The organism is Janthinobacterium sp. BJB426, assembly GCF_002735705.1.
Classification (GTDB): Bacteria; Pseudomonadota; Gammaproteobacteria; order Burkholderiales; family Burkholderiaceae_D; genus Janthinobacterium.
In genome coordinates, this window is the sequence record NZ_PDZL01000010.1 from 1 (window position 1) to 55607 (window position 55607).

The 55607-nt window shown below is 62.1% G+C and carries 55 protein-coding genes and 2 pseudogenes (1 of these 57 running past the window's edge); 24 read left to right on the forward strand and 33 right to left on the reverse strand.

Annotation, left to right across the window (positions count from 1 at the left end):
* The 9 genes from CSQ93_RS16780 to CSQ93_RS16820 form a co-directional block, all read left to right on the forward strand.
* On the forward strand, positions 1 to 290 hold a 290-nt coding region (locus CSQ93_RS16780; protein WP_158301268.1), incomplete at its 5' end, for a DUF2345 domain-containing protein.
* A gap of 13 nt (positions 291 to 303) precedes the next feature.
* The gene (locus CSQ93_RS16785) at positions 304 to 1233 is read left to right on the forward strand and encodes a DUF4123 domain-containing protein (protein WP_099379028.1); all 930 of its coding nucleotides are present in this window, start codon (positions 304 to 306) and stop codon (positions 1231 to 1233) included.
* 40 nt (positions 1234 to 1273) lie between these two features.
* Positions 1274 to 1726, forward strand: a complete 453-nt coding sequence (locus CSQ93_RS16790) for a DUF3304 domain-containing protein (protein ID WP_158301269.1) — start codon at positions 1274 to 1276, stop codon at positions 1724 to 1726.
* 4 nt (positions 1727 to 1730) lie between these two features.
* Positions 1731 to 3899 carry a phospholipase effector Tle1 domain-containing protein gene (locus CSQ93_RS16795; protein ID WP_099379030.1) on the forward strand — a complete coding sequence of 723 codons (2169 nt, stop codon included), beginning with the start codon at positions 1731 to 1733 and terminating at the stop codon, positions 3897 to 3899.
* Positions 3900 to 3966: 67 nt separating this feature from the next.
* Positions 3967 to 4587, forward strand: coding sequence for a DUF3304 domain-containing protein (locus CSQ93_RS16800; RefSeq protein ID WP_099379031.1), 621 nt, complete (start codon positions 3967 to 3969; stop codon positions 4585 to 4587).
* A 122-nt stretch (positions 4588 to 4709) separates the two neighbouring features.
* Positions 4710 to 5162: a DUF3304 domain-containing protein gene (locus tag CSQ93_RS16805; RefSeq protein ID WP_099379032.1), complete on the forward strand. Its 453-nt coding sequence runs from the start codon at positions 4710 to 4712 to the stop codon at positions 5160 to 5162.
* A 66-nt stretch (positions 5163 to 5228) separates the two neighbouring features.
* Positions 5229 to 5762, forward strand: a complete 534-nt coding sequence (locus CSQ93_RS16810) for a DUF3304 domain-containing protein (RefSeq protein ID WP_099379033.1) — start codon at positions 5229 to 5231, stop codon at positions 5760 to 5762.
* Positions 5763 to 5909: 147 nt separating this feature from the next.
* Positions 5910 to 6362, forward strand: coding sequence for a DUF3304 domain-containing protein (locus tag CSQ93_RS16815; RefSeq protein WP_099379034.1), 453 nt, complete (start codon positions 5910 to 5912; stop codon positions 6360 to 6362).
* A gap of 145 nt (positions 6363 to 6507) precedes the next feature.
* The gene (locus CSQ93_RS16820; protein WP_099379035.1) at positions 6508 to 6963 is read left to right on the forward strand and encodes a DUF3304 domain-containing protein; all 456 of its coding nucleotides are present in this window, start codon (positions 6508 to 6510) and stop codon (positions 6961 to 6963) included.
* A gap of 140 nt (positions 6964 to 7103) precedes the next feature.
* Here CSQ93_RS16820 and CSQ93_RS16825 read toward each other — a convergent pair whose 3' ends face one another.
* The 3 genes from CSQ93_RS16825 to CSQ93_RS28905 form a co-directional block, all read right to left on the reverse strand.
* Complete coding sequence (locus tag CSQ93_RS16825; protein ID WP_034750862.1) at positions 7104 to 7958, reverse strand: SIS domain-containing protein; 855 nt, start codon at positions 7956 to 7958, stop codon at positions 7104 to 7106.
* Between the two features lie 87 nt (positions 7959 to 8045).
* Complete coding sequence (gene zwf / locus CSQ93_RS16830) at positions 8046 to 9518, reverse strand: glucose-6-phosphate dehydrogenase (RefSeq protein WP_034750861.1); 1473 nt, start codon at positions 9516 to 9518, stop codon at positions 8046 to 8048.
* A gap of 193 nt (positions 9519 to 9711) precedes the next feature.
* On the reverse strand, positions 9712 to 9909 hold the full coding sequence (locus CSQ93_RS28905; RefSeq protein WP_158301271.1) for a hypothetical protein: 198 nt from the start codon (positions 9907 to 9909) through the stop codon (positions 9712 to 9714).
* Between the two features lie 172 nt (positions 9910 to 10081).
* Between CSQ93_RS28905 and CSQ93_RS16835 the strand changes: the two genes are divergently transcribed.
* Positions 10082 to 11035 carry a chemotaxis protein gene (locus tag CSQ93_RS16835; RefSeq protein WP_099379036.1) on the forward strand — a complete coding sequence of 318 codons (954 nt, stop codon included), beginning with the start codon at positions 10082 to 10084 and terminating at the stop codon, positions 11033 to 11035.
* Between the two features lie 70 nt (positions 11036 to 11105).
* On the opposite strand, the gene CSQ93_RS16840 is transcribed toward CSQ93_RS16835, so the two are convergent.
* Both CSQ93_RS16840 and pgi read right to left on the reverse strand, forming a co-directional pair.
* Entirely contained in the window at positions 11106 to 12002 is an 897-nt protein-coding gene (locus tag CSQ93_RS16840) for an SMP-30/gluconolactonase/LRE family protein (RefSeq protein ID WP_099379037.1), read from the reverse strand.
* Positions 12003 to 12016: 14 nt separating this feature from the next.
* The gene (gene pgi / locus CSQ93_RS16845; protein WP_099379161.1) at positions 12017 to 13681 is read right to left on the reverse strand and encodes a glucose-6-phosphate isomerase; all 1665 of its coding nucleotides are present in this window, start codon (positions 13679 to 13681) and stop codon (positions 12017 to 12019) included.
* 334 nt (positions 13682 to 14015) lie between these two features.
* Here pgi and edd point away from each other — a divergent pair, with 334 nt between their 5' ends.
* From edd to CSQ93_RS16875, 7 genes and pseudogenes are all read left to right on the forward strand, one after another.
* A complete protein-coding gene (edd, locus tag CSQ93_RS16850; RefSeq protein ID WP_099379038.1) occupies positions 14016 to 15929 on the forward strand; it encodes a phosphogluconate dehydratase in 1914 nt (637 codons plus the stop codon).
* Positions 15930 to 15932: 3 nt separating this feature from the next.
* Positions 15933 to 16562 carry a bifunctional 4-hydroxy-2-oxoglutarate aldolase/2-dehydro-3-deoxy-phosphogluconate aldolase gene (gene eda, locus CSQ93_RS16855; protein ID WP_099379039.1) on the forward strand — a complete coding sequence of 210 codons (630 nt, stop codon included), beginning with the start codon at positions 15933 to 15935 and terminating at the stop codon, positions 16560 to 16562.
* Between the two features lie 59 nt (positions 16563 to 16621).
* Positions 16622 to 17134 (forward strand): type IV secretion protein Rhs, encoded by a 513-nt coding sequence (locus CSQ93_RS16860; RefSeq protein ID WP_099379040.1) that lies wholly within the window; start codon positions 16622 to 16624, stop codon positions 17132 to 17134.
* Between the two features lie 140 nt (positions 17135 to 17274).
* A pseudogene (locus CSQ93_RS29505) lies at positions 17275 to 17385 on the forward strand (keto-deoxy-phosphogluconate aldolase); the annotation flags it as partial.
* Positions 17386 to 17752: 367 nt separating this feature from the next.
* A complete protein-coding gene (locus CSQ93_RS28910; RefSeq protein WP_158301272.1) occupies positions 17753 to 17977 on the forward strand; it encodes a hypothetical protein in 225 nt (74 codons plus the stop codon).
* 149 nt (positions 17978 to 18126) lie between these two features.
* Entirely contained in the window at positions 18127 to 18525 is a 399-nt protein-coding gene (locus CSQ93_RS16870) for a hypothetical protein (protein ID WP_099379041.1), read from the forward strand.
* Positions 18526 to 18537: 12 nt separating this feature from the next.
* Positions 18538 to 18726, forward strand: a pseudogene (locus CSQ93_RS16875) (transposase); the annotation flags it as partial.
* 69 nt (positions 18727 to 18795) lie between these two features.
* Here CSQ93_RS16875 and CSQ93_RS16880 read toward each other — a convergent pair.
* The 23 genes from CSQ93_RS16880 to CSQ93_RS16985 form a co-directional block, all read right to left on the reverse strand.
* Complete coding sequence (locus tag CSQ93_RS16880) at positions 18796 to 19833, reverse strand: LytR C-terminal domain-containing protein (RefSeq protein ID WP_099379042.1); 1038 nt, start codon at positions 19831 to 19833, stop codon at positions 18796 to 18798.
* A 13-nt stretch (positions 19834 to 19846) separates the two neighbouring features.
* Positions 19847 to 20794 (reverse strand): type II secretion system F family protein, encoded by a 948-nt coding sequence (locus CSQ93_RS16885; protein WP_099379043.1) that lies wholly within the window; start codon positions 20792 to 20794, stop codon positions 19847 to 19849.
* A 19-nt stretch (positions 20795 to 20813) separates the two neighbouring features.
* The gene (locus CSQ93_RS16890; protein WP_099379044.1) at positions 20814 to 21788 is read right to left on the reverse strand and encodes a type II secretion system F family protein; all 975 of its coding nucleotides are present in this window, start codon (positions 21786 to 21788) and stop codon (positions 20814 to 20816) included.
* Between the two features lie 10 nt (positions 21789 to 21798).
* Positions 21799 to 23166, reverse strand: coding sequence for a CpaF family protein (locus tag CSQ93_RS16895; protein ID WP_099379045.1), 1368 nt, complete (start codon positions 23164 to 23166; stop codon positions 21799 to 21801).
* Between the two features lie 45 nt (positions 23167 to 23211).
* Positions 23212 to 24363 (reverse strand): AAA family ATPase, encoded by a 1152-nt coding sequence (locus CSQ93_RS16900; RefSeq protein ID WP_099379046.1) that lies wholly within the window; start codon positions 24361 to 24363, stop codon positions 23212 to 23214.
* A gap of 36 nt (positions 24364 to 24399) precedes the next feature.
* Complete coding sequence (locus CSQ93_RS16905; protein WP_099379047.1) at positions 24400 to 24918, reverse strand: TadE/TadG family type IV pilus assembly protein; 519 nt, start codon at positions 24916 to 24918, stop codon at positions 24400 to 24402.
* 10 nt (positions 24919 to 24928) lie between these two features.
* Positions 24929 to 25396, reverse strand: coding sequence for a TadE/TadG family type IV pilus assembly protein (locus tag CSQ93_RS16910; protein ID WP_099379048.1), 468 nt, complete (start codon positions 25394 to 25396; stop codon positions 24929 to 24931).
* Positions 25397 to 25403: 7 nt separating this feature from the next.
* Positions 25404 to 26951, reverse strand: coding sequence for a Tad domain-containing protein (locus tag CSQ93_RS16915; RefSeq protein ID WP_099379049.1), 1548 nt, complete (start codon positions 26949 to 26951; stop codon positions 25404 to 25406).
* Positions 26952 to 26996: 45 nt separating this feature from the next.
* Positions 26997 to 27284 carry a hypothetical protein gene (locus tag CSQ93_RS16920; protein ID WP_035821256.1) on the reverse strand — a complete coding sequence of 96 codons (288 nt, stop codon included), beginning with the start codon at positions 27282 to 27284 and terminating at the stop codon, positions 26997 to 26999.
* A 9-nt stretch (positions 27285 to 27293) separates the two neighbouring features.
* On the reverse strand, positions 27294 to 28895 hold the full coding sequence (locus CSQ93_RS16925) for a type II and III secretion system protein family protein (RefSeq protein ID WP_099379050.1): 1602 nt from the start codon (positions 28893 to 28895) through the stop codon (positions 27294 to 27296).
* Positions 28896 to 28917: 22 nt separating this feature from the next.
* Positions 28918 to 29766 (reverse strand): Flp pilus assembly protein CpaB, encoded by an 849-nt coding sequence (cpaB, locus tag CSQ93_RS16930; protein ID WP_077407723.1) that lies wholly within the window; start codon positions 29764 to 29766, stop codon positions 28918 to 28920.
* The gene (locus tag CSQ93_RS16935; RefSeq protein WP_199534438.1) at positions 29763 to 31109 is read right to left on the reverse strand and encodes an ATP-binding protein; all 1347 of its coding nucleotides are present in this window, start codon (positions 31107 to 31109) and stop codon (positions 29763 to 29765) included. The genes cpaB and CSQ93_RS16935 overlap by 4 nt, the downstream gene beginning before the upstream one ends.
* Positions 31110 to 31140: 31 nt before the next feature.
* The gene (locus tag CSQ93_RS16940) at positions 31141 to 31761 is read right to left on the reverse strand and encodes a methyltransferase family protein (protein WP_099379051.1); all 621 of its coding nucleotides are present in this window, start codon (positions 31759 to 31761) and stop codon (positions 31141 to 31143) included.
* Positions 31762 to 31801: 40 nt separating this feature from the next.
* On the reverse strand, positions 31802 to 32389 hold the full coding sequence (locus CSQ93_RS16945; protein WP_199534439.1) for a prepilin peptidase: 588 nt from the start codon (positions 32387 to 32389) through the stop codon (positions 31802 to 31804).
* A complete protein-coding gene (locus CSQ93_RS16950) occupies positions 32386 to 33456 on the reverse strand; it encodes a phosphatase PAP2 family protein (protein WP_099379052.1) in 1071 nt (356 codons plus the stop codon). The genes CSQ93_RS16945 and CSQ93_RS16950 overlap by 4 nt, the downstream gene beginning before the upstream one ends.
* Entirely contained in the window at positions 33453 to 33626 is a 174-nt protein-coding gene (locus CSQ93_RS16955; RefSeq protein ID WP_081922552.1) for a Flp family type IVb pilin, read from the reverse strand. Before CSQ93_RS16955 ends, CSQ93_RS16950 begins: the two co-directional genes overlap by 4 nt.
* Before the next feature lie 93 nt (positions 33627 to 33719).
* Positions 33720 to 33902 (reverse strand): Flp family type IVb pilin, encoded by a 183-nt coding sequence (locus CSQ93_RS16960; RefSeq protein WP_035821247.1) that lies wholly within the window; start codon positions 33900 to 33902, stop codon positions 33720 to 33722.
* A 69-nt stretch (positions 33903 to 33971) separates the two neighbouring features.
* Positions 33972 to 34118, reverse strand: coding sequence for a hypothetical protein (locus tag CSQ93_RS28915; RefSeq protein ID WP_158300249.1), 147 nt, complete (start codon positions 34116 to 34118; stop codon positions 33972 to 33974).
* Positions 34119 to 34360: 242 nt separating this feature from the next.
* Positions 34361 to 35062, reverse strand: coding sequence for a response regulator (locus CSQ93_RS16965; protein ID WP_233516218.1), 702 nt, complete (start codon positions 35060 to 35062; stop codon positions 34361 to 34363).
* Positions 35059 to 36726 carry a sensor histidine kinase gene (locus CSQ93_RS16970; protein WP_158301273.1) on the reverse strand — a complete coding sequence of 556 codons (1668 nt, stop codon included), beginning with the start codon at positions 36724 to 36726 and terminating at the stop codon, positions 35059 to 35061. The genes CSQ93_RS16965 and CSQ93_RS16970 overlap by 4 nt, the downstream gene beginning before the upstream one ends.
* A 150-nt stretch (positions 36727 to 36876) precedes the next feature.
* Positions 36877 to 37848, reverse strand: coding sequence for a GGDEF domain-containing protein (locus CSQ93_RS16975; protein ID WP_099379054.1), 972 nt, complete (start codon positions 37846 to 37848; stop codon positions 36877 to 36879).
* Positions 37849 to 37853: 5 nt separating this feature from the next.
* The gene (locus CSQ93_RS16980) at positions 37854 to 38480 is read right to left on the reverse strand and encodes a chemotaxis protein CheC (protein WP_099379055.1); all 627 of its coding nucleotides are present in this window, start codon (positions 38478 to 38480) and stop codon (positions 37854 to 37856) included.
* A 2-nt stretch (positions 38481 to 38482) separates the two neighbouring features.
* Complete coding sequence (locus CSQ93_RS16985) at positions 38483 to 38851, reverse strand: response regulator (protein ID WP_099379056.1); 369 nt, start codon at positions 38849 to 38851, stop codon at positions 38483 to 38485.
* A gap of 206 nt (positions 38852 to 39057) precedes the next feature.
* Here CSQ93_RS16985 and rpiA point away from each other — a divergent pair, with 206 nt between their 5' ends.
* Entirely contained in the window at positions 39058 to 39735 is a 678-nt protein-coding gene (rpiA, locus tag CSQ93_RS16990; protein ID WP_099379057.1) for a ribose-5-phosphate isomerase RpiA, read from the forward strand.
* A gap of 36 nt (positions 39736 to 39771) precedes the next feature.
* Here the strand turns inward: rpiA and CSQ93_RS16995 are convergent, their stop codons facing one another.
* Together CSQ93_RS16995 and CSQ93_RS17000 are read right to left on the reverse strand one after the other, a co-directional pair.
* The gene (locus CSQ93_RS16995) at positions 39772 to 40296 is read right to left on the reverse strand and encodes a DUF6622 family protein (protein WP_099379058.1); all 525 of its coding nucleotides are present in this window, start codon (positions 40294 to 40296) and stop codon (positions 39772 to 39774) included.
* A gap of 178 nt (positions 40297 to 40474) precedes the next feature.
* Positions 40475 to 40747 carry an oxidative damage protection protein gene (locus CSQ93_RS17000; protein WP_034750797.1) on the reverse strand — a complete coding sequence of 91 codons (273 nt, stop codon included), beginning with the start codon at positions 40745 to 40747 and terminating at the stop codon, positions 40475 to 40477.
* Positions 40748 to 40967: 220 nt separating this feature from the next.
* Here CSQ93_RS17000 and kdsA point away from each other — a divergent pair, with 220 nt between their 5' ends.
* Positions 40968 to 41813 (forward strand): 3-deoxy-8-phosphooctulonate synthase, encoded by an 846-nt coding sequence (gene kdsA / locus CSQ93_RS17005; RefSeq protein ID WP_099379059.1) that lies wholly within the window; start codon positions 40968 to 40970, stop codon positions 41811 to 41813.
* Between the two features lie 48 nt (positions 41814 to 41861).
* Here kdsA and argA read toward each other — a convergent pair whose 3' ends face one another.
* On the reverse strand, positions 41862 to 43172 hold the full coding sequence (gene argA / locus CSQ93_RS17010; RefSeq protein WP_046685875.1) for an amino-acid N-acetyltransferase: 1311 nt from the start codon (positions 43170 to 43172) through the stop codon (positions 41862 to 41864).
* Between the two features lie 56 nt (positions 43173 to 43228).
* Here argA and hrpA point away from each other — a divergent pair, with 56 nt between their 5' ends.
* Entirely contained in the window at positions 43229 to 47461 is a 4233-nt protein-coding gene (hrpA, locus tag CSQ93_RS17015) for an ATP-dependent RNA helicase HrpA (RefSeq protein ID WP_099379060.1), read from the forward strand.
* Positions 47462 to 47651: 190 nt separating this feature from the next.
* Here hrpA and CSQ93_RS17020 read toward each other — a convergent pair whose 3' ends face one another.
* A complete protein-coding gene (locus CSQ93_RS17020) occupies positions 47652 to 48239 on the reverse strand; it encodes a PRC-barrel domain-containing protein (protein ID WP_099379061.1) in 588 nt (195 codons plus the stop codon).
* A gap of 398 nt (positions 48240 to 48637) precedes the next feature.
* Here CSQ93_RS17020 and CSQ93_RS17025 point away from each other — a divergent pair, with 398 nt between their 5' ends.
* From CSQ93_RS17025 to CSQ93_RS17035, 3 genes are all read left to right on the forward strand, one after another.
* Positions 48638 to 49843 (forward strand): extracellular catalytic domain type 1 short-chain-length polyhydroxyalkanoate depolymerase, encoded by a 1206-nt coding sequence (locus CSQ93_RS17025; RefSeq protein WP_099379062.1) that lies wholly within the window; start codon positions 48638 to 48640, stop codon positions 49841 to 49843.
* Between the two features lie 305 nt (positions 49844 to 50148).
* On the forward strand, positions 50149 to 51363 hold the full coding sequence (locus CSQ93_RS17030) for an MFS transporter (RefSeq protein ID WP_099379063.1): 1215 nt from the start codon (positions 50149 to 50151) through the stop codon (positions 51361 to 51363).
* Positions 51364 to 51446: 83 nt separating this feature from the next.
* A complete protein-coding gene (locus CSQ93_RS17035) occupies positions 51447 to 53480 on the forward strand; it encodes a GNAT family N-acetyltransferase (protein WP_099379064.1) in 2034 nt (677 codons plus the stop codon).
* A gap of 52 nt (positions 53481 to 53532) precedes the next feature.
* On the opposite strand, the gene CSQ93_RS17040 is transcribed toward CSQ93_RS17035, so the two are convergent.
* Positions 53533 to 54798: a putative Na+/H+ antiporter gene (locus tag CSQ93_RS17040; protein ID WP_099379065.1), complete on the reverse strand. Its 1266-nt coding sequence runs from the start codon at positions 54796 to 54798 to the stop codon at positions 53533 to 53535.
* 206 nt (positions 54799 to 55004) lie between these two features.
* Between CSQ93_RS17040 and imuA the strand changes: the two genes are divergently transcribed.
* Positions 55005 to 55607, forward strand: the 5' portion of a protein-coding gene (gene imuA / locus CSQ93_RS17045) for a translesion DNA synthesis-associated protein ImuA (protein ID WP_099379066.1). The gene runs 108 nt beyond the window's last position; 603 of the gene's 711 nt are visible here — the first part of the coding sequence; its start codon is at positions 55005 to 55007; its stop codon lies beyond the right edge, outside the window.

The following is a 55607-nucleotide window of genomic DNA, read 5'->3' on the forward strand; positions in this document are numbered from 1 at the left end:
TGCAGGCGCGCGAGGAAGTCAATATCGTCAGCGCCGCCGCGCACATCGACTGGGCGGCGGCGAAAAGCATCCGCCTGTCGACGGCGGGCGGCGCCAACATCACCATCGAGGGCGGCAACATCACCGTGCAGTGCCCGGGCAAGATCACGGTGCATGCCGGCAAGAAGAGTTTTATCGGGCCGGAGCGGCTGGCTTATCCATTGCCGGCGCTGCCTGCCAGCGTCTGCAAAGCGTGCCTGCTGGCGGCCTTGCGTAGCGGCAGCCCGTTTGTCGCGCCCACGGCAGCCTAGAAAAGGAGCTCTGATGTACTTTGCCATCGATGTTCCCGACCCAGAAGTTCCAGCGCTGATCGCGCAGCAACTGCAGGCCTTGCGTGCGGACGAGGTAGTGGCGAACGGCAGCCAGCCCCTGCATCTGCTGGCGCTGCTCGACGGCGCCTGCGACGAGGAATTTTTCACCAAGCGCTACCCGAGCCGCTTGCGGCGCCAGTCGCTGTATGCGTATACCTCGCTGCAAAACTTCAAGAGCGCTGCACCGCATTTAATGGCTGCGCCATCGGCAAGCAGCGAGCAGACCGAGTGGCTGCAGCGCCTGTTTTCGCTGTGCGCAGGCAAGCCCATGCTCAGCATCATCGCCAGCACGCTCGATATCGACCAGCTGGAACAGCATCTGCGCCCCTATTTGATTGCCATCACGCCAGACACCGTCGAATGGCCCGTGCGCTGGGCCGATAGCCGCACATTGCCGGCCTTGCTGGCAGCCTTGACTGAAACGCAGTCCGCGCATTTGCTGAGCCCCATTTACCGCTGGTGGTCGCTGCAGCGCGATGGTTCGCTGATCAGTTGGCAGGGCGAGGCGCAGCCCAGTCCCGTCCCTGCGGAGTTTGATAAATTCCCCCTCGGCGACGACGCCTTCGCCGCCCTGGTGGATAGCGCCGAAGCCGACGCCATCCTTGCCAACCTGCATGATGTGCAGCCGGATCTGTTTCATTCCGGTACCCCGGCCCAGTGCCACGCGCGCGTGGCGCGTCATTTGTTTGTGGCAAACGCCAGCGGCATCGAGGCGGCGGGCCAGCGTCAGCATTTCAGCGCCTTGGCCTTGATGCTGGCCGATGATTTCACCTTGCATCCTGCGATGGCCAGCCTGTTGCGGCGCACGCGCCAGGGGGCGAATTACCTGTCCGAGCTCGACACGCTGCCCGACGATTTCTGGCAGGCGCGCTCGGCTGCCTAGCCTTGTTCATTCAACTACTTACTTTGATAAAAGGAAAATCATGAAATGGATTATGTATCTTGGCACTGCCTTGCTGTTGAGCGGCTGCGCCCTCAAGGCCAGGCAGGTTGAGCAAGCTGGCCCAAGTCCTACCGCGACGGCGCAGGTGGGTATTGTCAACCATACGGGGAAGTATATTTATTCCGCATCGGTTGATGGCGCGGGAGGAGCCAATATGGCCAGATGGGGAGCGGGGGGGGCTGATGTTTGTTGTGCTTCTATTCCGCGGGTATGGTATCCGGGAATGAAAGTCTTGGTGCGTTGGAATATGCCTGAAGGGCGTACCGACGTTATCAAAGAAAAAATGGTGGAAGTGGAAAAATACGATGAGCCTGGGGATATCTATATGCATTTCTTCCCCAATGATGAGGTGAGAGTTGTCGTGTCAAATGCCGGAGGGGGGGCAAAAACTCATCCTATTCTTCACTCCGGAAAACCTGCCAATATTCCTTGATATTATGATCAGTGAAACTCCCAATTCCGCGCCGTTTCCCGTCGATTTCTTTCTAAAACCGTCGACGAAAGAACAATCCGAAATTTCCAAGGAGGCATGTGCTAATAAAGATAGCGCGCCGTGCAGTATTCCAGTAAGGGTTGGACTTTTCTTTGATGGAACCAATAATAATCTGGAGCGCGATAGGAATGGGGTTAGGACAGGCGTGCTCGACCCGAAAACAAAGAAGCCTATTTCTATAAGTAATGCTGTAGTCGACGCCAATAGCGCCAGTCATAGCAATGTGGCGCGGCTATTTTCGAGTTTTCCATCGAATAAGCGGGGTGCTGGATATTTTCGAAATTATATTCCTGGCGTGGGAACGCCATTTGCGGAAATCGGTGAATTGACTGAATCGGATGAGGGGAAAGCTTTTGCCAAAGGAGGGCAGCCGCGCATTATCTGGGGATTGTTGCAGGTTCTAAATGCAATTCATCGAACGGTATATGGAGATGAAACTCCATTATATAAATCAGATAAGGCTGGCGAACTTGCCCGTGCTTATGATAATGCCGTAGGCCACAAAAAGGTGCCGCATCCCTCAACCGGCAGGGAGCGCTTCATGACTCACTCGGACTGGTTCGCTGAGCATATTGAAAAACTAAGGGAGGCGATGGCGGCACGGCCCAAGCCGAATATTCCATCGCTGACCCTGTCCGTGTTCGGTTTTTCGCGGGGCGCCGCCGAGGCGGTGGCGTTCTGTCAGCTGTTTGCCGATTTGCTCAAGCCGGGCGAGAAGGGGCCGGAGTTTGCCGGCATCCTTGCCAGCATCGATTTTCTTGGCGTCTTTGACACGGTGGCAACCGTGGGCAGCTCGGCGTCTGTCGCGAAAACCACGATCGCGCCTGGCGCGATGTTCGATGGCCATTGGGCCTGGGCCAATGAATTGCTCAAACCATTGCCGTCCTGCGTCCAGGCAGGTCTGCATTGTATTGCCACGCATGAGCAGCGCATGAATTTTCCCGTCACGCGCCTGACAGGGAAAATCGAGGAAGTGTATTTCCCTGGCGTGCACTCGGACGTAGGAGGCGGCTATGGTCCGGGCGAGCAGGGAAAGGGGCGTGGCGGACAAGCGGCCTTGTTGTCGCAAATCCCGCTGGCGCATATGTTCAAGGAAGCGCGCCTCAAGGGCGTGCCCTTGATACCGTTCAGCGAACTGGAACTTCGCGATCAGGAGGATTTCCAGGTCAGTCAAGAGCTTGCCAAAGCATGGGAAGCATATACCGCCGAGCTTAACAAGCAAGGCGCCTTGCTGAGCAAGCACATGGAGCTGTATTACCGCTGGCGCGCCGCGCGCGTCAAGACCCTGGAAGCCACGGCCAGCTTCAAGGCGGCCAGCGCGCAAGAGCGGGAGGATCTGGGTTCCTACAACCGTTTGCTGGCAGGCGATCTGGAAGCGCTGCGCGCGCGCAAAGCCTTCCTTCATGGCGATGAGGGGCAACCGTTCAGTGCCCGGGACATTGCGCGCATCAATCACTGGCAATACTATCGAGCCCAAAATCACATCTCCTTGGATGATTGGGAATCATGGGCGCTCGACATATTCGATCACCCCAAACCGCTGCCGCCCGAAGTGATGCGGTTTTTTGACGACTATGTACATGATTCGTTGGCCGGTTTTTATATGGCAGGCGAAGTGACGGAATACGACAAGCGGGCCAGGATCGCCTCGTTCGCCAATAAACCACCTGAAGAACGTTTTTATAAACGCGTATATGAGCTCAGCCGAAAGACGGAAGCCGCGCAACTGAAACAGAAGAATGGCGAAGCATTGACGCCGGAAGAGGAAGCACTGGTCAAGGAAGCGCAGTATGGCACTCCCTATCCGATCCGCACGGATGCCGACAGCGCCGACATGCGCAGCTGGGCGATTACCACGCAAACCTATACGCGGCGCGAGGGTGGCGGCTATATCTTGCGCCGAGGCTATTACCCGCAAAGCGGTTTCTTCCGGAAAAGCGTGCACGAGAAGGAGCTGCAACGCATGCCGACGGCCGGCATCGAGGCGAAAGAAGCACCCGAAGAATTTGTGTGGAGCGAAAACTTAACACAGGATATTGCGCAGGCCAAATCCGATGAAGAGATTTACCTGGCGCAGCAGCGCTACGCAACGCGTGCCGAGGCGCTCGCATAGAGCGTGATTTCAGCGCGGCTGGAGCCGGGTAGATTCATTTGGCGATTTTATAGATAGCGATGACATCATGACGACGTTGCTCAAGCACCATTGCTGGCGAGTCCTCTTGCTGGCCGCATGTTTACCCGGCGTCGCCATGGCCGCGAGCATTCAGGCGCTGAATTATTCTTCGCGCGAAGTCGATTACATCGCGGTTGAAAATCCTGGCAATACCAACAGCGGCGGCGGTGGCGATTCGATCCGTCCATACGGGCAGGGCGGATCGATATGCTGTTTCACCGTGCCGGAAAAGTGGCATGCGGATTTGAAGGTGGTGGTGGTCTATCAGTTGTCCCCGGACCCGACCTTTCATCGCGAGACGGTCAGTGTTCCACAGTATCCGGATGGGAAGGCGGGCGATATCTGGCTGATCGTCTATGAAGATGGCAGCGTGGGAGCCGTGGTGTCGCTTTACGGACCGAGCCGACCGGAGTGGCCGGGAAAAATCAAGGGGTATCCGGTGCCGACGAAGGAGTATCGGGATGAGCGTCGTAAGCAGAAATTGAAGAGAGAAAAAGCTAGCTTACTTACGCTGGAAAGAGGACTGTTGCTTAGAGGGATTTCTTTGCCAGACGAGAAGGTAAAGGAGATTCAGGAAATCATTGAGTTTCAGAAAAAAGTCATCCAAAGCTTGGAAGGAAATCCATGACTGCTTTTTTAGCCAAAAGCTATTCTGTTGAACCATCCACGTGTGGACAGTCCCCTATTTTCTATTGCCGTATATGGCAGTAAAGTAGAAAAACAACGTAGCATTTTTGCAAGGTGAAAACCATGAAATGGATTATGTATCTTGGCACTGTCTTGCTGTTGAGCGGCTGTGCCTTCAAGGCCAGGCAGGTTGAGCAAGGCGGCCCAAGTCCTACCGCGACGGCGCAGGTGGGTATTGTGAACCATACCGGTAAGTATATTTACTCAGCATCGGTGGATGGGGCGGGAGGAGCCAATATGGCCAGATGGGGAGCGGGGGGAGCCGAAGTTTGCTGCGCCTCTATCCCGAGAGTGTGGTATCCGGGAATGATGGTTCGGGTGCGGTGGGATATGCCGGATGGACTAAAACATATTATTAAAGAAAAAATGGTGGAAGTTGAGAAATATGATAGGCCAGGAGATATCTATATGCATTTTTTTCCCAATGACGAGGTGAGAGTGGTTGTGTCAAATGTGGACGGCCATAGTAAAAATCATCCTATTTTTCATTCCGGAAAACCTGCCAATATTCCTTGATAGGATGATCGATAAAATTTCCATTTCTGGACCGCTTCCGACCACTTTTTCTTGAAGCATCCACGTATGGACAGTCCCCTATTTTCTATTGCCGTATATGGCAGTAAAGTAGAAAAACAACGTAGCATTTTTTGTAAGGTGAAAACCATGAAATGGATTATGTATCTTGGCACTGTCTTGCTGCTGAGCGGCTGCGCCATCAAGGCCAGGCAGGTTGAGCAAGTCGGCCCAAGTCCGACCGCGACGGCGCAGGTGGGTATCGTGAATCATACGGGCGAATTTATTTACTCCGCGTCGGTGGATGGGGCCGGAGGAGGGAATATGGCCAGATGGGGGGCGGGGCTTGCCAATATTTGCTGCACATCCATTCCTCGAGTGTGGTATCCGGGAATGATGGTCTTGGTGCGGTGGGATATGCCGGATGGACTAAAACATATTATTAAAGAAAAAATGGTGGAAGTGGAAAAATACGATGAGCCTGGCGATATCTATATGCATTTCTTCCCCAATGATAAGGTGAGGGTTGTCGTGTCAAATGCTGGAGGGGGGGCAAAAACTCATCCTATTCTTCACTCCGGAAAACCTGCCAATCTTCCTTGATAGGATGATCGATAAAATTTCCATTTCTGGACCGCTTCCGAGCACTTTTTCTTGAAGCATCCACGTGTGGACAGTCCCTTATTTTCTATTGCCGTATATGGTAGTAAAGTAGAAAAACCACGTAGCATTTTTTGCAAGGTGAAAATCATGAAATGGATTATGTATCTTGGCACTGTCTTGCTGCTGAGCGGTTGCGCCCTCAAGGCCAGGCAGGTTGAGCAAGCCGGCCCGAGTCCTACCGCGACGGCGCAGGTGGGTATTGTCAATCATACGGGGAAGTATATTTATTCCGCATCGGTGGATGGGGCGGGAGGGGGGAATATGGCCAGATGGGGGGCGGGACTTGCCAATATTTGCTGCGCATCTATTCCTCGAGTGTGGCATCCGGGTATGAAAGTCTTGGTGCGTTGGAATATGCCTGAGGGGCATACCGACGTTGTCAAAGAAAAAATGGTGGAAGTGGAAAAATATGATAGACCAGGAGATATTTATATGCATTTTTTTGAGAATGACGAGGTGAGAGTGGTTGTGTCAAATGCTGGAGGGCCTAGCAAAATCCATCCTATTCTTCACTCCGAAAAACCTGCCAATCTTCCTTGATAAGATGATCGATAAAATTCCATTTCTGGACCGCTTCCCAGCATTTTTTCTTGACGCATCCACGCATGGGCATCCCCCTATTTTCTATTGCCGTATGTGGCGGTAAAGTGAAAAACGACGTGGCATTTTCTGCAAGGTGAAAATCATGAAATGGATTATTTATCTTGGCGCTGCTTTGCTGCTGAGCGGCTGTGCGTTCAAGGCCAGGCAGGTCGAGGAAGCCGGCCCAGGTCCTACCTCGATAGCGCAGGTGGGTATTGTCAATCATACGGGAAAATATATTTATTCCGCGTCGGTGGATGGGGCGGGAGGTGCCAATATGGCCAGATGGGGAGCGGGAGGACCTGAAGTTTGCTGTGCCTCCATTCCGAGAGCGTGGTATCCGGGAATGATGGTGCTGGTGCGGTGGGATATGCCGGATGGACTAAAACATACTATTAAAGAAAAAATGGTGGAAGTGGAAAAATACGATGAAACAGGAAGTATTTATATCCATTTTTTTCCAAACGACGAAGTTCGGGTTGTGGTTTCAATTTATCCCGGATATAGCACTGCTCATCCGATACGCCACTATGGGAAACCAAAGGATCCCAATTCTTAGACACGGATGGTGGGCTGATCTTTCGATGCAAAGGCTGCGCGTGTATCGGTTCCTGATGTGAGATCAAGGAAGAGATATCCTGGTCCGATGGAGACGTTTGGATACGGAGCGGCACCAGCGAGGCTGGCGCCGATCGGGGATCAGCCGATGAAGGAATCGAACTGCATGTCGAATTCCTGCAGCGCTTTCTGCGCATTTTGCATTTTCTTGCGGAATTCCGGCCCGCGCTGCAGGGCCAGGCCCACGGCCAGCACGTCGATCACGACCAGGTAGGCCAGGCGCGCCGAAATCGGGGTGTAGGGGTCGGTGTTGAAGACCAGGTCGATCGGGATCAGCACGGTTGCCAGGTCGGCCAGCGGCGTGCCCGATGGGGCCAGCACGACGACGTCGGCGCCGCCGCGGCGCGCCAGTTTCACGGAGCGGACCAGGGCGGGGCTGTTGCCGCGCTGCGAGATGGCCACCAGGCAGTCGCCGCCGCGCAGCAGGGCCGCGGCGATACTGTGGATGTTCGGATCGCTGTAGGCCACCGTCGGTACGCCCGAACGGAAGAACTTGTGCTGCGCGTCGGCCGCCACGATGCCCGATGTGCCCTGGCCATAGAATTCGATCTTGCTGGCGCGCGACAGGATGTCGAGCGCGCGCTGGATCGCTTCCGGGTTCAGGTTGTTGCGCAGGTCGAGCAGGGTGTTGATCGAACGGCTGCAGATTTTATTTACCAGGTCGGCCGCCAGGTCGTCCTGCGCCGGCTGCTCGTTCGCGCCCGGCATGGCCAGGGCCAGGCCCTGCGCCAGCTTCAGCTTGAATTCATGCCAGCCGTCGTAGCCCAGCGTGCGGCAAAAGCGCACCACGGTCGGTTCCGACACCTGCGCGCTTTTCGCCAGCGCCGTGATGTTCTGGCTGACCGTCTGGTTCGGCTGGTCAAGCACGGCCAGCGCGACCTTCTTCTCCGACTTGGAGAGCGAATCGAGCTGGGTGCGGATGGAATCAAGCAGCATCAGGGTAGTCTTCTGGTAGGTGTTCAGGAGTGTAGGGATAATAGGTAAAAGGCCTGCCCATCTGCGGGCAGGCCCCTGTTTTGCCTGTTAATCCTCGGGTAGTGCTTCTTCACGCCACTGCAAGCCATCGCGGCCGATCAGGGCGCTGGCTGCGGCCGGACCCCAGGTGCCTGCCGTGTACGGAATCGGCGCGCTGTCGTTCTGTTCCCAGTTGTCGAGAATCGGCTCGACCCATTCCCAGGCCGCTTCCAGTTCGTCGCCGCGCATGAACAGCGTCAGCTGGCCGCGCAGGACGTCGAGCAGCAGGCGCTCGTAGGCGTCCATGCGCGGGGTCTTGAACGATTCGCGGAAATCGAGTTCCAGTTCCGCCGGTTTCAAACGCATGCCGTCGCCCGGGGTTTTCGCCATCAAATTCATGCGCAAGCCTTCGTCCGGCTGCAAACGGATCACCAGGCAGTTCGGCTGGAAGCTGGACGTCGGCTGGTTGAAGATCGAATGCGGAATCTGCTTGAAGCGCACGACGATCTCGGCCAGGCTGTCGGCCATGCGCTTGCCCGTGCGCAGGTAGAACGGCACGCCGGCCCAGCGCCAGGTGTCGATTTCCGCCTTCAGGGCAACGAAGGTTTCGGTGCGCGAATGTTCCGGCGCATCCGGTTCGTCGCGGTAGCTCGGCACGGTGGCGCCGTCGACGTGGCCGGCGCGGTACTGGCCGCGCACGATGTTTTGCGCCAGGGTGGTGGGCGTGAATTTTTTCAGCGAGCGCAGCACTTGCAGCTTTTCATCGCGCACGGCGTCCGGCGCGATCGAGGTCGGCGGTTCCATGGCGACGATGCACAGCAGTTGCAGCAAGTGGTTTTGCAGCATGTCGCGCAGCGCGCCCGAGGTGTCGTAGTAACCCATGCGGTTGCCCACGCCCAGCTTTTCGGCGATGGTGATCTGCACGTCGGAAATCCATTCGCGGCGCCACAGCGGTTCGAACAGGATATTGCCGAAGCGCAGGGCCAGCAAGTTCTGCACGGTTTCCTTGCCCAGGTAATGGTCGATACGGTAGATCTGCGATTCCTGGAAGACCTTGCCCACTTCGGCGTTGATCTGCTTGGCGCTGGCCAGGTCACGGCCCAGCGGCTTTTCCAGCACCACGCGCGAATTCGGCGTCACCAGGCCATTGTCTTCCAGGTTGTCGCAGATGAGGGCGAACAGATGCGGCGGCGTCGCCAGGTAGTACACGCGCGTCAGGTCGGCATCGCCGCGCAGTGCTTCGACCAGCGGCGCGTACGTGGCCGCATCGCTGGCGTTGAGCGACACATACACGATGCGCGCGCAAAATTTGCTCCAGGTGGCGGCATTCAGGGTGCTGGCCTTGATATGGGGACGCGAGTTGGTCTCTACCATCTTCAGGAAGGCATCCTGGCCGCTGTCCTGGCGGCCCACACAGATGATGCGCGCCGTCGGCGGCAAATCGTTCGCGACGTCGCGCGCATACATTGCAGGCAACAACTTGCGCATTGCTAAATCGCCGCTGCCGCCAAACAGGACCAGGTCAAAATCGGTAAGTGCCATAAGTGAGTGTCGTCGCAAAAGTAAAAGGGCCGGAGCGGGGAGAAAGCCGACCGGAAGTGCCAGTCTGTCGCTACTATAATCGGTGGTGTAAATTTACTACGTAGAACAGGCAATTGCAAGAAATTTTACTACATTCCATCCGCTGCCGTCGCCATTTTGCCCGGTATTCTTGCCAGTGATGCCAGCATGGCCATTATATGCCGTTCGCCGCTGCTGGCGCTGTGCCATGCTTCTTGCCTGGCTTTTCAAAGCAACCATGGTTGCCACGGAAATTTTCGATTCTCTCCGTCATCATTTGCGCTGTAGCAACAAGCAAATCAAGAAATGCTGTCAGGATCGCCGTTGGCAGCGTAAAGTAGCTTTGAAGAAAGTAAAAAACCGTATAATTCAAGATCAAATCGATAGCAACTATTGGTTGTAAGAAATTGTACGATACACACTGCACCGCTAGCGCCGGCCATGCCCCGAACCCGCCATCCGACGTCCATGCGACGTGCAGTCCGCATTGCCCGCAGCATCAGGGGCAGGCGACTTAACTTTACAAGACGGCTCAAGGGGACACAATGAATTCAATGCAGCAAGATGTCGATGAACGTACCAGCCTGACAGGCAATAACAAATTCGAACTGTTCCTGTTCAAGCTGGGCACCAGTGATCACTCGACCAGCCGCGAACTATTCGGCATCAATGTGTTCAAAGTCCGTGAAATCATGGAAATGCCGGCCATCACGGCCGTGGCTGGCTCGCACCCGCACATGCTGGGCGTGGTCAATATCCGTGGCCAGATCGTGCCCGTGATCGACTTGCCGATGGCGGTCGGCTGCAAGAGCAATGGTTTGAAGATCCTGATGGTGACTGAATTTGCCCGCTCGACACAGGCGTTTGCCGTGGAAGAGGTCGATGAAATCGTGCGCCTGGAATGGAATCAGGTACTGTCGGCCGAGTCGAGCGTCGGCGGCGGCCTCGTCACCAGTATCGCGCGCCTCGATGGCGACACGGACAAGACACGCCTGGCACAAGTGCTGGACGTGGAACAAATCCTGCGCAACGTGCTGCCGTCGGGCGACCCGGATGTGGACGAGAACAGCATCGGCCCGCAAGTGCGCTTGCCGGCAGGCGCCGTGATCCTCGCGGCCGATGATTCCTCGCTGGCCCGCTCGCTGATCGAAAAGGGCCTCGAAGCGATGGGCGTGCCTTTCATCATGACCAAGACGGGCAAGGAAGCGTGGGAACGCCTGCAGGCGATCTCGGCCCAGGCGGCTACCGAAGGCAAGACGGCGAAAGACAAGGTCGCGCTGGTGCTGACCGACCTGGAAATGCCGGAAATGGATGGCTTTACCTTGACGCGCAACATCAAGAACGATGGCCGTTTCTCCAACATTCCCGTGGTGATCCACTCTTCGTTGACGGGCTCGACCAACGAAGACCACGTCAAGGGCGTCGGTGCGGATGGCTACGTGGCCAAGTTCGTGGCGGCGGAATTGGCGGAAACCATCCGCAAGGTGCTGGCGCGTTAATCAGCTCGCTCGCATATGAAAAAGCGCCGGTACCCGCGAGGGTCCGGCGCTTTTTCATGCTGGCAAACGACTACGCCTGGTAAGCCGTCTCCGGCTGTCCCTCCACGTCCACGCGCACGGACAGCACGTGGCCCGTCAACGGGTAGTCGGCGATCTCGGCGTTTGACCGGTTGTGGCTGGCGCTGGTGATGTACAGGGTGCGCAGGTCGGGGCCGCCGAACGTCACCATGGTGGGGCAACGCACGGGCACGGTAATTTCGCCCAGCAGATGGCCATCGGGGGCGAAGCGCAAGATCTTGCCGCCTTCAAACATGGCCGACCAGTAATTGCCTTCGCTGTCGACGGCCGCGCCATCGGGGCGCCCGCCGTAATCAAATGCTTTCTTGTCCGTGGAAAAACGCTGGAACGGCTGCGGCGCGGAAATGGCACCCGTGGCCGCATCGAAATCGAAGCGGTCGATGCGGTGCGTGGTGGTATCCGAGTGGTACATGGTGCGCTTGTCCGGACTGAAACCCAGGCCGTTCGACACGGTCATGCCGCCCGACCAGACCTTGCGTACTTGTCCCTTTTCTAGCACGAACATTTCTGCAGCATCGGCGCTGCGCGGCTCGAAAATCGTGCCGACCCAGAAACGGCCGGCCGGGTCGACCTTGCCATCGTTGAAGCGCGTGGTGGCCATGTCGAACGGCGCCGGGGCGATTTCCGCCAGGCTGCCCGTTTTTGTATCGAGGTGGGCAAAGCCGCTGCGCAAGGCCACGATCAGGCCGCCGCCGGCGTTGATCGCCAGCGCCGACGGTTCCGTCGGCATGTTCCATTGCTCATGCTTGCCGCTGGCCGGGTGCAAGCGGTGCACGGCGCGGCCATCGATATCGACCCAGTACAGGGCCGCTTCCTTGCCATGCCATAGCGGGCATTCGCCCACTTGCATGGGCTTGTCGCTCACTACTTTGATTTCGTAAATATTCATAAACCTCAATTAAGTTAGTACGCCGCCTTGGCGGCTTTAGCCAGGGCAATCAAGCCATTGGTCGAGCTGTCGTGGTGGTCGGGACGGGCTTCGCCCGTCAGTTCGGCCTGGATTTTCTTGGCCAGCACCTTGCCCAGTTCCACGCCCCACTGATCAAAACTGTTGACGTTCCACAAGACGCCCTGCACGAAGGTCTTGTGTTCGTACAGCGCGATCAGGGCGCCCAGGGTGGTCGGGGTCAGCTGGTCCATCAAAATGGTATTGCTGGGGCGGTTGCCGGGGAAAGTTTTGTGCGGCACCAGCGCTTCGATCTCGCTTTCCGGCAAGCCTTGCGCCTGCAAATCAAGGCGCACTTCCTCGCCCGTCTTGCCTGTCATGAAGGCTTCCGACTGGGCGAAGCAGTTTGCCAGCAGGGCGTCGTGGTGGCCCGGCAAATCGTGCGTGGCGCGCAGGGCGGCGATGAAATCGATGGGCGTGATGTCGGTACCCTGGTGCAGCAGCTGGAAATACGCGTGCTGCGCATTCGTGCCGCAATCGCCCCAGATGACGGGGCCGGTGGGCACGTCGACGGGCACGCCATCCTTGGTGACGCGCTTGCCGTTGCTTTCCATGTCCAGCTGTTGCAGATAGGCGGCGAAGCGGCTCAAATCCTGGTGGTACGGCGCGATGGAAACGGAGCTGCAATCGAGGAACTGGCGGTTCCAGAAGCCCACCATGGCCAGCACGACGGGCATGTTCTGTTCCAGCGGCGCCTGGCGGAAGTGCTGGTCCATCGCATGCGCGCCGGCGAGGAAATCGCTGAAGTATTCAAAGCCGACGGACAGGGCCACGGCCAGGCCGATCGACGACCAGACGGAATAGCGGCCGCCGACCCAGTCCCAGAACGGGAACATGTTGTCCGGTGAAATGCCGAAGTCGACGATGGCTTGTGTGTTGGTCGAGACGGCCACAAAATGTTGCGCCAAATCCTTTTCTTCGCCTTCGAGCAGGAACCAGGCGCGCGCCGTGTTGGCATTGAGCATGGTTTCAGCCGTCACAAAAGTTTTTGAGGCCACGATGAACAGGGTCGTTTCCGGATCGACTTTCGACAGGGTCGCTTCCATGTCGTGCCCGTCGACGTTGGAAACAAAGTGCATTTCCAGGCCCGGGTTGGCGTACGAGCGCAAGGCCAGGCAAGCCATTTTCGGACCCAGGTCCGAACCGCCGATGCCGATGTTGACGATGTCGCAAATCGGTTTGCCCGTGTAGCCGAGCCAGCTGCCATTGCGTACTTTGTCCGTAAACGCCTTCACGCGTTGCAGCACATCTTGCACGTCGGCATCGATATCCTGGCCATCGACGACCAGCTTGGTGCCGCGTGGCGCGCGCAAAGCCGTATGCAGAACGGCCCGATGTTCGGTAAGATTGATTTTCTCGCCAGTGAACATGGCTTCGCGCTGTGCTTCCACGCCGCGCTCGCGGGCCAGGTCCATCAGCAGCGCCATGGCGGTGGCGTCGACCCTGTTCTTCGAGTAATCGAGCAGCAGGCCGGCTGCATCGACCGTCATTGTCGAGAAACGTGCTGGATCTGCGGCGAACAGCTGGCGCAGATGCACGTCGCGCAGGCTGGCGCTGTGCGCTTGCAGGGACTGGAAACTGGCGGTGGCGGTGATGGCAGGAGTAGGTGCTGGCTGGCGCATGGCGGTCGGCTTGGGTGCTTGTCTCGGTTGAAAGGAGCGCGGCGCGTTCGTCGTGGCGAACAGCGGATCCGGCATTGGTATGAGAATAATACATCAGAAAAACGTAATTTCACTACAGTTTGTGCAGGCGCATGGCATTTTCAGCGTTTTTTCAGCGTTTTATCCGTGCTGCAATAGATAGGCACGCAAGACGGGTGGATGTGGCATGCTGTTGTTTTGCCTTGAAAGGTCGTGGAAAAATGGATTATTTCTGCCACTGGCCACTGCAAGAGTGCTTCTGCGCGACCATTTTGTAGTAAAATTTCACGAAATACTCATTTTTAAGGAAATCCATATGGCGCTGCATCCAGTAGTCGAATCCGTAACAGCGCGCATCATCGCGCGCAGCCGGCCATCGCGCGGCGCCTACCTGGCGCATCTGGATGCGGCCCGCATCCAGGGCGTGCAGCGCGGCGCCCTGTCGTGCACCAACCTGGCGCACGGCTTTGCCGCCTTTCCCGCCAACGACAAGCTGTCGCTGAAGGAATACAAGAAGCCGTCCGTGGCCATCGTGTCCTCGTACAACGACATGCTGTCGGCACACCAGCCGTTTGAAGGCTTCCCGCAAATTATCAAGCAAGCCGTGCGCGAAGTGGGCGCTGTCGCCCAGTTCGCCGGCGGCGTGCCTGCCATGTGTGATGGCGTGACGCAAGGCCAGCCGGGCATGGAACTGTCGCTGTTTTCGCGCGACACCATCGCCATGTCGACGGCCGTGGCGTTGTCGCACAATATGTTCGACTCGGCCCTGTACCTGGGCGTGTGCGACAAGATCGTGCCGGGCCTGTTGATCGGCGCGTTGCACTTCGGCCACTTGCCAGCCGTCTTCGTGCCGGCCGGTCCGATGACGTCGGGCCTGTCGAACCAGGAAAAAGCCAAGGTGCGCCAGCTGTATGCGCAAGGCAAGGCCACGCGCGAAGACTTGCTCGAAGGCGAATCGAAAGCCTACCACGGCGCCGGCACCTGTACCTTCTACGGTACCGCGAACAGCAACCAGATGCTGATGGAAGTGATGGGCCTGCACTTGCCGGGCGCCGCCTTCATCACGCCAAATACCCCGCTGCGCGATGCACTGACTGCCGCCGCCGCCCAGCGCGCCGCCGTCATCACGGCGCAAAGCGGCAGCTACTTGCCAGTCGGGCATATCGTCGACGAGAAATGTATCGTCAACGCCGTCGTGGGTCTGCTGGCCACGGGCGGTTCGACCAACCATACCTTGCACCTGGTGGCCATCGCCAAGGCGGCCGGCATCGTCATCGACTGGAACGATTTCAATGAACTGTCGGCCATCGTGCCGATGCTCACGCGCATCTACCCGAACGGCGACGCCGACGTGAACCATTTCCACGCGGCAGGCGGCACCGGTTACCTGATCCGCGAACTGCTGGACGCGGGCTTGCTGCACGAAGACGTCAATACCATCCTGGGCCACGGCTTGCGCGCGCACTGCATGGAACCGTTCCTCGGTGAAGATGGCAAGGTCTTCTGGAAAGATGCACCGGCCGCCAGCGCCGACGAAAACGTGCTGCGCCCCGCCTCGAACCCGTTCGCGCCGGACGGCGGCATGGTCCTGGTCGCCGGTAACCTGGGCCGCGCCGTGATGAAGGTCTCGGCCGTCAAGCCGCAGCACCGCACGGTCGAAGCGCCGGCGCTGGTGTTCAATTCGCAGGAAGAATTCATGGCCGCCTACAAGGCAGGATCGCTGGACCGCGACTTCGTTGCCGTGCTGCGCTTCCAGGGCCCGCGCGCCAACGGCATGCCGGAACTGCATGCGCTGACCCCCGCGCTGGCCAACCTGCAGGATGCGGGCCGTCACGTGGCGCTGGTCACCGATGGCCGCATGTCGGGCGCGTCGGGCAAGGTGCCTGCCGCCATCCACGTATCGCCTGAAATCCTCGCCGGCGGCCCGCTGGGCCTGGTGCGCGACGGCGACATCATCCGCCTCGACGCCTTTACCGGCGTACTGGAAGCGCTGGTGCCGGCCGACGTCTGGCACGCCCGTGCGCTGGTCACGGCCGACCTGTCGCCGAACCACGTCGGCATGGGCCGCGAGCTGTTTTCCATGTTCCGTTCCACCGTCAGCGCGGCGGAAGAGGGTGCCACCACCTTCGGCCTGCCGTCGCCGATTCCCACCACCGTCGCCTTGCACGACGCCGACAATGTCGGTGATACCGTACCGGGTTCCGATGAAGACTTTTTGGCTAGGAAATAAGAGATGACCATGACACTACTGGAAATTATGCGCACTTCGAGCGTGATCCCCGTGATTGCGATCGATGATCCTGAACATGCCGTACCGCTGGCGCGCGCGCTGGTGGCGGGCGGCATCCGCGTGCTGGAAGTGACCCTGCGCACCAAGCATGGCCTCGAAGCGATCCGCGCCATGTCGGCCGTGCCGGGCGCCATCGTCGGCGTCGGTACCTTGACCCGTCCCGAGGAATTCGTCCAGGCGCGCGATGCGGGCGCCGTCTTCGGCGTCTCGCCAGGCCTGACGTCCGCCCTGGTGGCGGCGGCGAAAAGCAGCGGCTTGCCCTTGCTGCCAGGCGTGATGACGCCAGGCGAAGTGATGGCGGCGCGTGAAAACGGCTTCCAGCAGCTGAAGCTGTTCCCTGCCGTGCCGGCGGGCGGCATCGGCATGCTCAACGCGATTTACGGCCCGCTGCCGGACATCACGTTCTGCCCGACGGGCGGCATCTCGCAAGAGACGGCGTCGCAGTTCCTGGCGTGCAAGAACGTCGCCTGCGTGGGCGGTTCGTGGCTGACGCCGAAAGACGCGATCGCGGCCGGCAACTGGGACCGCATCACGGAAATCGCGAAAGCGGCCAGCGGCCTTCGTTCGGTTTAAGCGGTACCCGCGCGGCAGGCCTGCCTGCCGCGCTTTCTTCTCTTCTTCCTATGCGAGTCTTGCGCCGCCCTCTCACCATCGGCGAAACCGCCATGGCCCGCAGCGTCTTCCAGGGCGCCATCGACTACGCGCGCGTGCGCGTCGTGCGCGGCTCCTTTCTACCGTTCGGCTTGCAGGACCAGAACACGGCGATGACGCCGCGTGGCAGCCTGTACTTCATGCCGGCCCAGTACCGTGACGATTTTTCCCGCGAAGGCAACAGCGGCAAGCTGTTCTTCATCCACGAGATGGTGCATGTGTGGCAGTACCAGCTCGGCTACAGTGTGCTGCTGCATGGCGTGCTGCTGGCGCTGTGCGGCGGCTATATCCGGCAGCGTGCCTACCGCTACGACGCGCAGGCGGGCGGCGTCCTGTCCGACTTCAACATGGAACAGCAGGGCGATATCATCGCCCACTATTTCGGCGCGCGCCAGCTGGGCATTCCCGCCTATGTGGCGAAGCTGCCTCAGCTGCAGGAGATCCTGCAAGGCTTCCTGATCAACCCTGCCGACCGCCGCTTGCTGCCGCGCTGATTTCACCATTACGGCGCCAGGTTCGATGCCAGGCGCACGTCCGGCGCGCGCAGGCTGGCCGCCGCATCCTTGCCCAGCAATAGACGCAGGTCGGCGCCCGCGCCGATGCCGCTGTCGTCCGCCGCCTGCAGCTGCGGCATGCCGAAGTGATGGCTGCGCGTGAAAACAGCTTCCAGCAGCTGAAACTGTTCCCAGCCGTGCCGGCGGGCGGCACCGCCATGCTCAACGCCATCTATGGCCCGCTGCCGGACTCTGCACTTCATGCCGGCCCAGTACCGCGACGACTTTTCGCGAGAAGGCAACGGCGGCAAGCTGTTCTTCATCCACGAAATGGAAAGTTTGTGGTGGTTTGCACACCCGATGGCTAGGCGACGGATGCCATACAATTAACTGATGGATGTCATACCTTTGAATCGCCCACGCTCACGCCTGCTCACTGCCGATGAGATAGCTGCTGAAAAATCATATTTTTAAGAGCAGTCCTATATGCGAAGCAGTTGCAAGGCAGTAAATTTACTGAGCCGTTATGATGGATTGATTTCATGAAGGTGAGTAAAATTTTCGTAGCTAGACAATTCAATAGCTGTTGAACAGCCACATTTAATAAATGGAGTAAGAATGCAAATTTTATCGGAAATTGAAATTCAAGACATTTCGGGTGGTCGCGCATTTTGCTCGGATCGCATGTCAGCTAGCGACTATTCCAGCACGGCTGGTTTCTGGGGTGGCATCGCCAGTATCGGAGGGGGCATTGCTGTCGTGCCAGGTGGACAAGCTCTGGGCGGCAGCATCATGATAGGTGCTGGCGCGTTGTATGCGTACAATTCATATTGCTCGGGCTAATAAGGGAAGCGATAAAGCGGGCTGAACATACCCAGCTACTTGCTATCCTGTTGCTGATAGTGACGCCGGCCGCAATATTTCTGTGACAGTATTGCGGCCGCCTGTTGCCTGAGGAAAGTCATACGCCTGAATTGAAGAGAGAACTTTTAATGCATATAGCCGTCGACAAGTCAGGTTCACAATGGTTGGTACTGGAACATTTATTAAAGAAGAAAAATGGCGTGCTGCTCGCGTCGCTAGCAGGATTTCAAAAAAGAAAATTTCTGTATATTTTTTGCGATCTGTTGGCATTGCTTTCCATCATCGCCGGAATGGCGTGGATTCTGTATCCCGAGAGAATTTTCCTGCAATCCTTTCCACTGACCGTCTTGCTGTTGCTGCTGGCAGGGCAAGGTATCCGTTTTAAAACGGTAGCGATGCCGCAAGCGGTGAGCCAGGAAAAAATGGATGCGTTCTTAAAGATACACATTGGGCTATTGTTCGCGGCCATGATGGGCTGTTTTTTGCAGGTTGCAGTGGCTGTGTGGAAGATGTTTGCACCGTGGTGAAAAAAGTTCGCTGCAATCGCCAGCGTGCGGGCGAAGGTCGGGCATCCGTTTCATGTCATGAAGAACCTGTTCCGGCATCGAAAAACGCGCTATCGCGGCCTGGCCAAAAACACTGCACAGCTGTTTAAGCTGTTCGCCTTCGCCAATCTGGTGCTCGCCGCCAGGCGCTTTACGATCACTAAATCCCGTAGTCTGTCTTGATTACAGAAATATGCAGGACATCCTGCTCAACCCCGTCGACCGCCGCTTGCTGCCGCGCTGATGCTTCCGTCACGGTGTCGTAGTCGATGCCAGGCGCACGTCCGGCGCGCGCAGGCTGGCCGCCGCATCCTTGCCCAGCAATAAACGCAGGTCGGCGCCCGCGCCGATGCCGATGCCGCTGTCGTCCGCCGCCTGCAGCTGCGGCATGCCGCCCAAGGCCAGGGCCAGGGTGGCTGCCGCCTGCGCATGGCCGGGCCGGTAGACGATGCTGCTGACCTGGACCATGTATGGCCGCTGGTTGCCCAGCCGCAGCACGCTGATGCCCATGCCACCCAACATGCCGCGCATGCGCGCCGCCATCCCCGTTGCGCCATTGCCGTTGATGACTTCCAGCCGTGGCAGCGCTGCCGCCGTCGCCGGCGCCACCGGTTTTGCAGGGGCTGGCAAGGCGACGCGTGCCGCCGCGGGACCATCGCGCCAGCTCAGCGCAAAGATATTCGGCTGCAATTGCGTCAGCTGCAGGCGGCTGGCCGGCGCCGCTGGCACGGGCGCCGGCGCGAGGTCGGGCGCGATGGCGTCCGCGGTGGCATCGACTGTGACTATGCTGCGCGCCAGCGCCGCGATGGCCAGCTCCAGGTTGGCGCGCGCCGGTTGCTGGCCGTTGTCGAGCTGCAGCGACTGGCGCAGTACGCTGGCCGCCTGCGCGTAATCGCCCTGCAGGTACAGCACGTAGCCGAGGTTGTTGTAGGTCCTGGCCGTCGGCGCTTCTTGCGCCAGCGCCTGCAGCATGCTGCGCGCCGTTTCCAGCTGGCCCAGTTGCGCGTGCAGCACGGCGGCGCCATTGCGTGCATCGGCCGAACCGGGCTCAAGCAGCAGGGCTTCGCGGTACGCCGCCAGCGCCGCGCGCGAGTCGCCCACTTCCTGCAGGCGCTTGCCCAGCTTGCAGAACGCGGCGGTGCGGGTGGCGGGGCTGTCATCGATGCGCGTCTGGGGCGGCGCAACATGGCTGCCTTGACTGCCCTGGCTGGCAGGGCCGGGCAGGTGGCTGCAGGCGGGCAGCAGGCCCGCGCAGGCGAGCATGAGCATCAGGGTGGTGTGCTGTGACATGGCGGTTCTCCGGTCAGTTGCCGCTGCCCATGCTGGGCAGGAGCACGCGGTAGATTTGCAGGAAGGCTGGTCCCATCAGGACGACCAGCAGCGACGGGAAGATGAAAAAGATCAGCGGGAACAGCAGCTTGAGGGCGATCTTCGCCGCTTCTTCCTCGGCCATCTGGCGACGTTTGGTGCGCAGCTGGTCCGACTGCACGCGCAGCGAGGCGGCGATGCTGGTGCCGAAGCGCTCGGCCTGGATCAGCATGGCCACCAGCGCGTCGACATCCTCGACGCCCGTGCGCAGGGCCAGGTTGCGCAGGGCCCGTTCCTTGGTGTTGCCGGCGCGCAGTTCCAGCATCACCAGATGCAGTTCTTCGGCCAGCACGGTGCTTTTCAGGGCGATCTCGGCCGCCACCCTGGCCAGCGCCGCATCCATGGCCAGGCCCGCTTCCACGCACACCGTCATCAAGTCCAGCGCATCGGGAAAGCTTTCAAAGATATCGCGCTGGCGCCGCTTGATCATTTGCGCCAGGACAATATTGGGCAGGTAGTAGCCGATGGCGGCCACGATCAGCAGCCAGAACAGGAGAGCTTTGCCCGCCATCTGGCTGCCCGAGGCGCTCAGTCCCAGGAACAGCAGCAGGGGCAGGCCGATGGCCAGCATGGTCTTGGCGGAAAAGAACAGGATGGGCGCCGACGCCTGGCGCAGGCCGGCATTCATGAAGCGCCGGCGCATCACGGAGCCTTCCCAGCCTTGATCGGGCAGCGACAGTTTGGCCAGCGGGCCGCTCAGGCGCACCATGCGCGCCAGCCAGGGGCTGGGCGCGGAGGCGCCAGGCGCTGCCGCGCTCTTGCCGGTGGCGTTGTCCATGCGCTGGCGCATGGGATCGGGGGCGAAGCTGCGCATGGCCACCAGCACGCTGCCGAAGACGGCGATGAAGAGCAGGGCGAGAAAGGCGAAATGGACGGGGTTCATGAGGATTCTCCTTGCGGGCTCAGACACGGATGCGGATGATATTGCGCATGACCAGGACGCCGCATACCATCATCAGCAGGGCGCCGACCAGCATCTTGCGTCCGCCCGGATCGACGAACAGCATTTCCAGGAACTGCGGATTGGTCAGGTGGATCATGGCCGCCGCGCCGAAGGGCAGCAGCGACAGGATCCAGGCCGACAGCCGGCCTTCGGCCGACAGCACGCGCACCTGTCCCAGCAGCTTGATGCGCTCGCGGATGATGCGGCTGATGCTGTCGAGCAGCTCGGCCAGGTTGCCGCCCGTTTCGCGCTGGATCAGCACGGCGATGACGAAGTAGCGCAAGTCCGTGCTGGGCACGCGCGTGGCCAGGTTCATCAGGGCGTCCTGCATGGCGATGCCGAAATTGACTTCGTCGAAGGTGGCGCGAAATTCCACGGCCAGCGGTGCGTTCATTTCATCGCCGACCATTTTCAGGGCCGTGGGGAAGGCGTGGCCGGCGCGCAGGGCGCGCGCCATCAGGTCCAGTGCATCGGGCAATTGCTGCTCGATGCGCTGCAGGCGCTTGGCCTTGGCGCGCAAGACCACCAGCAGCGGCAGCAGGGCTGCGCCGGCCACCAGGGGCAGGCGCAGCAGCCACGGCACGCTGAAGTAGCTGAGCAGCAAAAACGCGGCGCCGGCCGAGGCCAGCATCACGCCGGCGAAACTGGCCACGCTCCAGCTCAGGCCCGACTGTTCCAGCAGGCGGTCGAGCGCATGCACGCGGGGCACGCTGAGCAGCACGCGCTGCAGGGCCGGGGTGTCGCTCAGCAGGCGCTTCTTGATCATCGAACTGCCCGCGTCGCCATGCGCGCCGGCTGACATGATGCGCAGGCGGCGCGCGACCCGTTCCGCTTCCGGGCCGCGCGACGTGTTCCACGCCAGGTACAGTCCCTCGATCAGCAGCACCACGGCGATGAAGGTGAGGATGGCGAATACGTAATAGAGATAGTCCATGATGCTCCCCTTAATGGTACTGGCGGGCGGGATCGAACAGGGTTTCCGGCAGGCTGATGCCGAAGGCGCGCAGGCGTTCCAGGAAATGCGGCCGCACGCCGCTGGCATGGAAATGCCCCTGCACCGTGCCGTCCTCGCCGATGCCCGTCTGGCGGAAGGTGAAGATTTCCTGCATGGTGATCATCTCGCCTTCCATGCCCGTGATTTCCTGGATCGAGATGATCTTGCGCTTGCCGTCCGTCAGGCGCGCCACCTGCACCACCACGCTGATGGCGGAACTGATCTGCTGGCGCATGGCTTTCACGGGCAGGCCTGCCGAGGCCATGCTGATCATGTTTTCCAGCCGCGTCAGCGCGTCGCGCGGGGTGTTCGCGTGGATGGTGGCCATCGAGCCTTCGTGGCCCGTGTTCATGGCGCCCAGCATGTCGAGCGCTTCGGCGCCGCGTACCTCGCCCAGGATGATGCGGTCGGGGCGCATGCGCAGCGCGTTGCGCACCAGCGCCCGCTGCGTCACTTCGCCCTTGCCCTCGATGTTCGCGGGCCGCGTTTCCAGGCGCACCACGTGCGGCTGCTGCATCTGCAGTTCGGCCGCGTCCTCGATGGTGACGATGCGTTCGGCCGTGCTGATGAAGCCGGAAATCGCATTGAGCATGGTGGTCTTGCCGCTGCCCGTGCCGCCCGAGATCAGGATGTTGACCTTGGCCTTGCCCAGCGCCTGCAGGGTGGTGCTCATTTCCTCCGTCAGGCTGTGCTTGAGCATCAGGTCGGCCAGGCGCAGGGGCTGGGCAGAGAAGCGGCGGATCGACATCACGGGGCCGTCGATGGCCAGCGGCGGGATGATGGCGTTGACGCGCGAACCGTCGGGCAGGCGCGCATCGACCATGGGACTCGATTCGTCGATGCGCCGGCCCACGCGCGAGACGATCTTGTCGATGATCTTCATCAGGTGGGCGTCGTCGGTGAAGCAGACGTCGCTCAGCTCCAGGCGCCCATGGCGCTCGACATACACCTGGCGGTAGGTGTTGACGAGGATATCGGACACGCCGGGATCGGCCAGCAGCGGTTCGAGCGGGCCGAAGCCGAGCACCTCGTCCTGGATGTCGCGGATCAGCGAGCGCCGTTCCAGCTCGTTGATCACCACATTGTCTTCTGTGAGCACGTCGCTGACGAGGATTTTCAGCTCTTCGCGGATCTGCTCGCGCGACAGGCGCTGCATGCCTTCCAGGTCGACGCGGTCGAGCAGCGCCTGGTGGGTGCGGTGCTTGAGTTGCTGGTAGCTCTGGCTCGATGCGCCCTGGTGCGCGGCATCGTCATTCAGGCTGGCGTCATCCTGGGCATAGCCCAGGCGGTCCCGCAGGGTGAGTTTTTCGGCAGTCATGGTCGGTCTCCGGTGAATGTGGGGGATCAGGCGCGCTGTAGGGAGTCAAGCGCGCGCCAGCAGCCGCGAAACCCAGCCTTGCGCGGCGGGCGGGGTTTCGCCGGCCAGGCTGGCGGCCAGTTCCTGCAGGGCGCGCGAGACGGGATTGTGCGACGCCAGCTTGAGGATGGGCACGCCCTGGCTGACGGAGGCCGCCACTGCCTCGTAGTGGTTGGGGATGGATTTGTAGACGTGCTTGCCATACGCCGCTTCCAGGTCGGCCACGCGGATGTTGTCGCTGCTGGCATAGCGGTTGAGGATCAGGCGGATCTTGTCTTCGCGGTAGCCGAGGCCGCGGAACACGTCGAGCAGGCGCTTGCCGTCGCGCACATACGGCAAGGTTGCCTGCAGCACGGGGAAGATCAGGTCGGCCCGGTCCAGCGCACGCACGCTGACGGGGTCGAGGCCGCGTCCCACGTCGAGCACGATGTAGTCGTACTGGCTGCGCGCCAGCGTCAGCAGCCGATCGATATGGTCGGCCTCGACGTCGGCCGCATGGGCGGGATCGTCGGCGGCGGCCAGCACGCTGTAGGCAGGCGTGATCTGGATCATGCTGGCGCTGAGCAGCGAGGCGTCGAGGCGCACGATCTGCTGCGACAGTTGCGACAGGGTGGTTGCCGGCTTGTGGTCCGAGACGAACAGGGCGGCATCGCCGAACTGCAGGTTCAGGTCGAACAGCGCCACCTTGCGCTGTTCGCCGGCGGCCAGCGCGTAGCCGAGGTTGGCGGCGATGAAGGTGGCGCCGCTGCCGCCCTTGCACGAGACGAAGGCCAGCACCTGGCCCTTGCGCGTGACTTGCTTGTGCAGTTTTTCCTCGATGCGGCGCAAGGCGGCGCACAGGGCCGCGTCGTCGTCCGGCTGCAGCACTTCGCGCACGCCGGCGCGCATCGAGCGCAGCAGGAATTGCGGGCTTTGCTGCGGACACTGCACGATGATGGCCAGGCTCGGATAGCGCCCGCCCAGCAGTTCCAGCTGTGCCAGCTCCGCCTCGCCCGTCTGTTCCTGCTCCAGCAGCAGCAAGTCCGGCGTGAGGCCGTTGTCGAAGACATCCGGTATGCTCGCCAGCAGCGCGACGCGGTCGGCCGCGCTGCGTTCGCGCAGCAAGCGGGTGAGCCGCTTGAGCTGGACTTCATTTTTCGAGACGATGACGATATTCACGTGGTACTCCCCGGTAAAGGCGTTCGGTAAAGGCGTTCAGTTGATCTGGAAGCCCAGGCTTTCGGCGTGCATGACCACTACCGAGGCGGGCACGGCGATATTGAGAAAACCGAACAGGCTGACCATCGGCGTATAGCTGACGTTGTCGATCGATACGCGCACGCTGTCGATGCAGCTGGCCGTGCGCGTGTTGTCGCCGCAGGCCGACAGGTTGTCGCCCGGGTCCAGCGGCGGCAGGGTCACTTCGGCGCCGCTCTTGTTCAGGTAGCGGATGGTGATGTTGGCGGCCGTCAGTTCCGGCGCGGCCGGCAGGGCCGTGCCGCCGAACAGGGCCAGCGTCTTGATGGCGTCGGTCTGGTCGATCCAGCGCACCACCGCTTCGCGCGCGGCGCGGCGGCTCACTTCCTGCACCGTGTTGTACAGGAATAGCATGCGGCCAAATTCGAGGATGCCGAACAGCAGGGTGAAAAACAGCAGCGCCACCAGGGCGAATTCGACGGCGGCGGCACCGCGCTGGCGGCCAGTGCGGAGGGCAAGTGGAAGGCGGTGGCGCATGGCGTTCTCCTTACAGCATGTAGCGCATGGTGGTGCGCGGCGACAGCGGCGTGGCATAGCTGCTGGCCGCGCCGATCACGAAGGGCAGGTACTGGCCCACCGACAGCGTGTAGTTGACGACTTCGACGCGGATGCCGCCCGGCGCCGTGCCATCGGTGCAGCTGCTGTCGTTGAAGCTCGCGTCCAGGCAAGTCACTGTCACGTTGGCCGTGGTGAAGTCGCTGATGCCGGCGCTGAGGGCCGCATCGACTACCGTCTGCCTGGCCGCCGGCACACCCTGCGAGGCGATGCCGGCCTTGGCCTTGACGGACATGTTGCGCGCCGCGTCGCGCGTCGCCTTGGTCAGCGCGTCGTAGTACCAGAAGGCGCGGCCGAAGCCGAAGATGCCGGCCAGCAGGGTGACCAGCAGGGCCAGCACGATGCCGAATTCGACGGCGGCGCCGCCGCGCTGGCTGAGAGGGGAAAGGGGGATGCGCATGGCCGCCTCACTTGTAGAGTTTGATTTCGGAATTCGGCACGGGTTCGATCAGGCCCGCGAACTCGACGTCGAGGCGCGCGCCGCCGCTGAAATCGGCCTTCATCGTCATGAAGAATTTGCCGATGCCCACAGCATCCATGGCGCCGCACGAGGCCGGCCCCACGGGTGCCGTGCGGCAGTCGACCAGCACCACGTTGAGGATGCGCCGGTTGTTGCGGCCCGGATGGGCAGCCGAGGGCGCCTGGAACGTGGGGCCGCTGGTCTGGTTGTACGGCGAAGGCGGCGTACTGGCAGGAAAGCTTGCGCCGGGGCTGACGGGGTAGCTGGCCGTGTCGAAGTAGGTCGCCTTGGCCGTGCTGTACATGGGGTTGGCATTGGCGTCCGCGACGCTATACGCCGTGCCGGCCTTGGCCGGGGTGGCGCCGTTGCTTTGGTAGGCAGGGCCGTAGGACCACAGCACGCCATAGCCGGCGAACTGCGCCTGGGCCGCCGTCACGGGCGTCGTGAAGGTCGGCGGCAGGCGGTAGTTCGGCTTGCTGCCGGACAGGCTGACCGACTGCTGGCTGGGCAGGGTGCTGGCGCCCGGTTCCATCCAGCCGGTGGGCGGCGAGTTGGCGGCGCTGGCGACGCAAGGCGATGAGCCGCCCTTGCAGGGATATTCCTTGATGTTGGTATCGGGGGGCGCCGTGGCGGGGTCGCACACGGATGGCCCGCTGTAATCGTCGAAGCGTGAATTGAGGGCCGCTGCGATCTTGCCGGCGCTCAAACCCGTGTTCGTGTAGACCTTGCCCGAGCCGCTGCTGACGACGGCGCTGCTGCCCGTGCACATGAACGGCGCGGTGGAATTGGCGCTGGAATGCGATGCGTCGCAAGCGCCAGGGGGCGCGTCGACAGGGTTGATCAGGTAGGGATCGGACGGGCCGCCCAGGGGATTGAGACCGAACAGGTTGTAGGTGACGCCGCGGCGGAAACCGAATTCCAGCAGTTCCGTCAGGCCCGTGCCGGCCGGCGCGGCCGGATACGTGTATTGCGCCGTCTTGTTGGCCGGATCGACGGCGCACACGCCGATCGGCGTGACGTCGTTGACGAAGCGGCCCGCCACCGCCACGCCCGAGGTGCTGGTGCTGGCGATGCCGGCGATGCCCATCAGGTAGGTGGCGAAGGTCTTGCTGCCCGTGTCGACGCGGATGAAGGTCTGGCCCTGGGGACTGGTGCGGGCGCTGGCGCCGGACGACCAGGGGCCATCCGGGCTGGGGCCGAAGCTGATGTTGGCGGCCGTCAGCGTCAGCGTGGTGGAAAAATCGTAGCGGTTCTTTTGCGCGATGGCAATGGCCTTGGCCTGCGCATTGTCGATGCCGGTGGCGCTTTGATTGAGTTCCACAGCGCCTGCCAGCGCCGAGCTGTCGGCGCCGTTCTGCAGCTCCGTCTTGGCGATGTACAGGTGGCCCAGGTCCAGCACCAGACCGCCCATGGCAAACAGCACCACCAGGGTCAGCCCCAGCACGATGGCGATCGCGCCCTGCTGCTTGTCGTGCCTGCGAAATGCGGTGTTCATGGCTGTCTCCTGGTGGCCTGGGGGGGGGTATCGCGGGACTGGCGCCTACTGGCGTCCGCCCACGCCGATGGTGAAGACATTCGGTTGCGGTTCCGGCGCCGCGAACGATTTCTGGTAGCGCTGGTAGGCGCTGGCGCCGGCCTTGCCGTCGATGCCGCTGACGGGGTTGGCATTGCGGTAGGCGTCCGGGTACATGATCTGTTGGGCCTTGAGCAGGGCCACCGATTCGCCGAAGTGCGAATCGAGCACGGGCGTGGTGGTGGCGGTGCAGCCGGCCAGCAGCGACAGCAAAGACAACAGGGCGGCGCAAGGCAGGCGATGTGCGGTTTTCATGGTGTTCTCCTATTTGAGGTCGAAGCCGGCGGCAGGCTGGGGCGCGGCCGCTTGCGGCGGCATGGGGGCCGCTGGTGCTGGTTCCTGTGCCGCTGCGGGCGCCGGCGCGCTGCCTTCCATTTTTCCCTGCATGAACATGTCGCCGCGCGTCGGCTGGATGTAGCCGTCGGTGGGCAGCTTGTAGTCGGGCGGCAGTGGCTTGACCAGGTGCGGCGTGATGATGAAGACCAGTTCCGAGCGGTCCGTCTGGAAGTCCGTGCTGCGGAACAGTGCGCCCAGCACGGGCACTTCGCCCAGGCCTGGCAGGGCCTTGATATTGCTGGTCACGTTGTTCTTGATCAAGCCGCCGATGGCGAAGCTCTGGCCGTCGAACAGCTGCACCGTGGTGGTGGCGCGCCGCGTCGTAAACGAAGGCAGGACGGCCGTGGCCGAGATGCCGGTGGCGGTGATGCCGATGCCGTCCTTGTTCAGGTCCGACACTTCCGGCGCCACCTTCAGGTTGATGCGTCCCCCTTCGAGCACGGTGGGCGTGAATTTCACGGCCACGCCGAACTCCTTCTCTTCCAGCGTGATGGTGGGCACGCCGCCATTGTTGGTCTGGCTGACGGGGATGAAGATTTTTCCGCCGGCCAGGAAGCTCGCCTCCTGGCCGCTGATGGCCATGATGTTCGGTTCGGCCAGCACCTTGATCAAACCATCGCGTTTTTGCGCGTCGAGGTTGAAGAAGTTATTCTTGCTGGCGCCGCTCAAGCCGCTGGGATTGTTGCTGAGCAGGCTCGACAGCAGCGAATATGACCAGCTGCCAATGGTCTTGTTGATGCCCAGGCTGGCGCCCAGCTGGTCGACCAGCACCTTCGACACTTCGGCCACCTTCACTTCCAGCATCACCTGTTGCGGCGCGGCGATCGACAGCAGGTTGATCACGCGCGGCATGCCCGCATCGGGCGCCGCTGCTGGAGCGGCGGCGCCCGCGGCTGGCGCGGCGCCCGAGGAGGCACCGCCGCTGCGGCTGCTGCGCTGCACATAGGCGTTGGCCAGCGACAGGGCCTGGTCGGCCTTGACGACATCGCTGACCATGCCCGACAGGATCAGGGTGTCGCCCGCTACCGTGACGTGGATCTTTTCGTTCGGCAGCAGCTCGGCCATGCGTGCCTGCAGGCTGCTGCTGTCGATGCCGACGGCCAGGTCGATGATGGTGGCGTCATTGCTCTTGTTCCACAGGATCAGGTTGGTGGTGCCGACGGAGCGCCCCAGCAGGTACACCTCGTTGGGGTTGAGCAGGATGACGTCGGCGATGCGCGGATCGCCGACGGACATGCGGCTGGCGGCGAACGGCAGGCGCATCAGGGTCGACTTGCCTTCGGCCAGGCTCATTTGCGGCGCCATCTCGGTGCGGCCGGCGCGCGATTCGCTTTGCGGCGGCGTGGACTTGGGACGGACGGCTGCCCGGCTGCTCCTGGCGGTGCCCGCTTCGGCGGCAACGGCGGTGGCGGTGGCGGCCGTGGCGGCGACTGGCTCGGCATGCGCCCGGGGCGCCAGGGCGCCGATGGCGGCGATGGCAAGCGCCAGGTGCAGGCCCCGGATGCCGCTTGCTGTGCGATATGTACTCATGGCTAGGCTCCTCTGGTGCAGGTTAGAATTGTTGGGAGCTGCGTTCCAGCCCCTTGATGACATCGACGCGGGGACCGGCCTGTGGCGCAGCTGCGGCTGCAGGACGGCGGCGGGGGAGCGGCTTGGCTTGCACCATGGCGGCGGGGGCTGCCATGGCGACTTTTTCATCGAGCAAACTGGACTTGGTGGCGCCTTCCGTGTTGACGGGCTTGTCCTCGACCTGGTTGCGCAGCACCAGCGACAGGGTGCCCACGCTGCGCGCCAGGTCGAGTTTTTCCGCCTGCTCCGGCGTCAGCTCCAGGGTCACGGCGTTGACCACCTTGGGTTTGGTGTCGTCGCGGCTCGATTCCTGGGCGATGGCCAGCACGAGGATGCGTTCGAGCACGATCTTGGAAATATTCGGATCGCGGTCCGGCGTCTTGCGCGCCCCTTCGCCTTGGGTGTTGACGAGGATGTCGACGAAGTTGCCGGGCAGGGCGAAGCCGGCCACGCCCACCACATCGTTGACGCGCACGGTCATGGCACGCTTGCCCTCGGCGACGACGGCCGACAGGCCGCCTTGCGTGCCGGGAGGCGCCAGCTTGCCTTCCATGATCGGTTCGCCGTGCTGGATGCTGGTGCGCGTGACGCGCGTTTCCAGCAGTTTCGGATCGTTGATGGCCCCTGGCGGCAGTGCGTTCGATGGCCAGTCCACCATGCGCACCATGTCGGGTGTGAGGCGCGCCCCCAGGCTGATGTCGACCTGGGCCACGGCCACCTTGTTGATGTTGCCCGAGGCTTGGGCATTGATCCAGCGCGCGGCCACGATGACCGCGGCGAACGCCAGGATGACCGCAATGGCCATCATCGTCAGTGCGCGTGCGTTTCTCATTTTGCTTCCCCTTTGTGCTGGACCGCTGCCGGTCCGTTATGTGTGCTTGCAAGGTCGTCATCGCTGCCGAAATAGTTTTTCCATGCCCACAGCAGCACTTCCGGATTCAGTTGCGCCGCGTGGTCTTCATAGCGCGCCTGGTCGCACACCTGCGCCAGGATGTCGCGCGGATAGCAGGCCAGCAAGGGCCGCTGGTGCTGGTTGTGCAGGTGCAGCAGGTAGGTGTAGGAGGCTTCGTCGAAGTTGATGCCCAGCTGGGCGCAGGTGCTGCGGAACACGGCCAGGTAGTGGTAGGCGCTCAGGGGGCCCACGTGGATCTTGTAGCCGATGCGGCGCAGGAAGGAGTCGTCGGCCAGGTGCTGCGGCGCCAGGTTCGACGAGAACACGACGATGACGTCGAAGGGCACGGGGAATTTGTAGCCCGTGTGCAGCGACAGGTAATCGATGTGGCGTGCCATCGGCACGATCCAGCGGTTCATCAGCTCCACGGGCGAGCAGCGCTGGCGCCCCAGGTCGTCGATGATGAAGATGCCGTTGTTGGCCTTCAGGTGCGGCGGCGCCTGGTACAAGCGGGTGCCCTGGTCGAATTGCAGGTCCAGCATGTCGAGTGTCAGCTCGCCGCCCGTCAGCACCGCGGGGCGCTCGGCGCGCACCCAGCGCGGGTCGGATGGCACGGCGCCGCCGCGCGACAGGGTGTGCAGCATGGGGTCGAGGAAGGGCAGCACTTCGCCGTCGACCATCACGGCATGAGGCAGGGCGATGGCGCCGCTGAGCAGGCCGTTCAGGCGTTCGGCCAGGTAGCTCTTGCCGCTGCCGGCGGGGCCGTGGAAGAACAGGGCGCGCCCGGAATTCATGGCCGCGCCCAGCTGGTCGAGCACGGCCGAACTGGCCACCACGTCGCGGAACTGGCGCTGCACGTCGTCACGCGTGACCTGCATGTCGGCCACGCTTTGCGCCAGCACCTGGTTGCTGTAGTCGGCCAGGGTGACGGGGGCGGGACCGCTGTAGGCATTGCGGCGCATGTATTCGGCGGCACGCAGGCGGCCCTGGTCGCCCAGCAGGTAATACAGGTCGGCGTCGGTGCCGTTGCCGCCGTTGCGGCGCGCTTCGCACAGTTTTTCGGCGCGCATGAAGGTGAGCAGCGGTTCGAGCACGCCGGCGCCCAGTTTTACGTGCGTCGACAGGGCGGGCAGGCCGATCTGGCCGCGCAGGAAGAGTATCTTGACCAGCAGTTCGACCAGGAACAGGAAGGGCAATCCCGTTTCCTCGACCGTGCGTGGCGCGCGCCGGGCCGCCGGCTCGATGCCGCCGCCGTCGCTGCGTTCTGGATAAGTGTCAGGCATGATGGATACTCCTCGCTTGGGTGGCCGGTGATCAGAAAATGAAGGGCAGCAGGCGGTACTTCACCTGGCGCATGTAGACGCGATAGCGCACGTCGGTGGACAGGAAGCGTTCTTCGCGCAGCAAACGCGCCACCAGCATCAGCATGGCCAGCACGTACACGGCGCCATTCGCGGGCGAGGTATTGGCCAGCAGGTAGCCGCTCAGGGAAATCAGGTAGCTGGCATACAGCGGATGGCGCACCACGCGGTAGGCACCGCCCGTCTTGATCTCGCGCTGCGCCGCCACCAGGCCGAAGCTGCGGTTCAGCGACAGCAGGCCGGCGATCTGCAGCAGGCTGCCGACGGCCAGCAGGTAGCGCGCGCCGGGCCAGATGGCCATGTCGGCGGGCGACAGCAGGAAGGGCGCGAAGGTGGCGCCGATGGCCAGCAGCCAGTCGCCCGCATCGGTGGAGACGCTGACGGGGGCCGAGCGCACGACGAAGAACAGGGCAGCCAGGGTTTCGGCGGCGCAGAACAGCAAATAGCTCCAGTCGCCGCCGTGCAGGTAGCCCACCACGTGGGCACTGGCGAAGAACGTCCACAGGCAAGCCATGGCGATGCTGGTGAACAGGCTGGCGTGGCGCGAGTGGCAGAGGGTGGCGAGGGTGTGCATGGTCGGATCCTGTGGTGGCTGGTCGTCGGAGCGGCGCGTTTCAGCGCAGGCTCCACAGATGGTTGTATTGCAGGAACACCTGCAGCGCGGTGCCGCTGGCAATGGCGTAGGCGTAGGCCAGCTTGCCTGTGGCTGGCGGCGGTTCGGCGATCGTGGCGGCGCCGCCGGCAAGGCTGTGCAGCAGCGCACCCAGCATCATGTGGTAGGTGTTGCGCAGCACCAGGCGCAGGCGGCGGCCTGCCAGCGCGGCGGCCAGGGCCAGCACGCCGCCGCACAGGAAGGTCAGCAGGGCCGCTTCCAGCACTGCATCGGGACCGAGGAAGGCGCCGCACATGGCCATCAATTTGACGTCGCCGGCGCCCAGGGCGCGCAGCAGGTACATGGGCAGCAGCAGGGCCAGTCCGGCAGCGGCGCCGGCCAGTGCCTGCAGCAGTCCCAGGCCGCCGAAGGCGGCGTCGAACAGGCCGGCGCCGGACGGCACGAAGCTGTTCAGGATCAGTCCCGCCAAGGTGCCCCACAGCACCAGCAGGTTGGGGATGCGGCGCGTGCGCAGGTCGTGCCACAGCGCGGCAGCGAGCAGGGTGCCCAGCACGGCCAGGCACAGCAGCATGGGCAGGCGGGCGCTCATGATGTCAGTCCTCCCTTGCTCATGCAGGGCGCCGTGGTCATGTGCATGTTGGGGGCTGGGGCCTGGCTGCCCAGCAGCCGTCCCACCAGCTGCCACACCAGCGCCGCGCCGGCCGCACCCACATAGCCGTCGAGCGCATAGTGCCAACCGAGGTGGATGGAGCCAAGCAGGATCAGCACGGCGAAGGCGGACAGGGCGAGTCCGGCGGCGCGGCTGACTTTCCAGCCCATGATCGCCATCAGCACGGCCGTGGCCACATGCATGCTGGGCATGGCGGAGATGCCCAGTTCGCCGTTCGTGCCCTTGCTTTGATAGCCTTGCCACAGCATGTCCTGCACTTGCAGGGCCCAGACAGGGACGTGCTGGTTGGCGTCATGCAGGTAGGCCATCAGCGGCGCATACGGGTCGCTGGCGTGCAGGTGGCCGTAGTAGCAGGGGCCGACCGAGGCAAACAGCACGGCCAGTATGCTGCCCAGGGCGATCCAGGTCAGCGCAAAGCTGAGCAGGAACTGCATGCGCAGCAGCGGGCGGCGCGTGTCGAGGATGAGCCAGTACAGGATGGCGTAGAACAGGAAGAACCAGAAGTGGTAGCTGAAGTTGAGCAGGCCCGTGACGAGCGGGTGGCCCAGCAGCGGCTGCAGCCTTTCCCATGGGGCCTTGCCGCCATGCAGCGCGATGTCCCAGGCGGACAGGCTGGCATCCCAGGTGTACGGATGCAGGCGGGGGATGGCGGCCTTGAAGACGGTGAAGCTGGAGGCGAAGACGGGGATCAGCAGCATGGCCGGCAGCGCGTGCAGCAGGCGCTCGTTGCTCAGGTAGCTGCGCAGATCGTGGTACAGATAGTGGCACAGGCGGTGCGGGCGTTTCACCACCATGACGTGGATGGTGTAGCCGCACAGGATGAAGACGGGACCCGTGAGGATGGCCACGAGGAAGCCGGCCAGCACGTTGAGGGTATCCGAGGCGCTGGGCAGGCCGCCGGCCAGCAGTGCCGCCGCGGCGGCATACAGCAGCACGATCAGCAGCAGGGCGCGGTGGGTGCGCAGCGAGGCGCGCAGGGTATTCATGACAGGGCCAGGACCACTTGGTCCTTGACGTAGACAAACAGCAGCCGGACCTGGTCACCGAGCAGGGTGATCGTGATCACCAGCACTGCCGCGATCAGGCTCGCCAGCAGCGCGTACTCGATCGCCGTGACGGCGGACTCGTCGGATAAACGGCTGAAGAGAGATTTCACGATGGGCCTCTGATAGGTGAGCAGGAGAAATGAGCCTGTGGCGTTGACCTGGCGGTAACCGGACTGGCGACGTGCCAGCCCGGAGTACCGTGTTCAGGCGGCAGCGGTGTTGGCGGAGGTGAGCTTGGTGCCGATGGTGCTGAAGGTTTTTTTCAGCTGCGTGCCGACGATGGTGACGGCAGCGATGATCACGACGGCAATCAGGGCGGCGATCAGGCCATACTCGATTGCGGTGACGCCATCTTCTTCGCGGATAAAGTTTTTGATGAGGTTCATGACAACTCCTGGTGGTGGTTAAGGTACAGCGGTGGGTAAAACGGCATGGCAGCGTGCTTTCTGGCGCACTCATGGACTTTCGCCCAGTGCCAGCAGTCCGATGATGCAGACCACCGCCATGAGGGCCGCCACCAGGGCATAGCGGTAGAACGCAGCCTTTTCCTTGCCCTGCAAATAGGTGATCAGGGCTGTCGGAAGAAACTTGTCAAAGCGCATGCTGTGCTCCGTGTTGTGGTGGGCCGCGCGGTGATTTGCACTCCGGTAAATCCACTATAGAAGTCGGCACCTTGATCTACATCAGAAGAACATCCTTTTATTGCGGGGAGGAACTGCTTGTTTTTTTCGTGACAATTGTCATGCTTGAGTTTGGCGCGGCGAGGCCGCGCCGGTGGCGGGCGAAGGGGGCGGCGGGGAGGAAGGGCGCGGCCGTGCGGTGGCCGTGCAGGGGGATGGCGGCGTCAGGCGCCGGGCGGCAATTGGCCCAGCTGGTGCTTGGTGGCGTAGGCGTACAGTTCCAGGCGGTTGTACACGCCCAGCTTGCGGTAGATCGACGTCAGGTGATTGCGCAAGGTGTGTTCGGAGATAAACAGCTGGTCGGCCAGCAGCTTGGCCGGCGTGCCGCTGCCGTGCACCAGCGCGGCGATGATCTTTCTTTCCTTGAGGGTCAGGCTGGCGACGGCGATGGCTTGCGCCGAGCCGCCGCCGGGCTGGGTCAGCTGCGTCAGCATGCGTCCCAGCATCGCGTGTTCCAGCCACAGTTCGCCCTGGTAGACCTTTTCGATGGCCTTCAGGACCATCTCCGCCGGCGCATCCTTGCTGACGATGCCGCGCGCGCCTTTCAGTACCGTCTGGTCCAGGATGGCCTGGTCGTGGCTGGCCGTCAGCACCAGCACGCGCGTGCCGCCGCATTGCGCCAGCGCGGGCAGGATGGCCAGCGAGCTGATGCCGCCCAGGTCCAGGTCCAGCACGATCACATCCGGTTGCAGCGCCTTCGCCTGCTCCAGCGCCTCGGCGCTGTCGGACGCCGTGGCGACCACGCGCATGCCCGAGTGCTCGCCGCCGATCAGCCGCTCCAGGCCCCACAGCATGGTCTTGTGATCGTCCACCAGCATGACGCTGATGACATGTCCGGTCGGTGGCATGTGGCGTAAGTCATTCATATGGGGATCTCGATCTGTACGGAGGTGTTGCCCAGCATGCCATGCGTGACGCGGGCGGTGCCGCCGAGGGCGGCGGCGCGCTCGGCCAGCGAGTCGGGCAGGAAATCGGGGACGTGCGCGGCGGCGCATTCGTTGTCGATGCTGATGTGCAGCGCGCCCTGCACGCAGGTCAGCTTGACGGCGCCATGGCGCGCCGACGTATGCTTGCGGATATTGCTCATGCCTTCGTTGACGATCTGGAACACCTCGGCCGCCAGGCGGTCGTTGATGTGCAGGTCGCCTTCGATGTGCAGGGCGATGTCGATGCCATAGAATTCGCGGATCTGCGTGGCCTGGCGGCGCAGCGCGACCAGCAGTTCCGGCTCGCTTTGCACCTGGCCGTTCTTGAACGTGCGCGCATAGCTGCGCAGGTCGGTGATCACCTGGCCCGACATGATGATCAGTTTTTCCAGTTCGGGCAGCAGCGGGTTGCCCGGCGTGGCTTCGTTGCGCAGGGCGGCCAGGCCATGGCGCAAGCCGATATATGGCTGCACCGCCGTGTCATGCAGGTCGCGCGCGATCTTTTCGCGCTCGCGCGAGGCCGCCTGCGACGCCAGGCGGTCGAGCAGGTCGATGTTTTCAATGACGGGAAACGCCTGCGCGCCTATATGGCTGAGAAACAGGGCGTCCGTCTTGCTCATGCTGGTGGCGGACACGATGAAGATGCGGCCTTTGCCATTGCGCAAGGGCAGCGGCGCGCTGATGAAGGCGTGTGCCTCGAGCAGTTCGGCCAGGCGGGCGCCTGCCGCGTCGTCATGCCGCAGCCAGCGCCCGCTGTCGGGTTCGAGCATGCGCGCGCCGCCGGTCCACGGCAGCCAGCGCCCGGCGGGCTGGTTGTACAGGGCGATCTTGTCATAGGGGAAAGCGAGCAGGGGGCTGGCCGCGTCGTCGCTGAGGAGCGAACTCGTATGCACGACGCCCGTGCCAGTATGAATCACGCTGCGCAGCGACCAGACCCGCGTGCCCTTGTCCTGCATGATCAGCAGGCAACTGCGGCCGTTGAAATAACTGCGGGTCTTTTCCAGCACCGAGGTGATGGTCTGGTCGACGCCGAAGCGGGGATTGGATAGCTGGCTGACATCGCGCAGCAGCGCCAGGTGGCTGCGCTGGGTGATGGCCGAGCCACCCCAGTAGGCGATCATGTAGCCGAGCGCCAGCAGGAAGGTGGTGCGCAGCAGCAGGCGCGACAGTTCCGCATCCGTTTCGCCGAACAGGGCGGTGGCGGCAAACAGGCCGGCCGAGGCCAGGGTGACGCGCGCGCCTTCCTCGAAGCCCCGCTGGAACGACGAGGTGAGGATGGCAAAGAAAAAAAACAGGAAGAATAAATTGTTGTGGCTGCTGGTGGAAAACACGATCAGCGCATACCAGGCCACGTCCAGCCAGTACAGCAGTATATCTTCCGGCAAGCTAAGGCCCAGGACGGCCAGCACATACAGCAGCAGGCTGTGCATGGTGTAGGCGGAAAAGATCAGCCAGGTGATCTTGGTCAGCTTGCCGGCGCTTTCGGGGTCGATGAACAGGGTCAGCAAGGTGGCGCTCGACAGCAGCAGGCGCATGCCGTTCACCATGGTCGTATCCATGCCGGCGCCCGGCAAGCCGGATCTGAGGGGAGGATCGAGATTCACAAGCGCTCCTGGCCATGTCCCGCATGGGTGGGCCATGCGCAGGGATAGATACCACAGATAAATTCTTGTTGTTGTTGCTGCAATCAGTAACGAGTCTACGCACACGCCGTAAAGATGTCTACAGGAATCCTTTGCCTTGTGTTGCTTTTTTTATAGCGGCTGCACCATCACGCGGTTGCGCCCGGCGCCCTTGGCCAGGTACAGGGCGCGGTCGGCGGCGCCGATCAGGGCGGAGATGGCCAGCGGCTGCTGCGGTTGTTGCGTGGCGATGCCGATGCTGACCGTGATGTGCTTGACCTCATTGCCCGTCTTGGCATGCGGAATGCGCAGGTCGGCCGCATGCTGGCGGATCGCCTCGGCCATGCGCAGCGCCTGCGCCGCGTCCGTGTCGGGCAGGATGGCGGCAAACTCTTCGCCGCCATAGCGGGCCAGCAAGTCGGTCGGGCGCTGCAGCATGGCGGCCAGTTCGGCCGCCACGCGGATCAGGCAATCGTCGCCCTGCTGGTGGCCGTAATGGTCGTTGTAGTCCTTGAAATGGTCGATGTCGATCATCAGCAGCGACAGCGGGCTGCTGGTGCGCATGGCGCGCCGCATTTCCTTCTCGATCGCCACGTCGAAGTGGCGGCGGTTGGCGATGCCCGTCAAGCCGTCGGAAAAGGTTTGCGAGCGCAAGACCATGGTCTGTTCGCGCAGCAGCTTTTCGCGTCCCACGGCGATGGTGACATCATTGATCTGGATCAGGCAGTGGCGCGGCGAACCGGGTAAATTGATCGGCGTGACGGCGATGGCTTGCTGCATGCGTTCCTCGCCATCGCTGCCGCCCGTGGCCGCGCCATGCGTGTACAGCGCAAACGGTGCCTTGTGCAGGGTTTGCGACAGCAGCGACTGGAAATTGTCGCGCAGGGCCTGGGTGATGGCCGAATCGATGCGCTTGTGCCGCATTTCCGGGAAGACGGCGAAGAAATCCTGGCCCAGCACGGCGTCGGCCGGGTGGGCCGAGTGGCGCGCCATCCAGCGGTTCCACAGCACGATGCGGTGCTCCTCATCGAGCACGATGGCGCCCAGGTTCACGGCGCCGAGTATGCTATCGAGCAGGGCGAGTCGGTGCAAGGCATCCGGCATGATCGTCACGCCTGTCCCAGCACCTTGGCCAGGTAGCGGCTGACTTGCTGTTTCAGATCGTGCAGGGCGGACAGGTCGAGCACGAAGGCCACATAGCCATGGATCTGGTGCTTGGACAGCACGAAGTCGATATGCAGCATCAGCACGACGGCCTCGTCATCCTGGCCGCCGAACGAGGACAGGATTTCCGCGCTGGTGCCCACGTGGTACAGGGGCAGCGAACCGTGCAGTTCGCTGTCGAACAGGTTGGCCAGGGTCCCCACGCAGGAGTTGAGGATGATGTTGCCGATCTCGCTCATCGCCTCCTGTTCCATCTCCGTCAGTTCCTGCAGCGGCATGGCGTCGCCCACCATCAGGCGCACGATTTCCAGGCTCTTGTCTTCCGGGAACATCAGGATGGCTTCGGTGGCAAACGCGCCATCGTAATGCTGGCTGACGCCGCAGATGCGTTCGCCATCCTTCTTGCTGCCCAGCAAGGCGGCCGCGTCGGCACGGTTCAGGAAGGTGATCGACGGCACCGACATGGTGACTTCTTCATTCACGATCTCGCTCATGGCCGCCGCCGCGTGGCCCACCCCGATGTTGAATATCTCTACCAGGGCGTCGTTCTCGAGTTCGGAGAGATTGATCATGCTCACAGTCCCAGTGATTCGATCAGTTGGTGGATGCGCGTTTCCGTGATCGGTTTTTCCATGAAGCCGACTTTCATTTCGCTGGCGCGGTTGCGGGTGGCGTTCTGCACATTGGCCGTGACGAGAATGATGTGCGTCTGCGGGCACAGCGCGCGCAATTGCTCCGCGGCCGCGATGCCGCCCATGCCGGGCATGTTGACATCCAGTAGTATCAGCACAGGGGTGACGGTCTTGACTTTTTCCAGGGCTTCCTCACCCGTCGTCGCCTCAATCACTTGCCAGTCGGCGTGTTTGCTGAGGATGAATTGATGCGACATCAAACGTGAAACCCGGCTGTCATCGACAACAAGTACCTGTTTACTGTGAGTCATGTGCTATTCCTGAAACGTCATATCGGTGTATCGTTTCATTTTCGCATATTTTAGAGGGCATAGAGTGTAATTGGGTGCGCAATTGCCCTAGGGCAAGGTTTTCCCGTTTAGCTGTTGTATCGCGTCTTCTCGTCGGTCATGATGGCCGGTTGGCCAGGCTGGCAATCCGTTAAAATAGCGCCATTCCTCACTTTAGCCTGAATGCCATGACCCAAGACGAATTGAAACAAGCCGTAGCCCGTGCCGCCATCGCCTATGTGGTGGAGGGTGAAATCATCGGTGTCGGCACCGGTTCCACCGCCAACTTTTTCATCGATGAACTGGCCAAGATCAAGGACAGCATCAAGGGCACGGTCGCGTCGTCCGAAGCGACGGCCGCGCGCCTGGCAGGCCATGGCATTCCCGTCTTCGACCTGAACGATGTTGAATCGATCGCCGTCTACATCGACGGCGCCGATGAAATCACGGCCAGCGGCGCCATGATCAAGGGCGGCGGCGCTGCATTGACGCGTGAAAAGATTGTTGCTTCCGTAGCGAAACAGTTCGTCTGCATCGCCGACGGCTCCAAGCTCGTCGATACCCTGGGTGCCTTCCCGCTGCCGGTGGAAGTGGTGCCGATGGCCCGCGCCGCCGTCTCGCGCCAGCTGGCCGCGCTGGGCGGCACGCCCCGTTTGCGCCTGAAGGCCGGCAGCACGGAAGCGTTCATTACCGACAATGGCGGCGAAATCATCGACGTGCTGGGCTTGCAGATCGCCGACCCGGTGGCGCTGGAACAGCAGATCAACCAGATCGTCGGCGTCATTGCCGTCGGCCTGTTCGCCGTGCGCGGCGCGAATGTCTGCCTGCTGGGCATGCCGGAAGGCGTGCGTACTCTGGCATATTAAGGTGATAGCCGGTGCTTGCCGGCTTCCACACCTGTCTTACACGGCGGCCCCTTGCGGGCCGCTTGTCATATGTGCCTGGCGGTACACGGCCACGGTGCGCAGCAAGCCGCCGAGGAAGATGCCGCTGAAGCAGCCATAGGCGAGGCAGACGGGCACGTTGAAGCCGGGCGCTTGGGCATAGGCCGGGGCGATGGCCAGGGTCACGGCGACCGCATATTTCATGCAGAAAATGCTCATCATCAGGACCAGCGGTACCCAGCTGCCGGGACGCTGCACGCTGCCCCGCGCGGGAATGGCCACGATGGCGTCTGTCCTGGTCAACGACCATGCCAGCACCGCGCCGGCCAGGGCGCCTGCTGCCCAGGCGAACGGCGCCACACCGGCCAGGCCGAAGCTGCCATGTACGCCGCTCAGCGACAGGGCCAGCATGACCAGGGGAATGATGCACAGCTTGCGCAAAGTCACTTCGCGTGCGCGGCTGGCCAGCACGCCCCGGTACACGAGAAAGCCCAGGATGGCCCAGACGTAGAGGGGAGTGTGGCTGAAGATTTGCTGCAACATGGTGTCCGCCTTGGAATGAGGTTGTCGATGGACGTACTGTGCCAGCCGGCGGCGTGGGCGGCGAGCGGTGTGCGACGAAACGGGGAGGCAGTGCCGTGAAACGGCGGGGGAGGGCGTGAAACGCAGGTGCAGCGAAGGTGAAACTGCCCGTGACGTGGTCACGGGCAAGCGGTAACACTTATTCCGTTGGCGGCACGTAACCCATGGCCGCATCGGCGCCATCGCCGAAGAAATGTTTTTCCATCTGCGTGGCCAGGTATTTGCGGGCGCGCGCGTCGGCCAGGTTCAGCCGGTTCTCATTGACCAGCATGGTCTGGTGCTTGAGCCAGGCAGCCCACGCTTCCTTCGACACGGATTCGTAAATTTTCTTGCCCAGTTCGCCCGGGTACGGCGGGAAATCCAGTCCTTCGGCTTCCTTGTTGAGTTTGATGCAGTGGATCGTGCGGGCCATCTGTGCTCCTGAATCAGTGTAGAGATAAAGCGTGATTATAAGGCACTTTGCGCCTGCCCTCGCGGGGCCGTCGCGGCCTGGCGACACGCCGTTTGCCGTGCCCTTGCGCTGGATCAAATTTGATCTGCGCCGCCCTAGCTAGTAAGATGCCTTATCGCGCCAGCCGCTGGCTGCGCCTCTTCCAACCCAGTAGTAACAATTAACCAATATGGAATCCCCTATGGCCTCAGTGAAAGTCAATGGCATCGATGTCAGCAATGAAGGCAGCTTTGTGCTGTTTGGCGGCATTAATGTGCTCGAATCGCGTGATCTTGCCATGCGCGCCTGCGAAGAATATGTGCGCGTGACGCAAAAACTGGGCATTCCCTATGTGTTCAAGGCCAGTTTCGACAAAGCCAACCGCTCCTCGATCCATTCCTATCGCGGTCCGGGCCTGGAAGAAGGCATGCGCATCTTCCAGGACGTCAAGACGGCGTTCGGCGTGCCCGTGATTACCGACGTGCATGAGCCATGGCAGGCGCAGCAGGTGGCCGAAGTGGTCGACGTGCTGCAATTGCCCGCCTTCCTGGCGCGCCAGACGGACCTCGTCGTGGCCCTGGCGAAAACCGGTAAAGTGATCAACATCAAGAAGCCGCAATTCCTCAGCCCTGGCCAGATGGCCAATATCGTCGAAAAATTCAAGGAAGCGGGCAATGATCAATTGATCCTGTGCGACCGCGGCACCTGCCTCGGCTACGACAACCTGGTGGTCGACATGCTGGGCTTTGGCGTCATGAAGAAAACCTGCGACGACCTGCCCATCATCTTCGACGTCACGCATGCGCTGCAGCAGCGCGACCCCGGCGGCGCCGCGTCGGGCGGCCGCCGCCAGCAGGTGGCGGACCTGGCCCGCGCCGGCCTGGCCGTCGGCATTGCCGGCCTGTTCCTGGAAGCCCATCCTGATCCCGACAACGCCCGCTGCGACGGCCCCAGCGCCTTGCCGCTGGATCAGCTGGAGCCATTCCTGGCGCAATTGAAGGCACTCGATGACCTGGTCAAATCGTTTGCGCCGCTGAATATCAAGTAATGATATTTTAGTAAAGAAAAAGCCCGGCATGCCGGGCTTTTTCAGTTTTTAGAGTGTCTTGATCAACACTTGGGATTTGCGCTGCCAGTTATACATATGCTGGCGGTCCTTCGGCAAATCGTCGACGGTGGCCGGCACGAAGCCGCGTTTCTTGAACCAGTGCGAGGTACGCGTGGTCAGCACGAACAGCTTGTTCAGGCCGGCGGCGCGCGCGCGGTTTTCCATGTGTTTCAGGATGCGTTCGCCGTCGCCCTGGGCTTGCACTTCCGGGTTGACCGTCAGGCATGCCATTTCCGCCATCTTTTGCGCGGGGAATGGGTACAGGGCGGCGCAGCCGAAGATCACGCCATCATGCTCGATGACGGAGAAATAATCGATTTCGCGTTCGATCAGCTCGCGGCCCCGCTTGACTAAAGTGCCGTCCGCTTCCAGCGGTTCGATCAGTTTGATGATGCCGCCCACGTCTTCGATGGTGGCCTGGCGCAAGCTTTCCAGGTTTTCATGGCTGATCATGGTGCCCACGCCATCATGGGTAAACAATTCCAGCAGGGCCGAGCCATCCATCGAGAAGGGCACGATGTGCGAGCGCTCGACGCCGTTGTGGCATGCCTTGACGCAATGTTTCAGGTAAAACGCCGTGGCGTCCGGCAAGAAGCCCGCCATCAGCACGGCTTCGGCCTGGTGCGACGACAGTTCGCGGATTTCCACGCCCGTGGCGTCTTCCATCATCGGTGTTTCGGTAATGAAAATCAGTTTATCTGCGTGCAGGGCGATGGCGGCGCTGCAGGCCACGTCTTCCATGGTCAGGTTGAATGCTTCGCCGGTCGGCGAAAAGCCCAGCGGCGAGAGCAGCACCAGGCCGTCCGAACCGAGGATGGAATGGATGGTTTCGGCATCGACCTTGCGCGTGATGCCCGTCAGTTCCAGGTCCACGCCATCGATCACGCCCAGCGGGCGCGCCGTGATGAAGTTGCCGGAAATGATACGGATGGCTGCATGCGACATGGGCGTGTTCGGCAAGCCCTGGCTGAACGCGGCCTCGATATCGAGGCGCAGCTCGCCGGCGGCTTCCTTCGCGCATTCCAGCGCGGCGATGTCGGTGATGCGCACGCCATTGTGGAAGCGGCCTTCGACGTTACGCAAGGCCAGCTGTTCCGCCACCTGCGGCCGCGAGCCGTAGACGACGGTGACATTGATGTCCAGCGCATGCAGCAGGGACAAATCATGGGCCAGCACCTGCAGCGCCCCGGCGCTGACGAGTTCACCGGGGAAGGCGACCACGAAGGTCTTGCCGCGAAAGGCGTGGATGTAGGGCGCGACTGAGCGCAGCCATTGGACGAATTGGGTAGGGTTTTCCATTAAGCGCATTATAATTCGCTGCGCGATGTGCGCGCTTAAAATACCTGTAAAAAACAATGTCTTCAGCCAGCAATAAGTCTTCCCCTCCTTCCAACGTTGCAAATGTGCCCGCCAGCGGGGATGTTTCCGCGCCTGCAGGCACGCCTGCGCAGGGCCGCCAGCGCCCGCCCGTGAGCCAGCAAAGGCCGCAGGCGCCGCGCGCGGAGCAGCCGAAAGTACAACAGCGGCAGCAACAGCAGCAGCGATCGGCAGAGGGCAAGCCCCAGGCCGCGCGCCCGCCGCGCGAGGGGCAGGAAAGCCGCGAGAGCCGTGACGCAGCCCGCGCCGCGCGCGAGGCGGAAAAGGCCTTCCGCAATCCGCTGCCGCCGATTACGTATCCGGAAGACTTGCCCGTCTCGGGCCGGCGCGCGGAAATCGCCAAGGCCCTGATGGAAAACCAGGTCATCATCGTCTCGGGCGAGACGGGTTCCGGCAAGACGACGCAGTTGCCGAAGATTTGCCTGGAACTGGGACGGGGCCAGAAGGGCATGATCGGCCACACGCAGCCGCGGCGTATCGCCGCCTCGTCGACGGCCAAGCGCATCGCGCAGGAGCTCGGTACGCCGCTGGGCGAAACGGTGGGCTTCAAGGTGCGCTTTACCGATACCCTGAGCCGTGGCGCGTCCGTCAAGCTGATGACGGACGGTATCTTGCTGGCCGAGACGCAGACCGACCCGTTGTTGAAAAACTACGACACCATCATCATCGATGAAGCGCACGAACGCAGCCTGAACATCGATTTCCTGCTTGGCTACCTGAAACAGCTGCTGCCGCGCCGGCCTGACCTGAAAATCATCATCACCTCGGCCACCATCGATGCGGAACGCTTCTCGCGCCATTTCGGCACACCGGAAAAACCGGCGCCCGTGATCGAAGTGTCGGGCCGCCTGTACCAGGTGGAAGTGCGCTACCGTCCCGTCGAGCGCGAGCAGGTGGCCATGCCTGGTTCGGGCGCGAACGCCGACAAGCCGGGCCAGCGCACGGCCGCAGCGCGCGAAAAGCGCGACTTGATGGATGCCGTCGTCGATGGCGTGGAAGAACTGTGCCGCATCGGTTCGGGCGATGTGCTGGTGTTCTTGCCGGGCGAGCGCGAAATCCGCGACTGCGCCGAAGCGCTGCGCAAGCACCATCCGCCGCACGTGGAAATCCTGCCCCTGTTCGCCCGTTTGTCGGCCGAGGAACAGGAGCGCGTCTTCAAGACCAGCAATGCGCGCCGCATCGTGCTGGCCACCAACGTGGCGGAAACCTCGCTGACCGTGCCCGGCATCCGCTACGTGGTCGACGCGGGTCTGGCGCGGGTGAAACGCTACAGCTATCGCAACAAGGTCGAGCAACTGCAGGTCGAGCCGATCGCCCAGTCGGCCGCCAACCAGCGCGCCGGCCGTTGCGGCCGCGTGGCCGATGGCGTGTGCATCCGCCTGTACGAAGAGCAGGATTATTTGCTGCGGCCGAAGTTTACCGAACCGGAAATCCTGCGCTCCTCGCTGGCGGCCGTCATCCTGCGCATGAAATCCCTGCACCTGACGGACGTGGAAACCTTCCCCTTCATCGAGCCGCCGCTGGCGCGCGCGGTGGCCGACGGTTATCAATTGCTGCAGGAACTCGGTGCCGTCGATGAGGTCAACAAACTCACGCCGCTGGGCAACAAGCTGGCCAAGCTGCCGTTGGACCCGCGCGTGGGCCGCATGATCCTGGCCGCGCTCGATAACGCGTGTCTGACGGAAGTGCTGATCGTTGCTTCCGCGTTGTCCGTGCAGGATCCGCGCGACCGCCCGATGGAACACCAGCAGGCGGCTGACGAGGCGCACAAGAAGTTTGCCGATGAAAAATCGGAATTCCTCAGCTATCTGAAAATCTGGCGCTGGTTCGAATCGGCCATCGAGCACAAGAAAACCAACCGCCAGCTGCAGGATAATTGCCGCACGAATTTCCTGTCGCAGATGCGCTTGCGCGAATGGCGCGACGTGCATTCGCAGTTGCTGACCATCGTCAAGGAACAGGGCTGGCGCCTGAACGAAGCGCCGGCCACCTATGATAATCTGCACATGGCTTTGCTGACCGGTTTGCTGGGCAATATCGGCTTCAAGGGCGAGGACGAGCCGGGCGCCGGGTATCTGGGCGCGCGCGGCATCAAGTTCCACATCTGGCCCGGTTCCTCGCTGCTGAAAAAGCCGGGCAAGTGGATCATGGCGGCCGAACTGGTCGACACGACGCGCCTGTACGCGCGCTGCGTGGCGCAGATCCAGCCCGAGTGGCTGGAAAAGGTCGGCGAGCATTTGCTGAAGAAATCGTGGGGCGAACCGCGCTGGGAAAAACGCTCGGCGCAGGTGACGGCGTCCGAGCGGGCGACCTTGTATGGGCTGGTGGTGTACAGCCAGCGCCGCATCAACTACGGCAATTTCAACTTGCCGGAAGCGCGTGAAATCTTCATCCGCGACGCTCTCGTCGGCGGCGATTTCGACACGCGCGCACCGTTCTTTGCGCACAACCATAAATTGATCAAGGACATCGAAAACCTCGAACACAAGTCACGCCGCCTGGACGTGCTGGTCGACGATGAACTGATCGCCGCTTTCTACGATAAATTGCTGCCGGCGGACGTGTGCAATGGCGCCGGTTTCGAGAAATGGCATAAAGAGGCCATACGCGAAAACCCGAAGCTGCTGTATCTGAACCGCGAAGAGCTGATGCGCCACGAGGCGGCCGGCGTGACAACGGACCTGTTCCCGAAAACCATGTCCGTGACGGGCCTGGAAATGGGCCTCACGTACCACTTCGAGCCGGGCAGCGTGCGCGATGGCGTGACCTTGAGCGTGCCCCTGTATGCGCTGAACCAGTTGCCGCGCGAGCGCTGCGAATGGCTGGTGCCGGGCATGCTGAAAGAAAAAGTGCATCTGCTATTAAAATCGTTGCCGCAAAAGCTGCGCCGCCACTGCGTGCCGCTGCCCGATTACGCAGCGAAATTTTGCGAGCGCATGCATGAGGCGGGCGTGTTTGGCCGCGGCGATCTGATCGACGCCATCATCCTCGATATCCGCACGCAGATCACGATCAATGTGCTGACGACGGATTTCAAGCCGGAAACCCTGCCTGCCCATCACTTCATGAATTTCAAGGTGATCGATGAGCACGGCCGTCAGCTGGACATGGGCCGCAACCTGGCCACCCTGCAAGCGGAATTCGGCGGCCAGGCGCGCCAGAGCTTCCAGAAACTGGCCGAAGTGTCGGGCGTGTCCGGTACGGGCACGCCCGGTGCCAAGGTGGCGGGCGCGCAAGTGGCGTCGCGGCTGCAGGCGCAAGCGCAGGGCGCCGCCGCCAATGCGGCGGCAGGCAAGGGCGGTGCGCCAGCCAAGGGCACAGCCGCTGCCGCGCCGGCATCGCCGAATGCCACCGTCTCGCAACACATGGGCTTGACGGCCTGGACCTTCGGCGAATTGCCGGAATTGCTCGAAATCGTGCAAGGCAAGCTGACCCTGATCGGCTTCCCCGCCCTGGTCGACAAGGGCACGCATTGCGACCTGGAAGTATTTGACGATCCGACCGTGGCCGCCCGCACGCACAAGATCGGTTTGCGCCGTTTGTTCGCGCTGCAAATGAAGGAGCAGATCAAATACGTCGAGAAAAGCATTCCCGGCCTGCAGCAGATGGGCATGCAATTCATGGCCCTCGGTTCGCAGGAAGAGCTGCGCGAGCAAATCATCAACAAGGCGCTCGACATCGCCTGCCTGCAAGATCCGCTGCCGCTGGACGCCGCCTCGTTTGCCAAGCGCCAGACGGAGGGCAAGTCGCGGTTGGTTCTGTTGGTGAACGAAATTGCCCGCCTGCTGTCGCAAGTGCTGACGGAATTCCACGGCTTGCCGAAGCGGCTACAAAATATTCCCGCAGCGGCGGCCACCGATATCCAGGCGCAGCTGCAGGGCCTCGTGCATAAACGTTTCCTGACGGAAAACGAGTACACGCAGCTGGCGCATTTCCCCCGCTATTTGAAGGCGATCAATGTGCGCCTGGAAAAACTGCGGGCCGACCCCGCGCGCGATATCAAGCTGATGGCCGAATGGCAATCGGCCGCCGCGCCGTATCTGCGCCAGACCAAGGACCGCCAGGCCGGCAAGAACACGGATCCGAAACTGGTCGACTTCCGCTGGATGCTGGAAGAGCTGCGCGTGTCGCTGTTTGCGCAGGAATTACGGACGCCGATGCCGGTGTCTGCCAAGCGCCTGCAGAAAGTATGGGAGTCGATGCAGCGGTGATGGCACCTCTATAAACCTACTGCGCAGCTCACTATCGCGTCGGCGTTGCTCACCGTACTAGAGTACGGTTGCGCTACTCAACGCGATATTGAACTTGCTCGCTATGGTTTCTAGAGGCGCCTGACGCTAACGATGGGCAGCAACATGCTCCGCTAATCCATCCTACCCGACCTACGTTCCACCTGATCTCTCAAGTGCGCTTGTTGAGATCATCATCATCGCCGAGCGCTGAGCGCGAGCCGCCCTGGCTGCTGCCCGTGCCGGCGCGGCTGCCGCTCATGGAGGTGCCGGACAGGCTGCCTTCGCTGCCCGCTTGCAGGCTGGCGCCGCTGCGCAGGTCGCTGCCGGATGGCATGCGGCTGCCTGCCATGGCGCCGCTGCCGTAGCGCGTGCCGCTGCCATAGAACGCTTCCATCTGCAGGTTCCACGCTTCGCTACCCATGTCGGGCCAGTTGTTCTTGTCGAAGCCGGGGGCATCCTTCAGCAGGTCCTTGTCGACGTTGAGCAGGAAGCGCTTGTTGACGGTGTCCAGGGTCAGGCGCTCCCAGGGCACGGCAAACAGCTTGTCGCCCATGCCCAGCATGCCGCCGAAGGACAGCACGGCATAGGCGATCTGGCCGGTGCGCATGTCGAGCATGATTTCCTTGATGTCGCCCAGCTCCTCGTCGTTGTGATTGTAGACATCGTCCCCGATCAGGGTATCTGCCCCCATCAGGGCCGGCCCCGGGCCGTCGTGGTTGCGGTACATGCCCAGGATATCGCGGTCCAGATAGCTCATGGTGTTCTCTCCTCGTGTGAAGTGCTGATCGAACATCCAGAGTAAGCATACGCCCCAGGTCACGCTTGATCTGCCTCAATGGTGCTAAGTAACCCCCAATAAATTATTATGATTTCTGACTTCCATAACCGGCGCTCTGCGGCGTTGCCCGCTGCTAGCAGTGCTCGCACTGCGTCGCAGTGGGCGCCTTGCATAGCATCCGGTTCTGTTCGTTATAAATTCACAATAATTTCCTGAGGATTACTTAGCGGCACTTTATCGGTGTGCAACCGTACGGTGTGGTCAGCCAATTGCGGTACTCTATGCGTTCTACGGAGGAGGCCGCACATGCTGACGATGCAACGATGCAGAGGGATGAACTTGCGGTACGCCCCACTACGACACGCGCGTCGCTTGTCATGGTAAAGCCCGCCACCAAGTGGCTGCGTGGGCTTTTGCGCGCCGGCAAGGCGCAGCAGCGCACTGCCACCAAGCTGGCGAAGGTGCTGTTTGGCCCCGTGCCGGCCAAGCCCAAGGCTAAATCCAAACCCCGTGGCAAGACCGTGGTCAAGGCCGTGGTCAAGACCAGGCCGCCGCCGCGCGCCAGGCCTGCCAGCGGCGCCGTGCCCGCCCTGGCACCCTTTGCCACGCCCCTGTCGCCACCGCGCGTGCGCAAGCGAACGGCGCCCCCGCCGGGCAAGTGGCTGGCCGCCCACTATGCACCGTTGCCTGAACTGGGTCAGTTGCCGGGCCGGCGCCTGCCATATTTCCTGTACTTGCCCGAGAAGGCGCCAAGCGCCGCCATGCGCAGCCGGGGCCGGCCGCTGTTGGTGATGCTGCATGGCTGCGAACAGAGTGCCACGCAGTTTGCCGAAGGTACGCGCATGAACCGCCTGGCCGAACGCAAGGGCTATGCCGTGCTGTATCCGCAGCAATCGCTGCGTTCGCATGCGCGCCGTTGCTGGAAGTGGTACGACAAGCTGACGCAGGAGGGGGGCGGCGACGTGCGCCTGATCGTCGGCGCCATCGAGCAGGTGGCGGCCCGCTATGCGATCGACCGCACGCGCATCTATATCTGCGGCATTTCCGCCGGCGCCGGCATGGCGCATATCGTGGCCCTGAACCATCCCCATCTGTTTGCCGCGCTGGGCCTGCATTCCGGGCCCGTGTTTGGCGCCGGGCATAACCTGATCGGCGCGCTGGGCGTGATGCAGCATGGCGCCAGCGCCCGTGCCGACGCGGCCATCGATGAACTGCTGGCGCGCCAGCCCGCGTTTCCCCGCCTGCCCACCATCCTGCTGCAAGGGCTGGCCGACAAGGTGGTGCGTCCCATTAACCAGACGCAGCTGGTGCGCCAGAGCGTGCGCGTCAACCGCTTGCCGGTTGATACCGTGGTGACGGCGCAGCGTTTGCCTGGCGGCGCGGCGGGCGGACGCAATCCGGCCCATGCGTATGGGCTGCACGATTATCAGGTGGGCAAGGATGTGCTGCTGCGCGTGGCGCAGGTCGAGCACCTCGAGCACGCGTGGAGCGGCGGCGACGCCAGTCTGCCATTCAACGACAAGGCCAAGCCCGACGCCAGCAAGATGCTGCTCGATTTCTTCGCCAGCCACCGCCGCCGGTAAGCCAGCGTGCTGCGCGCCGCAACGGTGCGCAGGTACTGGTACGCATCGTTTTCCTTTCTCCCGTACGGCTGCTGCCGCGCGCCGGCACGCTGGCCGTGCCCTTTCCAGCGCAGATTCCAAATGCCGCAGCACCATGAATTTTATAAAGTGGTATTGTTCCGGTATTTAAAAATAACAAAATAAGGCGCTAAAAATACTAATTGGTATACAATTGGTACACGTTTTCAGTGTGATCCGTGTCCGCCGTCCCATGCCCCGACGGCTGGCATGCACTGACGGCAGCCACCCACGTTACGGAACGCGCCATGTCCATCAAGTCCAAGCAGTTGCTGTGGTTTTTTGCGTTTTTTCTCGTTTTTGAACTGAATATTTATTTGTCGAACGACATGATCATGCCGGCCATGCTGGGCATCGTCGGCGAGTTCCAGGCAGAGGAAAAATTCGTCCCCTTGTCCCTGAGCCTGTATCTGCTGGGCGGCAGCTCGCTGCAGATTTTCCTGGGGCCGCTGGCCGACACCATCGGCAAGCGCAAGCTGGTGTTGACTGGCAATACCTTGTTCCTGCTGGCCACCTTGGCCGTGCCATTTTCCGCCTCGATCGAGCAATTTCTCGCCGCGCGTTTCATCCAGGGCATGGGCTGCTGTTTCATCTTCGTCGGCTATGCCATGATCCATGAACTGTTCGACGACATGGCGGCCGTCAAGCTCAGCAGCATCTTGTCGAGCACCACCATCCTCGCGCCCCTGGCCGGCCCCATCCTCGGCAGCGCCATCATCAGCCGGCTGGACTGGCGCTACGTCTTTTTCCTCTCGGGCCTGCTGGCGCTGCTGTCCCTGCTGGGCCTGTTCAAGACCATGCCGCGCGCGGCGCCCAAGGTCACGCGCCTGGACCTGGCCGCCATCGTGCGCAGCTATGTCGCCATTTTCAGCAACGGGCGCTTCATGTTCGGCATGTTCACGGCCGGGCTGGCCACCGTGCCCCTGACGGCCTGGATCGGCTTTTCGCCCCTCTTCGTGCTGCAGGAAATGGGCGCGTCCTACGCCACGTATATCGCCCTGCAATGCGTGATTTTGTCCGGTTTCGTTCTCAGCAGCATCGCCATCCAGCGTTTGCGCCAGGATTTCCCGCTCGTGTCCCTGCTGCGCCTGGGCGGGCTGATCGCGGCCGCCGGCATGCTGGGCGCCGGCGCGGGTCGCCATCACGTCGACGTGTTTGCCGCCTGCATGTTTGTCTATTCCATCGGCTTCGGCCTGTTCAACGGCGCCCTGATCCGCAGCGCGATTACGGCCAGCAAGGAATCGATGACACTCACGACGGCCGCCATGAGCTTGCTTTACTGCATTTATCTGTCCGCCTGGCTGCAGCTGTACAACGTGCTGTGCCAGCGCTTCGGCTATGCGCTGGAAACGTATGCGCTGCTCAATATCCCCGTCATCGTGGTCATCGCCGCCTGCCTGCTGCTGTTTGCGCGGGGTATGGCGGGGCGCCGGGAAAGCGAGGTGCTGCTGGCCCGGCACTGATGGCGCAGCGATGCGCATGTTGTCGACCTTGTTTTACCTCCTGCGAAGTTCATTGACACTCTCCTGCGGAAAATGGTGCGCCCATGAAAATAGATGACCTGGCCTCGAAACACGATCAAGCAAAGATTTTCAACCTGGAATACGAGTTTCGCATCAACCGGCTGAAACTCGATTACATCACCCTGGCCGATGTCCGGCCCCCCGGCATTGATCTGGAACGACTGGCCGTGGAGCACCAGGCGGGCATCGCGGCCCTGCGCAGCTTTGTCGCCCTGAACTTCAACCATTTCAATGCGGCAAGCTGTTCCTCGCTCAGCTGCATCCCCACGCGCGCGCTGGGTGACGACGAGCGCTACCTGCACCGCATCTGGATGGGCGGACCATTGCCGGACATCGCCTGTGAGGCGATCGGGCAGTGGGGCGCGGCGCTCGACGACGTGCGCTACAACGGCGGCGCGCCGTACGTCTCCATTCTGTGGGTGTGGGATGCGCAGCAGCTGCGCGATGACGAGCGCTTCAGCCCCACGGGCGGCGCCGGGCGCTACACGATAGGCCGCTACGCCATCGGCGGCACGACCCTGCATATCAACTCGCTGCGCGCGCTGGCGCTCGATTTCGCGCCGGCCCGCTTCGATATCCTCGATACCCTGCATACGCAGCGCTACTTCGCCACCTTGTCCGATTATTTTCGCATCCTCATCATGTGCGAATACGGCGGCATGTATATGGATGTCGATACGATCCCGCACAATCCGGCGACGATTTTCCTGATGAAGCCGGAAGTGCCCGATTATTTCCAGCGCAACGCCGATGACAGCGAAGAGCGCCGGCATGTCAGCTGGATGAATCTGTTTCTCGATGAAACGGGCATGCTGATCGCCAAGAAGAACGATGCCGCGCTGCGCGTGATCCAGCGCAATGTGAACCTCGCCTATGCTGGTATCGATGCGCAGGTTCCCCGTTCCTGCCCGCAATTCGAGGCGCAGCTGTTTGGCCAGTTCTATGCCGAATGGAAGAAAAACCTGGGCGTGACCCTGCTCAGCCATGCCGAGTTCTACCAGCGCTATTGCGTGCTGTATGACGGCGCGCGCGAAGCGGTGGCGGGCGGCATCCGCGGCATGCGCTTGCTGGACGATATCATTACCGACATGCACATCCCCTTGAGCGACGAGGAACGGCGCGCGTACGCGCGCTGCGTGGCGCGGCTCGATGAAATCGCTTGGCAGCTCGACGATCCTTTGAGCCTCGTCAATATCGTCGACGTGTTCGATATCGAGGAAGTGCCGCGCATGGCGTATGCTGCCCAGTTGCGGGCGGACATCGACCACTTTCACTATTACTCGGTGCTGTCGGACGACCCGCAGCTCGACCGCGTGAATGCCGTCTTTTGCCGTTACCTGCTGGCCCACCGCTCGCAGCAGATTGCCGCCGGCAACTTCTGGCGCCCGACCGTGGGCCGCCACGGCAGCCGCATGCCGGCCACCAGCGATGCCGCCCCGCCAGGTGACGAGGCGCAGGCGGGCCTGCTGTCGCATGCGCCGCTCACACTGGTGGCGGGAGAACTGCTGGGCGACGAGGCGAAGAACCGCATGGCCAAATTGCTGTTTGCCACCAGTTACCTGGAATACTGTTCCTTTGGGAATAAATTGAATCTGCAGTTAGTCGAACTGCAGCGGCGGCAAAATATCGATCCGTATCTGGCGCACATCCACGGCTTGCATGACGAGGACGGGCGTTTCATCGGCTTTTTCACGGCCGCGACGATGGACGAGTTCCAGGCCTGCGGCGCCGTGTCATATTACCGCGACGACATGAAGGCGCTTGACGATGCGTATGACGCCTTCGTGCTCGCGCATGCGCGCGCCGACGACTGTTTCGTCAGCAGCCTGGCCATCGACGAGAAATACCGGGGCCAGGGCTTGTTTCGGCAAATGTTCCATGAAATCCGCGACCTGGCCAGCCGCAAGGGCTGTGCGCGTATCACCCTGACGGTGTGGGAAAAGAGCGAAGCGTTGCAAGTGTATCTGCACAAGGGCTTTCGCAGCGTGGGCACGTTCGATTATGCCTACAGCCTGTTCTATGATCGGCTGCATTTTTTGGTGTATGAAGGTAACTGAGGAGGGAAACTGAGGGAGGGCAGGGCGGCCGGCAGCCGCCCCGCGATGCAGCTTACAACGCCAGGAAGGCCAGGCCCGCCACGGCCGTTGGCAGCAGCGCGCCGGCCAGCAGGCCGACGGCGCCGATCGATTCATCCTTGAAACCGCGGCGCAGCAGGGCCACGCCGGCCGGGTTCGGCGCGTTGGCGATGACGGTCAGGCCGCCGCCGGCCACGGCGCCAGCCATCAGCATGTATTTTGCTTCGTCCGTCATGCCGACGATCAGCGAACCGAGGTAAGTGAGGGCCGCATTGTCGGTAATGGCCGTCAAGCCCAGGGCGCCGAAGAACAGGGCCAGCGGCTTCAGGCTGGAAACGATGGGCTGCAGCCACCATTGCTGCATGCCGCCCAGTACCACCAGGCCGCCGAGGAAGAAGCCGACCAGCAAGCCTTCCTTGAGGATCAGCGGGCTTTGATAGCGCTCATACGCCTGCACGAAGCCGAGGAAGAACAGGAACAGGCCGATGAACAGCACGGGATGGTGCGCCAGGGTGACCACGCCGGCCAGCACGATCATGTGCACCAGGCTGACGGCCAGCGGCACTTTCGGCGCTTCCACTTCACCGGCTTTCGGCTTGATGTCGGAAGTGTTGCTGTGCAGATATTTGCGCAGCAAGATGCTCACGCCCGTGGCGTTGATCAGCACGGCGATGGCGGCCTTCCAGCCGAAATGGCTGGCCATGAAGGCGCTATCCCAGTTCCACGTGGTGGCCACCATCAGCACGGGCGGCGCTGCGTACGAGGTGAGGGTGCCGCCGATGGAAACATTGACAAACAGCACTCCCAACGCGCCGTATTTCAGCCATTCAGGGATGCCCGGGCGGAAGATTTGCGGCGCCAGCATCAGCGCGGCCAGGGTCATGGCGGCCGGTTCCGTGATCAATGAACCCGTCAGGGGCACGAGCGCCAGGCCCAGCCAGACGAGGGCCAGTTCCGTGCGCAGCGGCATCACGCGCGCCACGCCTTTCAACAGGCGCTGTACGGCGTCGAGCACGGGGCGTGAGGCGGCCACGACCATGACGACAAAGACGAACAGCGGCTCCGTGTAATGGCGCGACTCGGCATACTCGATGGCCGCATCGCCGCCCGAGACAAAGGCCATGATGATGATCAGGATAAAGGCCCAGAAGCCGAACACGACTTCCACTTCGCCCAGTAAATGCAGCAGGCCCGCATGGCGGGGATGGCGCCTCGATAATGTTTCAAACGACTTGGCGGCGAAGGTGTGGATGAGCGCAAGGCCGAAGACGATGGCGCTGATGATTTGGATGGTGGTCAAATGCGTTTCCTTATGGACGGAGGAAGCCGCCCGGTGCATTGCCGAGCGGTAAGGAGAGTGCTTATGGTACAGCAATCGATGCCAGAAACGGGGTTTTTCGGACATGGCGGAGCGGCCTCCGGGCAGGCGCTGCGCAGATAAGCCTTGCCAAAAGCAGGACTGGATAGTACTGTATATGCATACAGTATTCATCTTCATATTCAATTATGCAACATTCTCAATTGATGGCCTCGCCGGAAGCCTTGCACCCGTCCTTATGGCGCGCATCGCAGCTGGGGCAGGGCGCCACGCGCTGCCTGGACACGGGCTTTGCCGCCCTGTCCGCGCAGTTGCCCGGCGGCGGCTGGCCCAGCGGCAGCCTCATCGATCTGCTGGTGCAGCAGCCAGGCAGTGGCGAATTGCGCCTGCTGGCGCCCGCGCTGGCGCAGCTGCCGGGCTTGCCCATCGTGCTGCTGCAGCCGCCCCATCCGCCGCAGGCGCTGGCCCTGGTGGCGCAGGGATTGGCGCCGTCGCAGCTGCTGTGGCTCAAGAGCGCCGGCAGCAAGGATGCCCTGTGGGCGGCGGAAAACATCTTGCGCAGCGGCAGTTGCGGCGCCTTGCTGTTCTGGCAGCCGCACGTGCGCGCCGACAGCCTGCGCCGCCTGCACCTGGCTGCGCAAGGAGGCAATACCCTGTTCTGCATGCTGCGCCCCTTGCACGGCGCGCAGGATGCGTCGCCGGCGCCGCTGCGCCTGTCCGTGCGCCCGGCCGCCGGCGGCATCGAGATCGGCTTCATCAAACGCCGGGGACCGCAGCGCGACGCGCCCCTG

Excerpts from the sequence above, each read along its gene's own strand:
- CSQ93_RS16880 (WP_099379042.1), bottom strand. The coding sequence starts at position 19,833 with ATGTCACAGCACACCACCCTGATGCTCATGCTCGCCTGCGCGGGCCTG.
- CSQ93_RS16905 (WP_099379047.1), bottom strand. The coding sequence starts at position 24,918 with ATGCGCCACCGCCTTCCACTTGCCCTCCGCACTGGCCGCCAGCGCGGT.
- rpiA (WP_099379057.1), top strand. The coding sequence starts at position 39,058 with ATGACCCAAGACGAATTGAAACAAGCCGTAGCCCGTGCCGCCATCGCC.
- cpaB (WP_077407723.1), bottom strand. The coding sequence starts at position 29,766 with ATGAGAAACGCACGCGCACTGACGATGATGGCCATTGCGGTCATCCTG.
- CSQ93_RS16995 (WP_099379058.1), bottom strand. The coding sequence starts at position 40,296 with ATGTTGCAGCAAATCTTCAGCCACACTCCCCTCTACGTCTGGGCCATC.
- hrpA (WP_099379060.1), top strand. The coding sequence starts at position 43,229 with ATGTCTTCAGCCAGCAATAAGTCTTCCCCTCCTTCCAACGTTGCAAAT.
- edd (WP_099379038.1), top strand. The coding sequence starts at position 14,016 with ATGGCGCTGCATCCAGTAGTCGAATCCGTAACAGCGCGCATCATCGCG.
- CSQ93_RS16935 (WP_199534438.1), bottom strand. The coding sequence starts at position 31,109 with ATGCCTGACACTTATCCAGAACGCAGCGACGGCGGCGGCATCGAGCCG.
- argA (WP_046685875.1), bottom strand. The coding sequence starts at position 43,172 with ATGGAAAACCCTACCCAATTCGTCCAATGGCTGCGCTCAGTCGCGCCC.
- CSQ93_RS17020 (WP_099379061.1), bottom strand. The coding sequence starts at position 48,239 with ATGAGCTATCTGGACCGCGATATCCTGGGCATGTACCGCAACCACGAC.
- CSQ93_RS16925 (WP_099379050.1), bottom strand. The coding sequence starts at position 28,895 with ATGAGTACATATCGCACAGCAAGCGGCATCCGGGGCCTGCACCTGGCG.
- CSQ93_RS17000 (WP_034750797.1), bottom strand. The coding sequence starts at position 40,747 with ATGGCCCGCACGATCCACTGCATCAAACTCAACAAGGAAGCCGAAGGA.
- CSQ93_RS16920 (WP_035821256.1), bottom strand. The coding sequence starts at position 27,284 with ATGAAAACCGCACATCGCCTGCCTTGCGCCGCCCTGTTGTCTTTGCTG.
- CSQ93_RS16785 (WP_099379028.1), top strand. The coding sequence starts at position 304 with ATGTACTTTGCCATCGATGTTCCCGACCCAGAAGTTCCAGCGCTGATC.
- zwf (WP_034750861.1), bottom strand. The coding sequence starts at position 9,518 with ATGGCACTTACCGATTTTGACCTGGTCCTGTTTGGCGGCAGCGGCGAT.
- CSQ93_RS16915 (WP_099379049.1), bottom strand. The coding sequence starts at position 26,951 with ATGAACACCGCATTTCGCAGGCACGACAAGCAGCAGGGCGCGATCGCC.
- CSQ93_RS16870 (WP_099379041.1), top strand. The coding sequence starts at position 18,127 with ATGCATATAGCCGTCGACAAGTCAGGTTCACAATGGTTGGTACTGGAA.
- CSQ93_RS17035 (WP_099379064.1), top strand. The coding sequence starts at position 51,447 with ATGAAAATAGATGACCTGGCCTCGAAACACGATCAAGCAAAGATTTTC.
- CSQ93_RS16840 (WP_099379037.1), bottom strand. The coding sequence starts at position 12,002 with ATGAATATTTACGAAATCAAAGTAGTGAGCGACAAGCCCATGCAAGTG.
- CSQ93_RS16790 (WP_158301269.1), top strand. The coding sequence starts at position 1,274 with ATGAAATGGATTATGTATCTTGGCACTGCCTTGCTGTTGAGCGGCTGC.
- CSQ93_RS28910 (WP_158301272.1), top strand. The coding sequence starts at position 17,753 with ATGCAAATTTTATCGGAAATTGAAATTCAAGACATTTCGGGTGGTCGC.
- CSQ93_RS16810 (WP_099379033.1), top strand. The coding sequence starts at position 5,229 with ATGGACAGTCCCCTATTTTCTATTGCCGTATATGGCAGTAAAGTAGAA.
- kdsA (WP_099379059.1), top strand. The coding sequence starts at position 40,968 with ATGGCCTCAGTGAAAGTCAATGGCATCGATGTCAGCAATGAAGGCAGC.
- CSQ93_RS16980 (WP_099379055.1), bottom strand. The coding sequence starts at position 38,480 with ATGATCAATCTCTCCGAACTCGAGAACGACGCCCTGGTAGAGATATTC.
- CSQ93_RS16805 (WP_099379032.1), top strand. The coding sequence starts at position 4,710 with ATGAAATGGATTATGTATCTTGGCACTGTCTTGCTGTTGAGCGGCTGT.
- CSQ93_RS16975 (WP_099379054.1), bottom strand. The coding sequence starts at position 37,848 with ATGCCGGATGCCTTGCACCGACTCGCCCTGCTCGATAGCATACTCGGC.
- CSQ93_RS16950 (WP_099379052.1), bottom strand. The coding sequence starts at position 33,456 with ATGAATACCCTGCGCGCCTCGCTGCGCACCCACCGCGCCCTGCTGCTG.
- CSQ93_RS16885 (WP_099379043.1), bottom strand. The coding sequence starts at position 20,794 with ATGAACCCCGTCCATTTCGCCTTTCTCGCCCTGCTCTTCATCGCCGTC.
- CSQ93_RS16910 (WP_099379048.1), bottom strand. The coding sequence starts at position 25,396 with ATGCGCATCCCCCTTTCCCCTCTCAGCCAGCGCGGCGGCGCCGCCGTC.
- CSQ93_RS16835 (WP_099379036.1), top strand. The coding sequence starts at position 10,082 with ATGAATTCAATGCAGCAAGATGTCGATGAACGTACCAGCCTGACAGGC.
- CSQ93_RS16890 (WP_099379044.1), bottom strand. The coding sequence starts at position 21,788 with ATGGACTATCTCTATTACGTATTCGCCATCCTCACCTTCATCGCCGTG.
- CSQ93_RS16985 (WP_099379056.1), bottom strand. The coding sequence starts at position 38,851 with ATGACTCACAGTAAACAGGTACTTGTTGTCGATGACAGCCGGGTTTCA.
- CSQ93_RS16800 (WP_099379031.1), top strand. The coding sequence starts at position 3,967 with ATGACGACGTTGCTCAAGCACCATTGCTGGCGAGTCCTCTTGCTGGCC.
- CSQ93_RS16945 (WP_199534439.1), bottom strand. The coding sequence starts at position 32,389 with ATGAGCGCCCGCCTGCCCATGCTGCTGTGCCTGGCCGTGCTGGGCACC.
- CSQ93_RS16820 (WP_099379035.1), top strand. The coding sequence starts at position 6,508 with ATGAAATGGATTATTTATCTTGGCGCTGCTTTGCTGCTGAGCGGCTGT.
- eda (WP_099379039.1), top strand. The coding sequence starts at position 15,933 with ATGACCATGACACTACTGGAAATTATGCGCACTTCGAGCGTGATCCCC.
- pgi (WP_099379161.1), bottom strand. The coding sequence starts at position 13,681 with ATGCGCCAGCCAGCACCTACTCCTGCCATCACCGCCACCGCCAGTTTC.
- CSQ93_RS17025 (WP_099379062.1), top strand. The coding sequence starts at position 48,638 with ATGGTAAAGCCCGCCACCAAGTGGCTGCGTGGGCTTTTGCGCGCCGGC.
- CSQ93_RS16895 (WP_099379045.1), bottom strand. The coding sequence starts at position 23,166 with ATGACTGCCGAAAAACTCACCCTGCGGGACCGCCTGGGCTATGCCCAG.
- CSQ93_RS16825 (WP_034750862.1), bottom strand. The coding sequence starts at position 7,958 with ATGCTGCTTGATTCCATCCGCACCCAGCTCGATTCGCTCTCCAAGTCG.
- CSQ93_RS16940 (WP_099379051.1), bottom strand. The coding sequence starts at position 31,761 with ATGCACACCCTCGCCACCCTCTGCCACTCGCGCCACGCCAGCCTGTTC.
- CSQ93_RS16960 (WP_035821247.1), bottom strand. The coding sequence starts at position 33,902 with ATGAACCTCATCAAAAACTTTATCCGCGAAGAAGATGGCGTCACCGCA.
- CSQ93_RS16815 (WP_099379034.1), top strand. The coding sequence starts at position 5,910 with ATGAAATGGATTATGTATCTTGGCACTGTCTTGCTGCTGAGCGGTTGC.
- CSQ93_RS28915 (WP_158300249.1), bottom strand. The coding sequence starts at position 34,118 with ATGCGCTTTGACAAGTTTCTTCCGACAGCCCTGATCACCTATTTGCAG.
- CSQ93_RS17030 (WP_099379063.1), top strand. The coding sequence starts at position 50,149 with ATGTCCATCAAGTCCAAGCAGTTGCTGTGGTTTTTTGCGTTTTTTCTC.
- CSQ93_RS16795 (WP_099379030.1), top strand. The coding sequence starts at position 1,731 with ATGATCAGTGAAACTCCCAATTCCGCGCCGTTTCCCGTCGATTTCTTT.
- CSQ93_RS16965 (WP_233516218.1), bottom strand. The coding sequence starts at position 35,062 with ATGAATGACTTACGCCACATGCCACCGACCGGACATGTCATCAGCGTC.